Annotated in this window: 48 protein-coding genes; 23 read left to right on the top strand and 25 right to left on the bottom strand. The window is 76.5% G+C overall.

What is annotated here, in order from left to right; all coding sequences use genetic code 11:
* Positions 1-135: 135 nt before the first annotated feature.
* Positions 136-1,158 carry a zinc-dependent alcohol dehydrogenase family protein gene (locus ACI79O_RS18745; protein WP_456886894.1) on the top strand — a complete coding sequence of 341 codons (1,023 nt, stop codon included), beginning with the start codon at positions 136-138 and terminating at the stop codon, positions 1,156-1,158.
* 11 nt (positions 1,159-1,169) lie between these two features.
* Here the strand turns inward: ACI79O_RS18745 and ACI79O_RS18740 are convergent, their stop codons facing one another.
* Both ACI79O_RS18740 and ACI79O_RS18735 read right to left on the bottom strand, forming a co-directional pair.
* A complete protein-coding gene (locus ACI79O_RS18740; protein WP_456914892.1) occupies positions 1,170-1,832 on the bottom strand; it encodes a response regulator in 663 nt (220 codons plus the stop codon).
* A complete protein-coding gene (locus ACI79O_RS18735) occupies positions 1,829-3,010 on the bottom strand; it encodes a sensor histidine kinase (RefSeq protein ID WP_456914891.1) in 1,182 nt (393 codons plus the stop codon). The genes ACI79O_RS18740 and ACI79O_RS18735 overlap by 4 nt, the downstream gene beginning before the upstream one ends.
* Positions 3,011-3,155: 145 nt before the next feature.
* Between ACI79O_RS18735 and ACI79O_RS18730 the strand changes: the two genes are divergently transcribed.
* Entirely contained in the window at positions 3,156-4,739 is a 1,584-nt protein-coding gene (locus ACI79O_RS18730) for an ATP-binding protein (protein WP_456914890.1), read from the top strand.
* Positions 4,740-4,797: 58 nt separating this feature from the next.
* Here ACI79O_RS18730 and ACI79O_RS18725 read toward each other — a convergent pair whose 3' ends face one another.
* Together ACI79O_RS18725 and ACI79O_RS18720 are read right to left on the bottom strand one after the other, a co-directional pair.
* Positions 4,798-7,329, bottom strand: coding sequence for an ABC transporter permease (locus ACI79O_RS18725; protein WP_456914889.1), 2,532 nt, complete (start codon positions 7,327-7,329; stop codon positions 4,798-4,800).
* A gap of 1 nt (position 7,330) precedes the next feature.
* Complete coding sequence (locus ACI79O_RS18720; RefSeq protein ID WP_456886904.1) at positions 7,331-8,128, bottom strand: ABC transporter ATP-binding protein; 798 nt, start codon at positions 8,126-8,128, stop codon at positions 7,331-7,333.
* A gap of 199 nt (positions 8,129-8,327) precedes the next feature.
* Here ACI79O_RS18720 and dtd point away from each other — a divergent pair, with 199 nt between their 5' ends.
* From dtd to ACI79O_RS18700, 4 genes are all read left to right on the top strand, one after another.
* On the top strand, positions 8,328-8,759 hold the full coding sequence (gene dtd / locus ACI79O_RS18715; protein WP_456886906.1) for a D-aminoacyl-tRNA deacylase: 432 nt from the start codon (positions 8,328-8,330) through the stop codon (positions 8,757-8,759).
* Between the two features lie 244 nt (positions 8,760-9,003).
* Positions 9,004-9,987: an RNA polymerase sigma factor SigB gene (gene sigB / locus ACI79O_RS18710; protein WP_456886908.1), complete on the top strand. Its 984-nt coding sequence runs from the start codon at positions 9,004-9,006 to the stop codon at positions 9,985-9,987.
* A 133-nt stretch (positions 9,988-10,120) separates the two neighbouring features.
* Positions 10,121-10,672 carry a TIGR03086 family metal-binding protein gene (locus ACI79O_RS18705; RefSeq protein ID WP_456886910.1) on the top strand — a complete coding sequence of 184 codons (552 nt, stop codon included), beginning with the start codon at positions 10,121-10,123 and terminating at the stop codon, positions 10,670-10,672.
* A gap of 52 nt (positions 10,673-10,724) precedes the next feature.
* A complete protein-coding gene (locus ACI79O_RS18700; RefSeq protein WP_456914888.1) occupies positions 10,725-12,284 on the top strand; it encodes an alpha/beta fold hydrolase in 1,560 nt (519 codons plus the stop codon).
* Between the two features lie 20 nt (positions 12,285-12,304).
* On the opposite strand, the gene ACI79O_RS18695 is transcribed toward ACI79O_RS18700, so the two are convergent.
* On the bottom strand, positions 12,305-15,034 hold the full coding sequence (locus ACI79O_RS18695; RefSeq protein ID WP_456914887.1) for a bifunctional acetate--CoA ligase family protein/GNAT family N-acetyltransferase: 2,730 nt from the start codon (positions 15,032-15,034) through the stop codon (positions 12,305-12,307).
* Positions 15,027-16,208: an acetoin utilization protein AcuC gene (locus tag ACI79O_RS18690; RefSeq protein WP_456914886.1), complete on the bottom strand. Its 1,182-nt coding sequence runs from the start codon at positions 16,206-16,208 to the stop codon at positions 15,027-15,029. Before ACI79O_RS18690 ends, ACI79O_RS18695 begins: the two co-directional genes overlap by 8 nt.
* A 210-nt stretch (positions 16,209-16,418) precedes the next feature.
* Here ACI79O_RS18690 and ACI79O_RS18685 point away from each other — a divergent pair, with 210 nt between their 5' ends.
* Both ACI79O_RS18685 and ACI79O_RS18680 read left to right on the top strand, forming a co-directional pair.
* A complete protein-coding gene (locus ACI79O_RS18685) occupies positions 16,419-17,126 on the top strand; it encodes a metal-dependent transcriptional regulator (protein ID WP_456886917.1) in 708 nt (235 codons plus the stop codon).
* 138 nt (positions 17,127-17,264) lie between these two features.
* Entirely contained in the window at positions 17,265-19,349 is a 2,085-nt protein-coding gene (locus ACI79O_RS18680) for a S9 family peptidase (protein ID WP_456914885.1), read from the top strand.
* Between the two features lie 10 nt (positions 19,350-19,359).
* Here ACI79O_RS18680 and ACI79O_RS18675 read toward each other — a convergent pair whose 3' ends face one another.
* The 4 genes from ACI79O_RS18675 to ACI79O_RS18660 form a co-directional block, all read right to left on the bottom strand.
* Positions 19,360-20,445, bottom strand: coding sequence for a DUF4192 domain-containing protein (locus tag ACI79O_RS18675; RefSeq protein WP_456914884.1), 1,086 nt, complete (start codon positions 20,443-20,445; stop codon positions 19,360-19,362).
* A gap of 117 nt (positions 20,446-20,562) precedes the next feature.
* The gene (locus ACI79O_RS18670) at positions 20,563-21,231 is read right to left on the bottom strand and encodes a DUF6875 domain-containing protein (protein ID WP_456914883.1); all 669 of its coding nucleotides are present in this window, start codon (positions 21,229-21,231) and stop codon (positions 20,563-20,565) included.
* A 131-nt stretch (positions 21,232-21,362) separates the two neighbouring features.
* Entirely contained in the window at positions 21,363-22,097 is a 735-nt protein-coding gene (locus ACI79O_RS18665) for a hypothetical protein (protein WP_456914882.1), read from the bottom strand.
* Positions 22,098-22,151: 54 nt separating this feature from the next.
* Positions 22,152-22,445 (bottom strand): Dabb family protein, encoded by a 294-nt coding sequence (locus tag ACI79O_RS18660; protein ID WP_456914881.1) that lies wholly within the window; start codon positions 22,443-22,445, stop codon positions 22,152-22,154.
* Positions 22,446-22,497: 52 nt separating this feature from the next.
* Between ACI79O_RS18660 and ACI79O_RS18655 the strand changes: the two genes are divergently transcribed.
* From ACI79O_RS18655 to ACI79O_RS18635, 5 genes are read left to right on the top strand one after another with little or no spacing between them, the layout of a single operon-like run.
* Positions 22,498-23,751: a glycosyltransferase family 4 protein gene (locus ACI79O_RS18655; protein WP_456914880.1), complete on the top strand. Its 1,254-nt coding sequence runs from the start codon at positions 22,498-22,500 to the stop codon at positions 23,749-23,751.
* A complete protein-coding gene (locus tag ACI79O_RS18650; protein WP_456914878.1) occupies positions 23,745-24,530 on the top strand; it encodes a class I SAM-dependent methyltransferase in 786 nt (261 codons plus the stop codon). Before ACI79O_RS18655 ends, ACI79O_RS18650 begins: the two co-directional genes overlap by 7 nt.
* Positions 24,531-24,567: 37 nt before the next feature.
* Entirely contained in the window at positions 24,568-25,605 is a 1,038-nt protein-coding gene (locus ACI79O_RS18645; RefSeq protein WP_456914877.1) for a prenyltransferase, read from the top strand.
* The gene (locus tag ACI79O_RS18640; RefSeq protein ID WP_456914876.1) at positions 25,602-26,489 is read left to right on the top strand and encodes a glycosyltransferase; all 888 of its coding nucleotides are present in this window, start codon (positions 25,602-25,604) and stop codon (positions 26,487-26,489) included. Before ACI79O_RS18645 ends, ACI79O_RS18640 begins: the two co-directional genes overlap by 4 nt.
* Positions 26,486-27,421 carry a glycosyltransferase family 2 protein gene (locus tag ACI79O_RS18635; RefSeq protein ID WP_456914875.1) on the top strand — a complete coding sequence of 312 codons (936 nt, stop codon included), beginning with the start codon at positions 26,486-26,488 and terminating at the stop codon, positions 27,419-27,421. Before ACI79O_RS18640 ends, ACI79O_RS18635 begins: the two co-directional genes overlap by 4 nt.
* Positions 27,422-27,480: 59 nt before the next feature.
* Here ACI79O_RS18635 and ACI79O_RS18630 read toward each other — a convergent pair whose 3' ends face one another.
* From ACI79O_RS18630 to gdhA, 5 genes are read right to left on the bottom strand one after another with little or no spacing between them, the layout of a single operon-like run.
* Complete coding sequence (locus ACI79O_RS18630; protein WP_456874636.1) at positions 27,481-27,819, bottom strand: TraR/DksA family transcriptional regulator; 339 nt, start codon at positions 27,817-27,819, stop codon at positions 27,481-27,483.
* Complete coding sequence (locus ACI79O_RS18625) at positions 27,809-28,426, bottom strand: class I SAM-dependent methyltransferase (protein ID WP_456886940.1); 618 nt, start codon at positions 28,424-28,426, stop codon at positions 27,809-27,811. Before ACI79O_RS18625 ends, ACI79O_RS18630 begins: the two co-directional genes overlap by 11 nt.
* Complete coding sequence (locus ACI79O_RS18620; RefSeq protein ID WP_456886942.1) at positions 28,423-29,703, bottom strand: YibE/F family protein; 1,281 nt, start codon at positions 29,701-29,703, stop codon at positions 28,423-28,425. Before ACI79O_RS18620 ends, ACI79O_RS18625 begins: the two co-directional genes overlap by 4 nt.
* Positions 29,704-29,754: 51 nt before the next feature.
* A complete protein-coding gene (locus ACI79O_RS18615) occupies positions 29,755-30,234 on the bottom strand; it encodes an STAS domain-containing protein (RefSeq protein ID WP_456914874.1) in 480 nt (159 codons plus the stop codon).
* A 57-nt stretch (positions 30,235-30,291) separates the two neighbouring features.
* Positions 30,292-31,641, bottom strand: coding sequence for an NADP-specific glutamate dehydrogenase (gene gdhA, locus ACI79O_RS18610; protein WP_456886946.1), 1,350 nt, complete (start codon positions 31,639-31,641; stop codon positions 30,292-30,294).
* Positions 31,642-31,896: 255 nt separating this feature from the next.
* Between gdhA and ACI79O_RS18605 the strand changes: the two genes are divergently transcribed.
* Both ACI79O_RS18605 and ACI79O_RS18600 read left to right on the top strand, forming a co-directional pair.
* Positions 31,897-32,382 (top strand): Hsp20/alpha crystallin family protein, encoded by a 486-nt coding sequence (locus ACI79O_RS18605; RefSeq protein ID WP_456886948.1) that lies wholly within the window; start codon positions 31,897-31,899, stop codon positions 32,380-32,382.
* Between the two features lie 103 nt (positions 32,383-32,485).
* On the top strand, positions 32,486-32,953 hold the full coding sequence (locus ACI79O_RS18600) for a MerR family transcriptional regulator (RefSeq protein WP_456886950.1): 468 nt from the start codon (positions 32,486-32,488) through the stop codon (positions 32,951-32,953).
* Between the two features lie 36 nt (positions 32,954-32,989).
* On the opposite strand, the gene ACI79O_RS18595 is transcribed toward ACI79O_RS18600, so the two are convergent.
* Positions 32,990-33,571 carry a TetR/AcrR family transcriptional regulator gene (locus ACI79O_RS18595; RefSeq protein WP_456874629.1) on the bottom strand — a complete coding sequence of 194 codons (582 nt, stop codon included), beginning with the start codon at positions 33,569-33,571 and terminating at the stop codon, positions 32,990-32,992.
* A 64-nt stretch (positions 33,572-33,635) separates the two neighbouring features.
* On the opposite strand from ACI79O_RS18595, the gene ACI79O_RS18590 reads away from it, so the two are divergent.
* Complete coding sequence (locus tag ACI79O_RS18590; protein WP_456874628.1) at positions 33,636-34,529, top strand: oxidoreductase; 894 nt, start codon at positions 33,636-33,638, stop codon at positions 34,527-34,529.
* 23 nt (positions 34,530-34,552) lie between these two features.
* Here ACI79O_RS18590 and ACI79O_RS18585 read toward each other — a convergent pair whose 3' ends face one another.
* Together ACI79O_RS18585 and ACI79O_RS18580 are read right to left on the bottom strand one after the other, a co-directional pair.
* Entirely contained in the window at positions 34,553-35,482 is a 930-nt protein-coding gene (locus tag ACI79O_RS18585) for a M56 family metallopeptidase (RefSeq protein ID WP_456886952.1), read from the bottom strand.
* Between the two features lies 1 nt (position 35,483).
* A complete protein-coding gene (locus ACI79O_RS18580; RefSeq protein ID WP_456874626.1) occupies positions 35,484-35,849 on the bottom strand; it encodes a BlaI/MecI/CopY family transcriptional regulator in 366 nt (121 codons plus the stop codon).
* A gap of 167 nt (positions 35,850-36,016) precedes the next feature.
* Here ACI79O_RS18580 and ACI79O_RS18575 point away from each other — a divergent pair, with 167 nt between their 5' ends.
* From ACI79O_RS18575 to cydC, 3 genes are read left to right on the top strand one after another with little or no spacing between them, the layout of a single operon-like run.
* On the top strand, positions 36,017-37,561 hold the full coding sequence (locus ACI79O_RS18575) for a cytochrome ubiquinol oxidase subunit I (protein ID WP_456914873.1): 1,545 nt from the start codon (positions 36,017-36,019) through the stop codon (positions 37,559-37,561).
* Positions 37,562-37,573: 12 nt separating this feature from the next.
* Complete coding sequence (gene cydB, locus ACI79O_RS18570; protein WP_456914872.1) at positions 37,574-38,581, top strand: cytochrome d ubiquinol oxidase subunit II; 1,008 nt, start codon at positions 37,574-37,576, stop codon at positions 38,579-38,581.
* Positions 38,578-41,934 carry a thiol reductant ABC exporter subunit CydC gene (gene cydC, locus ACI79O_RS18565; RefSeq protein WP_456914871.1) on the top strand — a complete coding sequence of 1,119 codons (3,357 nt, stop codon included), beginning with the start codon at positions 38,578-38,580 and terminating at the stop codon, positions 41,932-41,934. The genes cydB and cydC overlap by 4 nt, the downstream gene beginning before the upstream one ends.
* Positions 41,935-41,952: 18 nt before the next feature.
* Here cydC and ACI79O_RS18560 read toward each other — a convergent pair whose 3' ends face one another.
* Both ACI79O_RS18560 and ACI79O_RS18555 read right to left on the bottom strand, forming a co-directional pair.
* Positions 41,953-42,291, bottom strand: coding sequence for a hypothetical protein (locus ACI79O_RS18560; RefSeq protein ID WP_456886960.1), 339 nt, complete (start codon positions 42,289-42,291; stop codon positions 41,953-41,955).
* Between the two features lie 96 nt (positions 42,292-42,387).
* On the bottom strand, positions 42,388-43,035 hold the full coding sequence (locus tag ACI79O_RS18555; protein ID WP_456886962.1) for a hypothetical protein: 648 nt from the start codon (positions 43,033-43,035) through the stop codon (positions 42,388-42,390).
* Positions 43,036-43,054: 19 nt separating this feature from the next.
* Between ACI79O_RS18555 and ACI79O_RS18550 the strand changes: the two genes are divergently transcribed.
* The 3 genes from ACI79O_RS18550 to ACI79O_RS18540 all read left to right on the top strand — a co-directional run bounded on the left by ACI79O_RS18550 (position 43,055) and on the right by ACI79O_RS18540 (position 45,182).
* A complete protein-coding gene (locus ACI79O_RS18550; protein ID WP_456914870.1) occupies positions 43,055-43,318 on the top strand; it encodes a hypothetical protein in 264 nt (87 codons plus the stop codon).
* A 29-nt stretch (positions 43,319-43,347) separates the two neighbouring features.
* The gene (locus ACI79O_RS18545; RefSeq protein ID WP_456914869.1) at positions 43,348-44,652 is read left to right on the top strand and encodes a PP2C family protein-serine/threonine phosphatase; all 1,305 of its coding nucleotides are present in this window, start codon (positions 43,348-43,350) and stop codon (positions 44,650-44,652) included.
* A gap of 134 nt (positions 44,653-44,786) precedes the next feature.
* Positions 44,787-45,182, top strand: a complete 396-nt coding sequence (locus ACI79O_RS18540) for a nuclear transport factor 2 family protein (protein ID WP_456886967.1) — start codon at positions 44,787-44,789, stop codon at positions 45,180-45,182.
* Between the two features lie 3 nt (positions 45,183-45,185).
* Here ACI79O_RS18540 and eutC read toward each other — a convergent pair whose 3' ends face one another.
* The 5 genes from eutC to ACI79O_RS18515 all read right to left on the bottom strand — a co-directional run bounded on the left by eutC (position 45,186) and on the right by ACI79O_RS18515 (position 50,305).
* Positions 45,186-45,905 (bottom strand): ethanolamine ammonia-lyase subunit EutC, encoded by a 720-nt coding sequence (gene eutC, locus ACI79O_RS18535; RefSeq protein WP_456914868.1) that lies wholly within the window; start codon positions 45,903-45,905, stop codon positions 45,186-45,188.
* A 62-nt stretch (positions 45,906-45,967) separates the two neighbouring features.
* The gene (locus ACI79O_RS18530) at positions 45,968-47,380 is read right to left on the bottom strand and encodes an ethanolamine ammonia-lyase subunit EutB (protein ID WP_456914866.1); all 1,413 of its coding nucleotides are present in this window, start codon (positions 47,378-47,380) and stop codon (positions 45,968-45,970) included.
* Positions 47,377-48,843 (bottom strand): ethanolamine permease, encoded by a 1,467-nt coding sequence (gene eat, locus ACI79O_RS18525; RefSeq protein ID WP_456914865.1) that lies wholly within the window; start codon positions 48,841-48,843, stop codon positions 47,377-47,379. Before eat ends, ACI79O_RS18530 begins: the two co-directional genes overlap by 4 nt.
* Before the next feature lie 112 nt (positions 48,844-48,955).
* On the bottom strand, positions 48,956-49,837 hold the full coding sequence (locus tag ACI79O_RS18520) for an SDR family NAD(P)-dependent oxidoreductase (protein ID WP_456914863.1): 882 nt from the start codon (positions 49,835-49,837) through the stop codon (positions 48,956-48,958).
* Positions 49,838-49,906: 69 nt separating this feature from the next.
* Positions 49,907-50,305 (bottom strand): hypothetical protein, encoded by a 399-nt coding sequence (locus ACI79O_RS18515; protein WP_456914862.1) that lies wholly within the window; start codon positions 50,303-50,305, stop codon positions 49,907-49,909.
* Between the two features lie 117 nt (positions 50,306-50,422).
* Between ACI79O_RS18515 and ACI79O_RS18510 the strand changes: the two genes are divergently transcribed.
* On the top strand, positions 50,423-51,049 hold the full coding sequence (locus ACI79O_RS18510; RefSeq protein ID WP_456886981.1) for a hypothetical protein: 627 nt from the start codon (positions 50,423-50,425) through the stop codon (positions 51,047-51,049).
* Positions 51,050-51,173: the final 124 nt, after the last annotated feature.

Below are 51,173 nucleotides of genomic sequence, written 5' to 3'. Positions count from 1 at the left end.
GTTCGGGGTGGTGGGGGGGCGGGCGGGGGGGGGGGGCCCGGCCGCGCGGGGGGGGGCGGGGCCCGGGCTGGGGGAGGCGCCGCCCGCCCGCCCCCCCGCCCCCGGCCCGACCCCACCGACCCCGGAGGACCCGTCATGCGAGGAACGGTCCTGCACGCCCCCCGCGACGTCCGCGTCGAGGACCGCCCCGACCCGGTGATCGAGCAGCCCACCGACGCCGTGGTCCGCCTGGCCGCCACCTGCGTGTGCGGCTCGGACCTGTGGCCCTACCGCGGTGTCGAGGAGGTGCGCGGGCCCTCGCCCATGGGCCACGAGTACGCCGGCGTCGTCGAGGAGGTCGGCAGCGAGGTCACCACGGTCCGGCCCGGTCAGTTCGTCGTCGGCTCCTTCTTCGCCTCCGACAACACCTGCGAGATCTGCCGCGCCGGCTACCAGACCTCCTGCGTCAACCGGCAGCCCGGCGCGGCCAGCGGCGCCCAGGCCGAGTACACCCGCGTCCCGCTGGCCGACGGCACCCTCGTCGCCACCCCCGACCTCCCGGACGACGACCTCGTGCCGGGCCTGCTCGCCGCCTCCGACGTGCTGGGCACCGGCTGGTTCGGCGCCGTCGCCGCCCAGGCCGGGCCCGGGAAGACGGTGGCCGTCGTCGGGGACGGCGCGGTCGGCCTGCTGGCCGTGCTGGCCGCGCGGCAGCTCGGGGCCGAGCGGGTCGTCGCGATGAGCCGGCACGGGTCGCGGCAGCAGCTGGCCCGGGAGTTCGGCGCCACCGACGTCGTCGCCGAGCGCGGCGACGAGGGTGTGGCGCGGATCCGGGAGATGACCGACGGGCTGGGCGCGCACTCGGTCGTGGAGGCCGTGGGCACCCAGGAGTCGATGATGCAGGCCGTCCGCGCCACCCGCCCCGGCGGGCACGTCGGCTACGTCGGCGTGGCCCACGACGTCGCGCTGCCGGGCGACGAGCTGTTCTTCACCCACGTGCACCTGCACGGCGGGCCGGCCCCGGTGCGCCGCTTCCTGCCCGAGCTCATCGACCTCATCTGGCGGCGCGAGATCGACCCGGGGCGGGTCTTCGACCTCGAGCTGCCGCTGGAGCAGGCCGCGGAGGGCTACCGCGCGATGGACGAGCGGCGGGCGATCAAGACGCTGCTGCGGCCCTGACCGCCGTTTGCTCACGAGGCGGAGGGCTTGACGATCCCCCGCTCGTAGGCGAGCACCACGGCCTGCACCCGGTCCCGCAGGCCGAGCTTGGTGAGGACGTTGCTGACGTGGGTCTTGACCGTCGTCTCGCTCAGGACGAGCTCGCCGGCGATCTCGGCGTTGGACAGCCCCCGGGCCACCAGCAGCAGCACCTGGTGCTCCCGCTCGGTGAGCTCGGGGAGCGGCGCGGCCGCCTGTTCCGCGGCCGGGAGCAGCCGGGCGAAGCGGTCGAGCAGCCGCCGGGTGACCCGCGGCGCGACGACGGCCTCCCCCCGGTGCACCACGCGCACCGCGTCGACGAGGTCCTCGGCCGGCACGTCCTTGAGCAGGAACCCCGACGCGCCGGCCCGCAGCGAGTCGACGACGTACTCGTCGTGGTCGTAGGTGGTGAGCACCAGCACGCGGGGAGGCGCGTCGAGCGCGGCCAGCCGCCGGGTCGCCTCGACGCCGTCCATGCGGGGCATGCGGATGTCCATGAGCACCACGTCGGGGCGCAGCGCCCGCACCTGGGAGAGCGCGACCTCCCCGTCGCCGGCCTCGCCGACGACCTCGACGTCCGGCTCGGACTGCAGGATCAGCCGGAAGCCGGTGCGCAGCAGCGGCTGGTCGTCGACCAGCAGCACCCGGATGGTCACGCGGCACTCCTCGACGTCGGCAGGGTCGCGGTGACGGCGAACCCGCCCCCGCCGCGCGGACCGGCCCGCAGCCGCCCGCCGTAGGCCGCGACGCGCTCGGCCAGCGAGCGCAGCCCCCGGCCCCCGGGTCCGCCGTCGCGGGCGCCGCGGCCGTCGTCCTCGACCGCGAGCGACAGGCTCCCGGGACGCCAGTGCAGCACGATCGTCGCCGCGGCGCGGCCGGCGTGCTGCTGGCAGTTGCGCAGCGCCTCCTGGACCAGGCGGTAGGCGGTGAGCGCGACGCCGGGCTCCACCTCGGCCGCGGTCCCGATGGACACCAGCTCGACCGGCATGCCGGCGGCCCGCACCGAGGCCACCAGGTCGTCGATGTCGGCCAGCCCGGGCTGGGGTCGCAGCTCGGCGGCGTCGCCGGTCGGGCGGAGCACCCCGAGGACGCGGCGCATGTCGGCGACGGCGTCCTGGCCGATCCGCTCCACGGTGCGCAGCAGGTCCTCCGCGGTGTCGGGGTCGGTGCGCAGCAGGCGCCGGGCCGCGGCGGTCTGCACGGTCAGCGCCGTCAGGCCGTGGGTGACCAGGTCCTGCATCTCCCGGGCGATGGCGGCCCGCTCGTCGACCTCCACGGCCCGGCTGCGCGCCTCCTGCGCCTCGGACAGGGCGCGGTTGCGCTCCTCGAGGCCGGCGGTGTGCTGCCGCCGCAGCCGCACCGACCGGCCCACGCCGAAACCCGCGCCGAGCAGCAGCGCGTTGCCGAACCAGTCCGCCGCGGAGGGCTCGAACGGGCCGGTGAGCAGGACCACGGCGGCCAGCAGGCCCGCGCCGGCCGTGGCGGGGGCGCTGCGCCGCAGCGGGTGGGCGGCCGCGACGGTGTAGGTGACCAGCAGCGGCGCCAGGGTGGCCACGCCCTGCGCGTAGCCCTGCTGCACCGGCAGGAGCGAGGCGACCGATGCCACGGCCAGGGCCGCCAGCGGCCGCCGGGTGCGCAGGGCCACCGCCGCGCCGGACAGGACCGCGAGCCCGACGGCGAGCGCGTCGGGCTCCCGGAAGTCGTAGTCGACGAACTCCGGGGCCGACCAGAGGGACAGGGTCGCGAAGAGCGCGACCAGCGCGCCGAGGACGACGTCCTCCCGGACGCCCCACCGCCACCGGGGGCTGCGGGGGACGACGCCGCTCAGCTGCACGCGGCCACGCTAGGCGCCGCCCGCACGCCGGTCCCTCCTCCGCACGGACCGGTTCCCGGCTCGGTCTCCTCCTCGCGGAGGAGGGGGGCGAGCCGGGCGCCGCGGAATCCGTCCGGCGCCGTTCCGCTGTCTATCCTCTGCGCTCGTGGATCCCCAGGGCTTCGTCGCGTCCGAGCACGAGCAGCCCGCCGCCCCCCGGCTCCCGGTTCCCCGGCCGCCGCAGGCGCTCCCCGCCGATGGCCCGGCCGTGCTCCACGGGCTGGGCGTCGACGCGCTGGTGGAGCTGATCGAGTCCTCGGGCTACGGCGTGTGCATCACCGGGGAGGACCACAGCTGGGTGTACCTCAACCCGGCCGGTGCCGCAGTGGTCGGCCGCCCGTTCGTCGAGCTCGCCGGGACCGACTACCTGCTGACCTTCGCCGAGCACGAGCGGGCGGCGCTGCTGGAGCTGGAGCAGGAGCAGCGCGAGGGGGACACCGCCTTCTACGCCAACACCGTCGTCCGGCCCGACGGCACCGAGGTCGGCATCACCTGGTCGGGGTCGGTGCTGCGGGTCGGCGACCGGGAGCTGGCGCCGGCGGTGTTCCACCCGACCTTCGGGCTGGGTCCCCCGGACACCGACGCCGCGGTCCCCGGCGCGGCGGCGGCGGGCATCGCCGGGGACGCGCCGGTCGAGGAGGTGCTGGCCAGCCTGGCCCGCGAGGCCGTGGACCGGTCGCGCGCCGTCGGCTGCCTGGTGCTCGCCGCGGCCGACGACGGGCGGCTGGTGCTGCGCGCGTCGGCCGGCGTCCCGCCGCGGACCGCCGAGGTGGTGGCGGAGGCGGACCTGCGCGTGTCCGACCTCCCCGGCGGGGACCTGCTCACGGCCGGCCGGCTGCTGCTGCTCTCCGACGGGCGGCAGCGTCTCGAGCGGTCCGCGGCCGGCCTGGCCGCGCACCTGGCCGGGCTCGGCTGGCAGGGCGCGGCCGGGCTGCCGCTGCACCGCGGCGGGCGGGTCGGAGGGTGCCTGCTGCTGCTCATGCCGCCGTCGGTGACCGCGCCGACGAAGCCGGAGCTGACGTCGTGGTCCGCGCTGGGCGCCCACGTGTCGGTCGCGCTGGCCGACGAGCAACTGCGGGCGCAGGCCGCCGAGCTCGAGCGCCGGCGCCTGGGCCGGGACCTGCACGACTCGCTGAGCGCATCGCTGTTCTCGCTGCACGCGCGGGCCCAGGCCGTCCGGCGCGGCCTGGCGGCCGGGGACGGCGGGCTCGTCGAGGCCGCCGCCCGCGACCTGGAGGAGCTGTCCCGGCAGGCGGTCGCCGAGTTGCGGGCCATGGTCAGCGGCATCCGCGGGGAGACCCCCGACCTCGCCGGCGCCCTGGCCGACCTGGCGGCCGCCTGCACCACCCGGAACGGGCTGCCGGTGCGGCTGCGGCTGCCCGACGACCTGCCCGCGGTCGGCGCCGGGCACACCGAGCACCTGGTCCGCATCGCCGCCGAGGCCCTGCACAACTGCGTCAAGCACGCCAGGGCGGACAGCGCCGGCCTCGAGCTGGAGGTGCGGGGGTCGGAGCTGGTGCTGACCGTCACCGACGACGGCCGCGGGTTCGACCCGGCGGACGAGCCCGGCGGAGGGCACGGTCAGCGCACGATGCGCGAGCGGGCCCTGCTGTGCGGCGGGTGGCTGCACGTGCACAGCGCGCCCGGGGAGGGCACGCGGCTCGTCGTCCGCGTGCCCCTCCCGGGCTGACCCCGCCGCCGGGTGGACGGCGACCGGGTGCCCCGCTCCCGGGCACCCGGTCACCGCGTCACGCCGTGGCGATGGCGTCGAGCACCTGCATCCGTGCCGCCCGGCGGGCCGGCCACGCCGCGGCCACCACGCCGATCAGCGCGCCGAGCACCAGGAAGCCCGCCAGCCGGCCGCCGGGGACGACCAGTTCGGTGATGCCCTGGTCGGCCAGCGACCGGGTCAGGCCGATCCCGAGCACCAGGCCGAGGCCCAGGCCGAGCACGGACCCGTAGACGGAGATGAGCACCGCCTCGAGCCGCACCGTGCGGCGCAGCTGCCGCCGGGTCATGCCGACCGCGCGCAGCAGCCCGATCTCCCGCGTCCGCTCCAGGACCGACATCGCCAGGGTGTTGACGATCCCGAGCACGGCGATCACCACGGACAGGACCAGCAGCGCGTTGATGAGCAGCAGCACCTGGTCGACCTGGGCCTTCTGCTCGCCGGCGAACTCGTCGCGGTCCTTGAGGCCGACCACCGGGTAGGCGTCGACGACCGACTCGACCGCCGCCCGTGCCGCGGCCGCGTCGATCCCCTCGGCGAGGACCACGTAGACGTAGCGGTCGAGGGCCTGCCCGCCGAGCGCCGCGTCGGTCTCCAGGGACAGGACCACCGAGCCGACCGCCTGGTTGGCGGCGTAGACGCCGCCCACCGTGAGCTCGGCCCGCTGGCCGCCCGCCGAGACGGCCTCGACCGTGTCGCCGACCTCCCAGCCGCGCGCCGCGGCGGTCGTCTCGTCGACCAGCACGCCGCGCCCGGCCAGCCCGGCGCTGCCGCCGGACAGGTACTCGAGGGTGAGCCCGCGGTCCAGCGTGGCCGCGTCGACGGCCGCGGCGAACGTCGTCTGCCCGTCCAGCTGCACCTGGGTGAACCGCTCCTGCAGGACGGCGTCGACCTCGTCGAGCTGCCGCAGCCGGTCGGCCACCTCCGGGGTGAACGGCTGACCCACGGCGGTGGAGACGACGTAGTCGGCGCGCAGCGCGTCGTCGACGAGGGCGTCGACCGAGGCGTTGGCCGACGCGCCCAGCACGCCGAAGCCGGTCACCAGCGTCAGCCCGACCATCAGCGCGGACGCCGTCGCCGCCGTGCGCCGGGGGTTGCGCTGCGCGTTGTCCCGCGCCAGCCGGCCGGCGGTGCCCGCGAGCCGTGGCAGGGACGCGCCGAGCACCCGGACGAACGGCCGGGCCAGGACCGGGCTGAGCGCGACGGCGGCCAGCACCAGGGCCAGCGCGCCGACCCCGACCAGGGCGGGGGCGTCCCCGCCGTCGGCCGCGACGCTGGCCACCAGCGCGCCGGCCGCCGCGACCGCGAGCGCCGCGCCCACGGCGCTCCGGCGGCGCAGCGACCGCTCCACGGCGACGTGGTCGTCACGCATGGCGGCCACCGGTGGGGTGCGGGCCGCCCGGCGGGCGGGCACCCAGGCCGCGACCAGGGTCACCAGGACACCCACGGCGTAGGACCACACCACCGTGTCCCCCGACAGCACGAGGTCGCCGTCGAGGGTGAGCCCGAACGTGCCGAACAGCGCACGCAGGCCGGAGGCGACGCCGAAACCGCCGGCCAGGCCGAGCGTGGCGCCGACCACGCCGAGCACGGCGGCCTCCACCAGCACCGAGCGGGTGACCTGGCCCCGGCCGGCCCCCAGGGCCCGCAGCAGCGCGAGCTCCCGGGTCCGCTGCGCGACCAGCATCGAGAAGGTGTTGAGGATGATGAAGCTGCCGACGAACAGGGCGATGACCGCGAAGGCGGTGAGCAGCACCGTGATGAACGACAGCCCCTCCTCGAGTGCCGCGGACTGCTCGTCGGCCTGCTGCTGCGCCGTCTGCACGTCGTAGCCGTCGCCGACCGCAGCGGCGATGCGGTCGGCGAGCTCGGCGTGGGTCACGCCGTCGGCAGCCGCCACCTGGATGCCGGTGAAGCCGTCCCCGAGGCCGGTGAGCTCCTGGGCGGTGGCCGCGTCGAAGGCGGTCAGCGAGGCGCCGGCCAGGCCGCCGTCCTCACCGAAGGTGAAGACGCCGACGACGGTGGCCTCGACCCTCGGGCCCGGGGTGAGCAGGGTGACGCGGTCACCGACGGCGTGGCCGGCCTCCGCGGCGCTGCCGCTGTCCAGGGCCACCTCACCGGCCCGCTCGGGGGCGCGGCCCTCGGTCAGCTCGCCGGGCGAGAGCTCCGGCTCGGCGGTCCAGCTGATCCCGATCCCGGGAGCGCCGCCGGTGTCGAGCACCTCGCCGGCGGGGGTCAGGACGTAGACGCCCTCCGCCTGCACGTAGCCCGCGGCGGCGGCCACGCCGTCGATGTCGCGCACCCGCTCCACCAGGTCGCCGGGGACCGGGCGGCTGCCGGCGGGCCCGTCGACGCCGGCGTCGAAGCCGCCCTCCGCGGTCACGCCGACATCGGAGGCGGTGCTCTCGAACAGCGCCGTGAACGTGCGGTCGAGGGTGTCGGTGAAGACCATCGTCCCGGCGACGAAGGCGACGCCGAGGACGATCGCCACAGCCGACAGGGCCAGGCGCAGCTTGTGCGCCAGGAGGCTGCGCAGGGTCGCCTTGCGCATCTCAGCCCACCTCGACGACGCGGCCGGCGGGGTCGAAGGCCTTCATGCGGTCCAGGACCCGCTCGGCGGTGGGGGCGGCCATCTCGTCGACGATGCGGCCGTCGGCGAGGAACAGGACCCGGTCGGCGTAGGAGGCGGCCGCGGGGTCGTGGGTGACCATGACGACGGTCTGGCCCATCTCCCGCACCGAGGTCCGCAGGAACGACAGCACCGAGGCCCCGCTGCGCGAGTCGAGGTTGCCGGTCGGCTCGTCGGCGAAGACGACCTCGGGCCGGCCGGCCAGCGCGCGGGCGCAGGCGACGCGCTGCTGCTGGCCGCCGGACAGCTCGGCCGGCCGGTGGCCGAGCCGGGCCCGCAGGCCGACGGCGTCGACGACCTCGTCCAGCCAGGCCCGGTCGGGGGTGCGGCCGGCGATGTCCATGGGCAGCGTGATGTTCTCCAGCGCCGTCAGGGTCGGCAGGAGGTTGAACGCCTGGAAGACGAACCCGACGCGGTCGCGGCGCAGCCGGGTCAGGCCCTTGTCGTCCAGGGCCGAGAGCTCCGCGTCGCCGATCCAGGCCTGCCCGGAGGTGAGGGAGTCCAGGCCGGCCATGCAGTGCATGAGCGTGGACTTGCCCGAGCCCGACGGGCCCATGATCGCGGTGAACTCGCCCCGGTGGAAGTCGACGTCGACGGCGTCGAGCGCGGTGACCTGGGTGTCGCCGCGGCCGTAGACCCTGGTCAGGGCCCGGCCGCGGGCGGCGGGGGTGCCCGTCGCCGCGGCGGGGGCGGCCGGGGACGTCTGCTGGACCGGTGTCACGGTCTGGCTCCTCGAGGTGGTGGGGTGCCGCACCTGCTGCGGCGGACCGAGCCTGTCGGCGGCGGCGCCCGTGGGGATCGGCCTGCGGGACCGTCGGCGGAGTGGTCCTCGAGGAGGGGCGGGTCCGGCCTCCTCCTGCCGCAGGAGGAGGCCCGCTCCCGTCGGCGACGGCCGGCCGGCGGCAGCGCAGGATGGGCCGGTGCGTGCGGTGGTGAGCAGGGTGGCGTCGGCCTCGGTGACCGTCGACGGCGCCGTCGTCGGGGAGATCGGCCCCGGCCTGCTGGCGCTGGTCGGCGTCGGCCGGGACGACGACGCCGGCCGCGCCCGCGCGCTGGCGCGAAAGGTCCACGAGCTGCGGGTGTTCCCCACCGACGAGGGCGCCCGCTCGGCCGGTGACCTCGGGCGGCCGGTGCTGGTCGTCAGCCAGTTCACGCTCTACGCCGACACGCGCAAGGGACGGCGCCCGTCGTGGGACGCCGCCGCGCCCGGCGAGGTGGCCGAGCCGCTGGTCACCGAGGTCGTCGCCGAGCTGCGCCGGCGCGGCAGCGAGGTGGCCACGGGCGTGTTCGGGGCCCGGATGCTCGTGGCGTCGGTCAACGAGGGACCGATGACCTTGCTGCTGGAGGTCTGATCCAGCGACCGGCCGGGTACTGGTGGTGACCGAAGACACGGTCTGTGCGTTGCCTGTGATTGCGGGTCACGCGGAACACCAGGCCCCGTCGGAACCGTTGGACGGGGCGTAACACAACGGACGACAACAGACGACAGCGGGGTGCCGCCCGGACAGCGGCGCCCCCACCCCAGACGCGGGTGACCCACCGTGCGCGCCAGCCGGCGGGTGCATCCAGAACCACAGGCAAGGACGAAGACATCCCGTGACGCTCCTGCAGTCCTCCCCCAGTGACGCCCTCGAGGTCCGCTCGCCGCGACGCGAGCCGGACACCAGTGGCCTGGTGTCGACCGACCTGGTGCGCGTGTACCTGAACACCATCGGCAAGACCGCCCTGCTGACCGCCGAGCAGGAGGTCGAGCTGGCCAAGCGCATCGAGGCCGGCCTGTACGCCGAGCGGCTGCTCACCGAGCGGCAGCTCACCCCGGCCCTGCAGCGCGACTACAAGGCCCTCGCGATCGACGGCAAGGCCGCCAAGCGGCACCTGCTGGAGGCCAACCTGCGCCTGGTGGTGTCGGTGGCCAAGCGCTACACCGGCCACGGCATGACGTTCCTGGACCTCATCCAGGAGGGCAACGTCGGCCTCATCCGCGCCGTCGAGAAGTTCGACTACACCAAGGGCTTCAAGTTCTCGACCTACGCGACGTGGTGGATCCGCCAGGCGATCACCCGCGCGATGGCCGACTCCGGCCGCACCATCCGGCTGCCCGTGCACCTGGCCGAGCAGGTCAACAAGGTCGTGCGGACCCGCCGCCGGGTGCACCAGGAGCTCGAGCGCGAGCCCACCGCCGAGGAGCTCGGCCTCGAGCTGGACATGACCCCCGAGCGGGTCACCGAGCTGCTCGAGTACAGCCGCGACCTGGTCAGCCTCGACCAGACCGTCGGTGCCGACGAGGAGTCCCGGCTCGGTGACTTCATCGAGGACGCCGACGCCGCGGTGGCCGAGGACGCGGTGGCCTTCCAGATGATGAAGGGCGACGTGCGCAACGTCCTCTCCACGCTGGAGGACCGCGAGCGCGACGTCGTCGTGCTCCGCTTCGGGCTCGACGGCGGCCAGCCGCGCACCCTCGAGCAGATCGGCAAGCAGTTCGGCCTCTCCCGCGAGCGGGTGCGCCAGATCGAGCGCGAGACGATGGCCAAGCTGCGCGACCCACAGCGCGCCGACGCCCTGCGCGACTACCTGGCGTAGCAGCCGTCCCGGCAGCACGCCGCCGAGAGCCGGTTCCCCACGGGGAGCCGGCTCTCGGCGTCTGCGCGGCCGTTGACACCCGCAGCGGTGCACGCCAGGCTCGTCCTCAACCGATCGGTTGAGGAGGCGGGTCGTGGCGACGACGGCGCAGCGGTGGCGGAAGCTCGCGGACGAGTTCGGGCGGCGGGTCGACGGCGTCCCCCCGGACCGCTGGGACGACCCCGCGCCGTGCGAGGGCTGGGTCGCCCGCGACGTCGTCCGGCACCTCGTGGAGTGGATGCCGTCGCTCTACCTGGGCGCCGTCGGCCGGCCGCTGCCGGACATGCCCCCGGTCGACGACGACCCGGCCGGTGCCTGGCGCGCCGCCGACGCGGCGATCTCGGCGCTGCTGGCCGACCCCGCCACGGCCCGGCTCCCCACGGCCACCCGCGCGGGCGGGATGACCCTCGAGGAGCTGGTCGCCATGACCGGGCTCATGGACCTCCTGGTGCACGCCTGGGACCTCGCCCGCGCCACCGGCCAGGACGAGACGCTGGACGCCGCGGAGGTCTCGGGGTTCCTGGCCGGCATCGAGCCGTGGGACGCCGCGATGCGCGGCAGCGGCCACTACGGCGCGCGCGTGCCGGTCCCCGACGACGCCGACGACCAGGCGAAGCTGCTGGCCTTCACCGGCCGCCGGCCCTGACGCGGGCGTCGGTACCTGGTCGCGGGGCGGTCCGCGGGTCGACCATGGGCCGGTGCTCACCGTCCGGCTGCTCGGGCCGTTCACCGTCGAGGTGGACGGCCGCCGGGTGCCGGAGGACGCGTGGACCCGCCGGGACGCCGCCGGGCTGGTGAAGCTCCTGGCGCTGCGCCCCGGCCGGCAGGCGCACCGCGAGCAGGTGATGGACCTGATGTGGCCGGACCTCGACCTCGCCGACGCGGCGCCGCGGCTGCACAAGGCCGCGCACTACGCCCGCCGGGCCCTGGGCTCGCCGGAGGCGGTGGTGCTGCGCGACGGCACGGTCGCCCTGGTGCCCGGGACGCCGGTCGCGGTGGACGTGGAGGAGTTCGAGTCCGCCGCCGCCGAGGCGCTGCGGGAGGGCTCGCCCGAGGCGGCGGCCGACGTGCTGCGGCGGTTCCCCGCCGAGCCCCTCCCGGGTGAGGTCTACACCGGGTGGGCTGCCGGACCGCGCGAACGCCTCGGCGGCCTGCGCCGGCAGCTGCTGCGGCAGGCCCGCCGGTGGGCCGACCTGGTGGCGCTCGACCCGCTCGACGAGGCGGCCGCCGTCGCGCTGGCCCGCGAGCTGGCCGCCGGCGGCGACCTGCCCGGCGCGCTGGCCCGCTACGAGGACCTCGACCGGACGCTGCGGCGCGAGCTGGGCACCGGTCCCGGCCCGGAGGCGACCCGGCTGGGCGCCGAGCTGGCCGCCGCGCTGCGCGCCCGCGGGCGGCTGAGCGCCGCGGACGAGGGCCGGCTGTCCCAGGAGATCCGGTTCTGCCGCAGCCCGGACGGCGTGCGCCTGGCCTACGCGTGCTCCGGGACCGGGCCGCCGCTGGTCAAGGCCGCCCACTGGATGACCCACGTCGACCACGACTGGCACAGCCCGGTGTGGCGGCACTGGCTGCTGGCGCTGTCCCGGCGGCACCGGCTCGTCCGCTACGACGAGCGCGGGTGCGGGCTGTCGGACTGGGAGGTCCCGGAGCCGACCTTCGAGAGCTGGGTGACCGACCTGGAGACCGTGGTGGACGCGGCCGGGCTCGACCGGTTCCCGCTGCTCGGCATCTCCCAGGGCGCCGCGGTCGCGATCACCTACGCCGCCCGGCACCCGGACCGGGTGAGCCGGCTGGTCCTCTACGGCGGCTACCTGCAGGGCCGGCTGATCCGGGCCAGGACCGAGGAGGAGCGCCGCGAGCACCTGCTCGAGGTCGAGCTGGTGCGGTTGGGCTGGGGCCGCGACGACCCGGCGTTCCGGCAGGTGTTCACCTCGCGGTTCATGCCCCGGGCGTCCCGCCGGCTGTGGGACGCCTTCAACGACCTGCAGCGCACCACCACGTCACCGGAGAACGCCGCCCACGTCCTCGAGGTCGCCGCGGGCATCGACGTGGTGGCGACCGCGGCCGAGGTCCGGGCGCCGACGCTGGTGCTGCACGCGCGCCACGACGGCCGGCCGCCGTTCGCGCAGGGCCGGCTGACCGCGTCGGTGATCCCGGGCAGCCGGTTCGTCGCGCTCGACAGCTGGAACCACGTCCTGCTCGCCGACGAGCCGGCCTGGCCGGTGTTCCTCCGGGAGGTGGAGGACTTCCTCGCGGAGTGAGCGGGTCGGTCCCGGGTGGCTCAGGGGACCTCGCGCATCCGGCGCGGACCGGGCTCGACGCGCGCCGTGGGCAGGCCGACCCGCACGGTGCCACCGGCCACCACCAGCGACCGCCCGCCGTGCCACGGCTTCTCCGGGCCGACGATCACCGGGGACAGCGTCAGCCCGAGCACCTCGGGCAGGTCGTCGGCGAGCCGGGCCACCCGCAGCAGCAGGTCCTCCAGCGCCGCGACGTCGACCCGCTCGGCGCCGCGCCAGCCGTCGAGCAGCGGCCACGCCCGCGGCTCGCGCACCAGCTCGGCGGCGTCGAGGTCGGTCAGCGGCAGGGTGCGGTAGGCGCGGTCGCCGAGCAGCTCGGTGGCCACCCCGCCGAGGCCGAAGCTGACCAGGGCGCCGAACGACGGGTCGTCGACGACCTCCACCACCGTCGCCACGCCCGGCGCGGCCATCTCCTGCACGATCACCGGGTCGCCGGCCGGGATGGCCTCGAAGGCGGCGCGGACGGCGTCGGCGTCGGGGAGGTCGAGGCGGACCCCGCCGAGGTCGGTGCGGTGGCGCAGCCAGGGCGCGGTGGACTTGAGCACCACCGGGTAGCCGACGGTGTCGGCCGCGGCGACGGCCTCCTCGGCGGTGGTCGCCGTCCGCGTGCCGAGCAGCGGCACCCCGTAGGCGGCCAGCAGCGCGATCACCTCGTCGTCGGTGAGCGGGCGGCCCTCCGGCGACCCGGCCAGGACGCCGCGGAGCAGCGACCGCGCGCGCCCGGCGTCGACGCCGGGCAGCTCGGGCACGGTGCCCACCGGCCGGCGTCGCCAGCGGGCGTACTCGGCGACGCGGGCCAGCGCGATGACCGCCCGCTCCGGGGTCGAGTACGACGGCACCGAGCCGCGGGCGGGCATGCCGGTCTCGTCGGGCACGGTGAGCTCGCGCGGGATGCCCTCGGCGGAGAGGAACGTGGCCACGACCGGCTTGGCCGAGGACCGCGACACCTCGACCAGCGCCCGGCCGTACTCGTCGGGCGGGGTGTGCACCAGCGGCGGGAGGAACACCGCGACGACCGCGTCGACGCCGTCGTCGTCGACCGCCTGCTGCAGCGCCGCGCGGAAGGCCTCCGGGCTGCCGCCGGTGCCGATGTCGGCCGGCGTCTCGTGCGCCAGCGACAGCCCCTGGTCGAGGACGGAGTCGGCGACGAGCACCCCGAGGGCGGTGGAGTTGCCCACGACGGCGACCCGGTCGCCGGCGGGCAGCGGCTGGTGGGCGAGCAGCATGCCCACCTCGAACAGCTGCGCGACGGTGTCCACCCGGATCACCCCGGCCGAGGCGAACAGCGCCGCCACCGACTGCTCGGGCACCGCCACCGACGTGCCGGCCAGCCCCGGGGTCAGCCCGCCGTGCCGGCCGCTCTTGACCGCCACCACCGGCTTGGTGCGGCCGACGGTGCGGGCCAGCCGGGCGAACTTGCGCGGGTTGCCGAAGCTCTCCAGGTGCAGCAGCACGACCTCGGTGCCGGGGTCGGTGGCCCAGTACTGCAGCAGGTCGTTGCCGCTGACGTCGGCGCGGTTGCCCGCGGAGACGAAGCTGGACAGGCCGATGCCGGCCCGGCGGGCGCGTTCGAGCAGGGCGACGCCCAGGGCGCCGGACTGGGCGAAGAAGCCGACCCGGCCGCGGCCGGGCACCCGGGGGGCGAGGCTGGCGTCGAGCCGGATGGCCGGGTCGGTGTTGACGATGCCCAGGCAGTTGGGGCCGACCACCCGCATGCCCGAGGCCCGCGCCGAGGCGACCAGCCGCCGCTCGGCCTCCCGCCCCTCCGGCCCGGTCTCGCCGAAGCCGCCGGAGATGACCACCAGCCCGCGGACCCGCTTGCGCCGGCAGGCCTCGACCACCCCGGCGACCTCGTCGGACGGGACGGTGACGACGGCGAGGTCGACGTCGCCCGGGATGTCCTCGATGGAGGCGTAGGCGGGGACGCCGCGGACATGCCGGGCGCCGGGGTTGACCGGGTACACCGGCCCCTCGAAGGAGTGGTCGAGCAGGTTGCGCAGGACGAGGTTGCCGATCTTGCCCTCGTCGTTGCTGGCGCCCACGACCGCGACCGACGACGGCGTCAGCAGCCGCGCGATCGACCGGGACTCGCTGCGCTGCTCGCGCTCGTAGAGCACCGCCAGCGAGGTCTCGGTGGGCGCGATGGGGAAGGTCAGGTGGACGACGCCCTCGTCGTAGGTGCGCTTGGCCTGGTAGCCGGCGTCGAGGAAGACGCGGACCATCCGTGCGTTCTGGGTCAGCACCTCGGCGACGAAGCGGGTGATGCCCCGCTCGCGGGCGGCGGCGGCCAGGTGCTCGAGCAGCACCGACCCGAGGCCGCGGCCCTGGTGGGCGTCCTCGACGAGGAAGGCGATCTCGGCGTCGTCGGTGCCCGGGAGGCGGTCGTAGCGGCCGACCGCGATGAGCTGGTCGCCGAGCAGGACGACGAACGCCACCCGGTCGCGGTGGTCGACGTGGGTGAAGTGGTGCAGGTCCCGGTCGCTGAGCCGCTTCATCGGCCCGAAGAACCGGTAGTAGCGGGTCTGGTCGGAGCTGCGGTCCATCAGCCCGACCAGCCCGTCGGCGTCCTCGGGGCAGATCGGGCGCAGGTGCACCGTGCCGCCGTCGGCGGCGATGATGTCGGCCTCCCAGTGCGCCGGCGGCCGGGGCGCCTCCTCCGCGGACGGCTGCTCCGCGGGTGACTGTTCCGGCGCGGTGCGCTGGTCAGTCACGGGGGTCGTCCGGGTCGAGGCCGAACAGCGGGTAGACCGCCCGCCGGGTCCGCGCGACGGCGCGGTCGACGCGGGACTCGGTGAACGGGTCCCACGCGGCGAAGCCGGTGTAGCCGCCCTCGGTCATGTGCGTCGGCGGCCGGGCGCGCAGCCCGCGGGCGACGACGTCGTCGCGCCAGGACTGCGGGATCTCCGTCGCGGGGTCCAGCTGCGCCCCCGCCGCCTCGGCCAGCAGGTGGGTCCAGGCCCGCGGCACGCAGCGGACCAGCCCGTAGCCGCCCCCGCCGAGGGCGATCCAGCGGCCGTCGCAGAGCTCGTGCGCCAGCTCGTGCACCGCGCGGTAGCTGGCCCGCTGGCCGTCGATGGTGAGCGCGAGGTCGGCGAGCGGGTCCTCGTGGTGGGCGTCGCAGCCGCACTGGGTGACCAGCACCTGCGGCGCGAAGGCCCGCAGCACGCCCGGGACGACGGCGTGGAAGGCGCGCAGCCAGCCGGGGTCGTCGGTGCCGTTGGGCAGCGCGATGTTCACGGCGCTGCCGTGCGCCTTCTCCGGGTCGCCGCACTCCTCGGGGTACCCGGTGCCGGGGAAGAGGGTCAGCGGCGTCTGGTGGATGCTCACCGTGAGCACCCGTGGGTCGTCGTAGAAGGCGGCCTGCACGCCGTCGCCGTGGTGGACGTCGAGGTCGACGTAGGCGATCCGCTCGACGCCCTGGCCCAGCAGCCAGGCGATGGCGATCGCGGCGTCGTTGAAGACGCAGAAGCCCGACGCCCGGTCGCGCATGGCGTGGTGCAGCCCGCCGGAGATGTTCACCGCGTGCTGGGCGCGGCCGGAGTGCACGAGCTCCGCGGCCTGCACGCTGCCGCCGGTGATGAGCGCCGCGGCCTCGTACATGCCCTCGAAGACCGGGTTGTCGGAGGTGCCCAGGCCGTAGCGCTCGTCGGGGTCGGTGGGGGCGCGCCGCACCGCCTCCAGGTAGGTCTCGTCGTGCACGAGGGTGAGCAGGTCCGTGCCGGCCGGGGTGGGCCGGACGACCTGCACCCGGTCCGGGGCCAGCACGCCGAGGCCGTCGGCCAGGCGCATGGTGAGGTCCAGCCGCACCGGGTGCAGCGGGTGGTCACCACCCAGCGTGTAGCCGAGCAGCGCGTCGTCCCAGACGACGGCCACCGAGTCGCTCACGGTGCCCTCCTCCGCCGTCGGGCCCCTCCGGCCGGGGCGTCGTCGTCCCGGGGTCGGCCCTCGCCCGGACGCTACCGCCGGTGCGCGGCCGCCGCCCTCCCCGCGGCCGGCCGCCGCGGGGCGCACGCCGGGGCGGCTCGCGCGTCCGGCGGAGCGCCGGGGCCGGTGGCTCGCGGGCCGTAGGATCGGGAACGACACGGAGGAGTGCCAGTGAACGACCTCATCGACACCACGGAGATGTACCTCCGCACGATCTTCGAGCTGGAGGAGGAGGGCATCGTCCCGCTCCGGGCCCGCATCGCCGAGCGGCTGCACCAGAGCGGCCCCACGGTCAGCCAGACCGTCGCCCGCATGGAGCGCGACGGGCTGCTGACCGTCGAGGGCGACCGGCACCTGCAGCTGTCGGAGTCCGGGCGGGCGCTGGCCACCGCGGTCATGCGCAAGCACCGGCTCGCCGAGTGCCTGCTCGTCGACGTCATCGGCCTGGACTACGCCGACGTCCACGAGGAGGCCTGCCGCTGGGAGCACGTGATGAGCGAGGCGGTGGAGCGCAAGCTGCTGACCCTGCTCGGCAACCCGACGGTCTCTCCCTTCGGCAACCCGATCCCCGGCCTCGACGCGCTCGGCGGGGAGACCTCGGCGGTGCTCGACTCGTTGACCCTGCTGTCCACCACGGCCACCGCCGAGGGCCGCCGGGTGACCATCCGGCGGATCAGCGAGCAGCTGCAGGAGAACGGCGAGCTGCTGCGCGAGCTCTCCGAGCACGGCGTGCGGCCCGGCGCGACGGTCGTCGCCCGGTCGACCAACGGCACCGTCACCGTCGACGACCACCCGCTGCCCGCCGGTGTGGCCCAGCACCTGTTCGTCGCCGCGCTCGACGACGACCTGACCCCGGCGGAGGCCGCCGCCCACCTGTGAGGAGGGGCCCTGCGGCAGGGCCGTTCCAGCACGTCCCGGTGCCCGGCACCCGCTCCCCGCGGGTGCCGGGCGCCGCTCGTTACGGTGGCGGCGTCCGCGCCACGACCCAGCGTCCGCGACCACCCGCGAGGAGCCCCGGTGAGCCAGCCCGACCACCCGACCGACAGCCCCGCGGACCCCGCCCCGGCCTCCCCCTTCGAGCGGCTGGCCGACTTCGTCGCGATCCCGCGGGTGAGCGGCCTGGCGCTGTCGGCCGACGGCACCCGGCTGGTGGTCGCGGTGCAGACGCTCGACGCCGAGGGCAAGAAGTGGCAGTCGGCGCTGTGGGAGGTCGACCCCGAGGGGCAGCGCCCGCCGCGGCGGCTGACCCGCAGCGCCCCGGGCGAGTCCGCGCCCTCCTTCGCCCCCGACGGCACCCTGCTGTTCGTCTCGGCCCGTCCCGACCCGGGAGCCGGCAAGGACGCCGGGGAGCCGAAGCCCGCGCTGTGGGCGCTGCCGCCCGGCGGCGGTGAGGCCCGCGCGGTGGTCACCCGGCCCGGCGGGGTGGCCGGGTTCGCGGTCGCCGCCGACAGCGGCGACGTCGCGGTGGTGGCCGCCACGATCCCCGGCGCCGCCGCCGCGGACGACGACGAGGCCCGCCGCAAGGCCCGCAGTGACGCCGGCGTGTCGGCGATCCTGCACGAGGCCTACCCGGTGCGGTACTGGGACGCCGACCTCGGCCCGGCCGTGCCGCACCTCTTCTTCGCCGGCGCGCTGCCGGCGGAGGGGCCGGCCGGTGAGGCGCCCGAGCCGCCCGAGCTCCGCGACCTGACCCCCGAAGCCGGTCCGCCCACGGGCGCCGGTGAGTCGGTGGCCCTCTCCCCCGACGGTCGTCTCGCGCTGCGGGTGGACCAGGTGCCCGACGGCCCGGCCGGCCGCCGTGACCGGCTGGTGCTGGTGGAGATCGCGACCGGGGAGAGCCGGGTGCTGGTCGACGACCCGCTGGCCGACGTCCACTCCGGCGCCTTCTCCCCCGACGGCGGCTCGGTGGTCTGCGTCCGCGAGACGATGACGACCTACGCCGAGCCGCCGGACTTCACGCTGCTGCTGGTCGACGTCGCCTCGGCCGAGGCCCGCGAGCTGACCCCGGACTTCGACCGCTGGCCGAGCGCCCCGCAGTTCGCCGCCGACGGCGCCGCCGTCTACTTCCTCGCCGACGACGACGGCCGGCACGCGCTGTTCCGGGTCGAGGTGGCCGGCGGCGAGCCGGTGCGGCTGACCGCCGACGGCGCCTACAGCGACCTGCAGGTGGCCCGCGACGGCAGCGCCCTCTACGCGCTGCGGTCGGCCTACGACCAGCCCCCGGCGCCGGTCCGGCTGGACCCGCGGGCGACCGGCCAGCACCCCGACCCGCTGCCCGCGCCGGGCGCCGTCGGGCCGCTGCCGGGCACGCTCACCGAGGTCCGCGCCACCGCCGCCGACGGCGCCGAGGTGCAGGCCTGGCTGGTGCTGCCCGAGGGCGCCTCGCCGGAGGACCCGGCGCCGCTGCTGCTGTGGATCCACGGAGGACCGCTGATGAGCTGGAACTCCTGGTCGTGGCGCTGGTGCCCGTGGGTGCTGGCCGCCCGCGGCTACGCCGTGCTGCTGCCCAACCCGGCGCTGTCGCAGGGCTTCGGCCAGGACTTCGTGCGGCGCGGCTGGGGCGAGTGGGGCGGGGCCCCCTACACCGACCTGATGGCCGCCGTCGACGCCGCGCTGGAGCGGCCCGACCTCGACGCGGAGCGCACCGCAGCGATGGGCGGCTCGTTCGGCGGCTACATGGCCAACTGGGTCGCCACGCAGACCGACCGGTTCCGGGCGATCGTCACCCACGCCAGCCTGTGGGACCTCGACAGCTTCGTCGGCACCACGGACGCGGCCTACTACTGGGAGAAGGAGTGGGGCGACCCGCTGCTGACCCCCAAGCGCTACGAGCAGAACTCGCCGCACCGCTTCGCCGACGCCATCCGCACGCCGGTGCTGGTCATCCACGGCGACAAGGACTACCGCGTGCCGATCGGCGAGGGCCTGCGGCTCTGGTACGACCTGCAGAAGCGGGGGGTGCCCTCGCGGTTCCTGTACTTCCCCGACGAGAACCACTGGGTGCTCACCCCCGGCAACGCGACGGTCTGGTACGAGACGGTGATCGCCTTCCTGGCCGAGCACGTCCTCGGCCAGGAGTGGCAGCGGCCCGCCCTGGTCTAGCGCGTCCTCGTCACCTGCCGGGCACGAGCGTCCTGCCGATCAGGGCGCGCAGCTCCGCCGGCGGCAGGCAGGCGGCCAGCCCGTCGGCCAGCAGCCGGGGCAGCACCGCGGCGGGGTCGGCGGCCAGCGCCCGGTCGAGCGCGACGTTGGCCATGGCGCCGTCCCCGCGCAGCCAGGCGCTGACCGCCAGCAGCGTCGCGGGCGCGCCGTCCAGGGGCACCGGCGCGCGGCGGGTGCACTCGGTCCACAGCACCTCGGCGGCCGGGGCGTCGTCGCCCAGCGCCAGGCCCAGCGCCCCGTCGCGTACGTCGGGCAGCGTCAGCGCCCACAGCACCTCGGCGACCCGGACGTCGGGCAGCCGGGCGCCCGCGGTGGCCGGGCCCGGCCGGCAGGCGGCCGCGGCGTCGGCGACCAGGGCGGCGCCCTCGGCGGCGAGCGCCGCGGCGCCCACCGCGCGCAGGCGGACGGCGTGCCGTCGTCCCACCTGCAGGCACGCCTCGGCCATCGCCGCGGCGGCCGGGCCGTCGGGCGGGGCGATGCGGGCGGCCAGCGCACCGCGGTCGGGCGCGAGGACCGCGCCACCGGCCACCGCGGCGGCCGCCAGCGGGCTGGCGCCGCCGGGGACGGGCGTGCCGGCGCCCGGTTCGCAGCAGGCATGGGGGCAGTCGTAGTCCCACCAGCGTCCGCCGCGGACCAGCAGCGCCTCGCGGACCGGCACGTCCTGCGCGTCGAGGGCCAGCACCAGCTCGTGCACCGTGTCGCGGTGCGGCAGCTCCGGCCAGACCTCGGGGACGCCGACGTCGGGCGGCAGCACGGGCAGGGCCGCGACGTCGGGCGCCTCGGAGACCACTGCGAGCAGCACGGCGTCGGGACCGTCGGTGACGACCTTGGCGGCGAGGGTGCGGGCCAGCGCGGCGGCCGCACCCGGCGGCGGGAGGTCGGCGCGCACGGTCAGGCCGACCCGGCTGCCGCCGGGCCCGCGCAGGCTGACCAGCACCAGCGACTCGGCCGGCCGGAAGCCGAGCAGGTGCGGCAGGGCCGCGGCGACCTCGCCGCTGTCGGAGAGCCGGATGACGGGGATCGGGGGTTCGTCCACGCCGCCGACCCTGGGTCGACGACGGGGCCGGCGGGCCGGGCCACCCCCGGCTGTGGAGCGGCCCGGCCCCTGTGGACGGCCGGGACCCGGAGTGTCAGCCGGCCGTGCCGGCGCAGGTCACCGGTCGCGGCGGGCGTTCCACGGCAGGCGGCGGAGCTCTGCGGCGAGCTCGTGCACCGCCGCCTCGCCGAAGCGACGCGCCCAGTGGCCCAGCCAGTCCTCCTGGTCCAGGAAGAACTTCCAGTCGCTGACCACCCCGTGCCGCACGAAGAGGAACGGCACCGGGGACTGGAACGGCCGGAACCCCCCGTTGTAGATCGCGGTCGACCGGTTGCCGTCGTAGAACGGCCCGAACACGATGCCGTCCTCGACGTAGGACGGCACGGCGATCTGCTGCAGGACGTCGTCGAAGACGCCCTGCGCACGCTCGGCCGGCAGGTCCGGGAAGACGACGACGGTCACGTCGTAGGTGGTGTCGCCGCCGTCCGCGGCCCCGGCCTCGAGCAGCCGGCGCCTGTGGCCCTCCATCAGCTCGACGACGCGGGGCACGCCACCGTCGCCGACCTGCTCGGGAGCCAGCCAGAGCCGCTGCCGTTCGAGGGACGTGGGTACGAAGGGGCAGACGGGGCCCGGGCGGCCGAGCCCGTCGTGCGGCCGGACGACGAAGCTCCGGATCCAGTCGGCGACGGCGCGCAGCGCGTCCCGGTCACGGTCGGCCAGACCACTCGTCCTCCCCTCGCTCTCGAGGTCCTCGAGGAGGAACAGGTCAGCGGTCGGTGTCGACATCGGGGCCTCCCGGGGGCGGAGAGCCGGCGCCGGTCGCCGGTCCTCCCGAGCCTGCCCGTCCCCGGCCGCCCGTCGCCCCCGTCAACGGCCCTGGTTAGCACCCGGGCGTCACCGCCCCGCGCGCACCGGCCTCAGTCGAGCGCGGCGGCCTGGGTGTCGTAGGCCTGCTCGAGCAGGCCGGTGAACGCCGTCGGGTCCGGCCGGCTGCCCGAGGTGTCGGTGGTGAGCAGGACCAGCACCCGCTCGCCGTCCTGCACGACGCCGACCAGCGCCGGCACGGTCACCTGCTGCCCGTCGGGCCCGGTCGCGGTGGTGGTGAAGACGACGCCGGCCGAGCCGTCGCCCAGGTCGGGCACGGTGAGCTCGTCGAAGGCGATGGTGACCGTGCCGACCTGCGGGGAGGTGACCTGCACCGACCGGCAGCCCTCCAGCTGCTCGCCGAAGCCCGCGAGCGCGTCCTCGGCCGGGCCGCCGGAGGCCAGGGCCTGCACCGTGGTGACCGTCCCGAGGACGGCGACCTGCGCGGCGACGTCGTCGTACTCGTCGAACGACGGCTGGGTGCCCTGCACCGCCGGTGCGCACTCCGGCGGGGTCACCTGCACGTCCCCGGCCGCGCCGCCGGCGGCCGCCGCGCCCTGCGCGAGCTGCGCCTCGGTCAGCGGGGTCACCTGCGCGCCCGGCCCGAAGGCGTCCGCGGGCAGCAGGCCCGGCGCGAGGTCGGTGCCCGACGCCGGGGACCCGGACGCCGGGGCCGAGGACGCCGTCGACGACGCGGGCGAGGCCGTGCCCCCGACCTCCCCGCCCGCGCACCCGGTGAGCACGGCGGCGGCCGCCAGGCCGGCGGAGGCGCGCAGACGGAGGCTCACGATCGCGACGCTAACCGCGGGGGGACGCCGCTGCAGGCCGGTTCCCCGGGCGGGTCACAGCTCGTACTGGACGGCGCTGCGGGCGGCCAGGTACGGGCGGACGTGCTCGGCGATCACGGCCAGGTGCACCGGGTCGGTCGCGTAGCGGCGGAACGCCTCGACGTCGGGGAAGTCGGCGACCAGCACCGTGTGCGCGTTGCCCTCGACCAGCCCGGCGTCGGCGGCCACGGTGAACGCCACCGGGCCCGGGACCTGCTCGGGCAGCCGGCGCAGCGCGGCGACGGTCTCGGCGCGGCGGTCCTCGTCGGCGGCGTCGGACCAGGTGAAGTGCACGACGTGTCGGATCACCCGGTCACCCTGTCAGCCGGGCGGACCGGAGGGGGTCGGTAGTGTCCGGCGCATGGGACGACGGCTGCGGATCGCACTGCTGTCGTACCGCAGCAAGCCCCACGGCGGTGGGCAGGGCGTCTACGTCCGGGCGCTCTCGCGGGAGCTGACCGCTCTGGGCCACTCCGTCGAGGTGCTCAGCGGCCAGCCCTATCCCGAGCTCGACGACGGCGTCCCGCTGACCCGGGTGCCCAGCCTCGACCTCTACCGCGAGCCCGATCCGTTCCGCACCCCGCGGCCCTCGGAGTTCCGCGACTGGATCGACGTCGCCGAGTGGGCCGCGATGTGCACCGCCGGCTTCCCCGAGCCGCTGACGTTCACCCTCCGCGCGGCCCGCCTGCTGCTCCCCCGCGCCGCGGAGTTCGACGTCGTCCACGACAACCAGAGCCTGGGCTACGGGCTGCTGCGGCTGGTCCGCGCCGGGGTCCCGACCGTGGCCACCGTGCACCACCCGGTGGCCATCGACCGGCAGCTCGAGCTCGCCGCCGCGCCCACGCTGCGCCGCCGGCTGACGCTGACCCGCTGGTACGGGTTCACCGCGATGCAGGCGCGGGTCGCGCCGCGGCTGGACGCGGTCACCACGGTGTCGGAGAGCTCCCGCCGCGACATCGAGACCCACCTGCACGTGCCCGCGGCCGGCGTCGAGGTCATCCCCGTGGGCATCGACCCCGGCGTCTTCACCCCGCCGCCGGCCGGCCGCCCGCGCGAGGTCGACTCGATCGTGGTCACCACCAGCGCCGACGTCCCGCTCAAGGGCCTGGTGCACCTGCTCGAGGCACTGGCCAAGCTGCGCACCGAGCGTGCGGTGCGGCTGACCGTCGTCGGCACCGCCCGGCCCGGCGGCCCCGCCGAGTCGGCGCTGGACCGCCTGGGCCTGCGCGGCGCCGTCCGGTTCACCGGCCCGCTGCCCGAGGCCGACCTGGTCCGGCTGCTGCAGTCGGCGACGGTGGCCGCGATCCCCTCGCTGTACGAGGGCTTCTCACTGCCGGCCGTGGAGGCCATGGCGTGCGGCACCCCGCTGGTGACCACCGACGCCGGCGCGCTGCCCGAGGTCGTGGGCACCCAGGCCGGGCTGCGGGTGCGGGCCGGCGACGTCGACGAGCTCACCGCGGCGCTGCGGATGGTGCTGGAGAACCCCGCGCTGCAGGAGCAGCTGGGCCGCGCCGGACGCCGCCGGGTGCTGGCCGCCTACACCTGGCGGGCGACCGCCGAGCGGACCGCCGACTGGTACGCCCGCGTGCTGGAGGAGAAGGGCCGCCCGTGCTGACCGTCGACTACGACCTGCTCGACCTGCGGCCCGGAGCCACCGTCCTCGACCTCGGCTGCGGCGAGGGCCGGCACGCCTTCGAGGCCTACCGCCGCGGCGCCCACGTGGTCGCCGTCGACCGGGGCGGGTCCGAGGTGGAGACGACGAAGCGCTGGCTGGAGGCGATCGCGGAGGCCGGCGAGGCACCGGAGGGCGCCCGCTACGAGGTGGTGCGCGGCGACCTGCTGCACCTGCCCTTCCCCGACGCGAGCGTCGACCGGGTCATCGCCTCGGAGGTGCTCGAGCACGTCCCCGACGACGCCAGGGCGATGGCCGAGATCGTCCGGGTGCTCAAGCCGGGTGGGCGGGCGGTGGTGACCGTGCCGCGGTACGGCCCCGAGCGGGTGTGCTGGGCGCTGTCGGACGCCTACCACGCCAACGAGGGCGGTCACGTGCGCATCTACCGCGGCGACGCGCTGCGCGCGCGGCTGCGGGTCGCCGGGCTGGTGCCGGGCCGGCGCCACCACGCCCACGCGCTGCACGCGCCGTACTGGTGGCTCAAGTGCGCCGTCGGCGTGGAGCGCGACACCGCCGTCGTGCGCGCCTACCACCGGCTGCTGGTCTGGGACCTGACGAAGCGGCCGTGGCTGACCCGCACCGCCGAGCGGCTGCTCGACCCGCTGATCGGCAAGAGCCTGGTGGTCTACGCGGACAAGCCCGGCGCCGGTGGCGCGGGCCGGGCCGGTCGCCGCATGGTCACCGCCGCCGGGGAGCGGGAGCGGACCGCTGCGACGCACTGACCTCCCCGAGCTCCCCGGTGTCCTCGACGCCGCCGCCGTGCGCCGCACGGTGGCGGCGATCGCGGCGGAGCAGGGGGCCGACGGCGCGCTGCCGTGGTTCCGCGGGGGGCAGCTGGACCCGTGGGACTCCGTCGAGGCGGCGATGGCGCTGGAGGTGGGCGGCGAGCACGGCCGCGCCGCGGCCGCCTACCGCTGGCTGGCCGGCCGGCAGCGCCCCGACGGCTCCTGGGCCGCGGAGTACCGCGGCGGCGCGGAGACCTCCCCCGCCGTGGAGAGCAACCACGCCGGCTACCTGGCCGTGGGCGCCTGGCACTCCTGGCTGGCCAGCGGCGACCAGGCGCTGGCCGGTGAGCTGTGGCCGGTCGTGCGCCGCGGCCTGGACCTCGTGGTGCGCATGCAGCTCGACAGCGGCGCGGTGGGCTGGGCGCTGCGGCCCGACGGCAGCCCCGACGACACCGCGCTGCTGACCGGCAACGCCAGCCTGTTCCAGTCGCTGCGCTGCGGCATCGCGCTGGCCGGGCTGGTCGGGGACCCCCAGCCGGACTGGGAGCTGGCCGTCACCGGCCTCGGGACGGCGCTGCGCACCGACCCCGGCGCGTTCGCCGACCGGTCGCGGTACTCGATGGACTGGTACTACCCGGTGCTGGCCGGCGCGGTCACCGGCGACGCCGCGCGCGCCCGGCTGGCCGCCGACTGGGACCGCTTCGTCGTCCCGGGCCTCGGTGCCCGCTGCGTCGCCGACCGCCCCTGGGTGACCGGCGCGGAGACCTGCGAGCTGGCGCTGGCGCTGGTCGTCGCCGGCCAGCCCGAGGCCGCGCACGAGCAGGTGGCGGCCATGCAGCACCTGCGCCACGACGACGGCTCGTACTGGACGGGGCTGGTCTACGCCGACGACGCCCGCTGGCCGGTCGAGCGCACCACCTGGACGGCGGCGGCAGTGGTGCTCGCCGCCGACGCGCTGACCGGGGCGACCCCGGCGTCGGGGCTGTTCGCGGACCCGTCGGCGCTGCCGGCGCCGGGCACCGAGGACGCGCCCGGTTCGGCGGCGCCGCTGCCGGGCAGTCGACAACCGTGACCAGCACGACCGAGCACCCCCACACGCCCCCGTCCCCCACCGCCGAGGGCGTCACCGTCGTCGTGATGAGCCGCGACCGCCGTGACGACCTGCTGGCGACCCTCCCCCGGCACGAGGCCCCGGTGGTGCTGGTCGACAACGGCTCCACCGACGGGACGGTGGACGCCGTGCGGGCGGCCCTGCCCGAGGTGACCGTGCTGCCGCTGGCCGAGAACGTCGGTGCCCGGGCGCGCACCATCGGCGCCGGGCACGCCGGCACGGAGTTCGTGGCCTTCGCCGACGACGACTCCTGGTGGGCGCCGGGCGACCTCGCCCGTGCCGCGACGGTCATGCGCGCCCACCCGCGGCTGGCGGTGCTGAACGCGCGCGTCCTGGTCGGCCCGGAGGAGCGGCTGGACCCGCTGTGCCCCGAGCTCGCGGCCAGCCCGCTGGGCACGCCCCCGCACCTGCCCGGCCCGCGGCTGCTCGGCTTCATGGGGTGCGCGGCGATGGTGCGCACCGAGGCCTTCCTCGCCGCCGGCGGCTTCGACCCGGTGGTGCGCTTCCCCGGCGAGGAGGAGCGGCTCGCGCTCGACCTCGCCGCGGCCGGCTGGGACATCGCCTACGTCGAGGCGGTGACGGTGCACCACCACCCCTCGACCCGCCGGCACGACCCCGCGCAGCGGCGGGCGGCGATCTGGCGGTCGAAGGCGCTCACGGCGGTGATGCGGCTGCCGTGGCGCGACGTGGCGCGCACCGTGGGAGCCGCGCTGCGGGCCGGCGCCCCGGAGCGGCGCGGTCTTCGGCGGGCGGTGCCGGACCTGCCGGCCGCGCTGCGCCGCCGTCGCCGGGTGCCGGCGCACGTGCTGGCCGACCTGCGGCTGCTCGCCGGGGACGCCGCGTGACGGCCACGCAGGCCCGCGCGGAGACCACCGGCACCGGAGCCGACCCGCGGGTCGCCGTCGTCGTGATCACCCACCAGCGGCGCGACGAGGTGCTGAGCGCGCTCGCGCGGCTGGTGGCGCTGCCCGAGCGGCCGCACGTGGTGGTGGTCGACAACGGCTCGGCCGACGGCACCGCCGACGCCGTCCGCGAGCGGTTCCCGGCCGTCGATCTGGTGGCCAGCCCGGACAACCTGGGCGCGGTCGGCCGCAACGTGGGCGTCGCCCGGCTCGCCACGCCCTACGTCGCCTTCTGCGACGACGACACGTGGTGGGACCCCGGGTCGCTGCGGACCGCCGCCGACGTGCTCGACGCCCATTCACGGCTGGCCGTGGTGACCGGGCGGATCCTCGTCGAGCCCGGCGGCCGCGAGGACCCGATCGTGCCGGAGCTGCGCGACTCCCCCGTCCCAGGCGCCGACTGGCTGCCCGGGCCGGCGCTGGGCTCGTTCCTCGCCGGCGCCAGCGTGGTGCGCCGGGAGGCGTTCCTGGAGGTCGGCGGCTTCTGCGAGCGGCTGTGGCTGGGCGGGGAGGAGGAGCTCATGGCCGGCGACCTCGCCGCCGCCGGCTGGGAGCTGTGCTACCTGCCCGCGCTGACCGTGCACCACCAGGCCTCGCGGGCCCGCGACTCCCACCGCCGCCGCCGCGACGGCATCCGCAACACGCTGTGGACGACGTGGCTGCGGCGCCCGCTGCGGCCGGCGCTGCGCCGCACGCTGCACCTGCTGGCCACGCTGCCCCGCGACCGGGTGACCGTGCAGGGGCTGCTGGCCGCGGTGCGCGGCGTCCCGTGGGTGGTGCGCGAGCGCCGGGTGCTGCCCCCGCACGCCGAGGCGCGCTTCGCCGCGCTCGACGCCCTCCAGCGGCGCAGCACGGCGCGGAAGTACGTCAGCTGACCGGCGAGGCATAGGAAGCTCTCCGCACGTCTACGGGCTCCAGACGTGCGGAGAGCTTCCTATGCCCGGCGAGTCGCGCAGTCGATGCAGGTGCGGGCGGTGGGACGGGCTTCCAGGCGCTCGGGGGCGATCGGCCGGCCGCAGGACTCGCAGCGGCCGTAGGTGCCGGCCTCCACGGCGGTGACCGCGGCGTCGACGTCGGCCAGGCGGCGGCGCGCCTGCTCGAGCAGCGCCGCCACCTGCTGCCGCTCGAACGCGATCGTGGCGCCCTCCGGGTCGTGCTCGTCGTCGGCGTTGGACGCCTGCGAGGCGGCGACGATCTCGTCGAACTGGCGGGTCAGCGCCTCGATCTGCGCCTGGGCGGCCGCCCGCTCCGCCCCCAGCGGGTCAGCGCTCACGGCGCAGCAGCCGCAGCGAGCCGGTGCCGGGCAGCTCGGTGAAGTCGCCGGTGGCCAGCACCCGGGTGTAGACGCCGAACGGGGCCTGCCCGCCATCAGCCGGGTCGGGGAAGACGTCGTGGATGGCCAGCGTCCCGCCGACGGCGAGCTTGGCCACCCAGGCGTCCTGGTCGCGGCGGGCGGACTCCTCGGTGTGGCTGCCGTCGAGGAACAGCAGCGCCGGCGGGGTCGACCACAGCGGCGCCAGCACCTCCGACCGCGCGACGACGGCGACGACGACGTCCTCGGCACCGGCGTCGGCGATCGTGCGGCGGAACCGCGGCAGCGTGTCCACCAGCCCGACGGCGGGGTCGACCAGCGACGGGTCGTGGTACTCCCAGCCGGGCTGGTGCTCCTCGGAGCCGCGGTGGTGGTCGACGGTGACCACCTGCCGGCCGGTCTCCCGCGCGGCGGCGGCGAGGTAGAGCGCGGACTTCCCCATCCAGGAGCCGATCTCGAGCAACGGCCCGGGGACGGCGACGGCGCGGGCGGCCTCGTACAGGGCGCGCCCCTCGTCGGCGGGCATGAAACCGGGGGCCGCCTCCGCGGCGGCCAGGAGATCGCTCATCGGGCGAACCTCGCACGCAGGGCCGACATCCGCTGCTCCGGGGCCGCGCCCGCCGCCGTCCCGGCCGCGGTGGCGAAGAACGCGCCGGCCGCCGTCGTCACCGGGACCGCCAGCACCAGCGCGATGGCGCCCACCAGCGTCCGGATGACCTCCTCGGCCAGCGCCGAGCTGGTCAGCACGACCCCGGCCGGCTGGGCGTAGATCTCGAACAGCAGCAGCAGCGGCAGCGCGGCCCCGGCGTAGGCGAACACGATCGTGTACACCGTCGAGGCGATGTGGTCGCGGCCCACCGCCATGCCGCGGCGGTAGAGCGCCCGCCAGCCCATCGCGGGGTCCACCTCGTGCAGCTGCCACAGCGCCGAGGCCTGGGTGATCGTGACGTCGTTGAGCACGCCGAGCCCCGCGACGACGACGCCGGCGATGACCAGCCCGGAGAAGTCGAGCGTCGGGTCGTACGTCAGCAGCTGGGTGGTCTCCTCGCTGGTCAGGCCGGTCAGCCGCGCCGCGGCGACCGACGCCGCGCCGAGCCCGGTGACCAGCGCCAGGCCGAACAGCGTGCCCACGAGCGCCGTCGTCGTCCGGGCGGAGAAGCCGTGGGCGAGGTAGAGGACGACGAACATGATCGCGGCCGAGCCGACGAGGCTGACCAGCGTCGGCGAGGAGCCCGCCAGCAGCGCGGGCAGCACGAACTGCAGCAGGACGAAGAACGCGAACGCGAGTCCCACCAGCGCGGCCAGCCCGCGCAGCCGGGCGACCGCGACGGTGACCAGCGCGAACGCGATCGCCAGCGCGAGCATCGGCGTGCTCCGCTCGACGTCGGAGAACTGGTAGCTGGTGCCGCCCTCGGCGCCGGGGTCGCGGGTGAGCACGATGGTGTCGCCCTCCCCGACCCCGTTGGCGACGACGTCGGCCTGCAGGTCGACCTGCTGGAACTCCCCGGCGCCGGACCCCTCGAGCACCTCGACGACGGCGGTCGCGCAGGTGGCCTGCGAGGTGCCGGCCTCGCCGCAGGGGAACGTCTGCAGCGACACGACCCGCCCGTCGGGATAGGTGGTGCCCGGGGGCAGGAAGGTCTCGGCGACCTGCTGGGCACGGGTCGGCTCGTCGTCGGGCCAGAGCACGACCAGGCCGACGACGGTGGCCAGCCCGGCGGGGACGAGCAGCAGCAGCATCAGCCACACCGCCCGGCGCCGGCGGGTCAGCGTCTCGGCGCTCGGCGGCGGCGCGTCGGGGTCCGCACCGTGGGAGTGGCCGTGGGAGGAGGAAGAGGGCGGCACCCGGTCAGGCTAGGAGCCGCGCCCCTCCGGGCCCCGCCCGACACCGGGGGCTCAGGCGCTGCGCCCGTCCGGCCCGTCGGGCCGCCGGGTCTGGGCGCCGGAGGGCGGCGAGCCGCCGCCGTCGGCCGGCCCCGCCTCGGGGTCGACCACCTCGAAGCGCCGCCAGAGGCCGGTCAGCTGCAGCGGCCGGACGACCGCGATCGGCGGCGAGACCAGCGCGACGGTGACCGCCCGCGGCTGCGTCATGCGCTGCAGCTGCACCAGCACCGCCATCCCGGCCGAGTTCATGAACGTCACCCCGGCCAGCTGCAGCTCCAGCCGCGAGAGCGTGGGCACCGAGAGGAGCTGGTCGGTGACCGCGCGGACCAGGGGACGGCGGGCGGCCTCGGTCAGGTCGCCGGTGACGGTCACCCGGCTGACGTCACCGTCGAGCTCGACGGTGACGTCGGGGGCCTCGCCGTCGTGCCGGCCCTCTGCCTCGGGGCCGTGGTCGGCCGCGGCGCCCTCGTCCGGCGGTACGGAGTCGTCCATGTACGCGCACTTCCCGCTGCCCGCGGATCCCATGCCCGGGCGGCCGCCAGGAGCGCCTCAGACCAGCCCGTGCGCGTGGACGGCCTCGGCGACCTGCAGGAAGCCGGCGACGTTCGCGCCGAGGACGAGGTCGCCCGGGGAGCCGTACTCCTCGGCGGTGGCGGCGCACCGCTCGTGGATGCCGCGCATGATCTCCTCCAGCCGGGCCTCGGTGTGCTCGAAGGTCCAGCGGTCGCGCGAGGCGTTCTGCTGCATCTCCAGCGCGGAGGTGGCCACGCCCCCGGCGTTGGCGGCCTTGCCCGGCGCGAAGCCGATCCCGGCCTCGCGGAACACCCGCACCGCGTCGGGGGTGGCCGGCATGTTGGCGCCCTCGACGACGTAGCGGCAGCCGCCCCGGGCCAGGACCGCCGCGGCGTCCCCGTCCAGCTCGTTCTGCGTCGCGCTGGGGATGGCGACGTCGCAGGGCACGTCCCAGATGCTGCCGCCGGCCACGAACGACGCCGACGGGACGCGCTCGGCGTAGGCGCCGATCCGGGCCCGCTCGACCTCCTTGACCTGCTTGAGGACCTCGAGGTCGATGCCCTTCTCGTCGACGACGTAGCCGCTGGAGTCCGAACAGGCGACCACCGTGCCGCCGAGCTGGTGCACCTTCTCGATGCCGTAGACGGCGACGTTGCCCGACCCGCTGACGGTGACCCGCCGGCCGTCGAAGGACTCCCCGGCGGCCTCCATCATCGCCTCGGCGAAGAAGGCCGCCCCGTAGCCGGTGGCCTCCGTGCGCACCAGCGCTCCGCCCCAGCCCAGGCCCTTGCCGGTGATGACCCCGGACTCGTAGCGGTTGGTGATCCGCTTGTACTGGCCGAACAGGTATCCGATCTCGCGGGTGCCCACCCCGATGTCACCGGCGGGCACGTCGGTGTACTCGCCGAGGTGCCGGTACAGCTCGGTCATGAAGGACTGGCAGAAGCGCATGACCTCGGCGTCGGAGCGGCCCTTGGGGTCGAAGTCCGAGCCGCCCTTGCCGCCCCCGATGGGCATGCCGGTGAGCGCGTTCTTGAACACCTGCTCGAAGCCGAGGAACTTGACGATCCCGAGGTTGACCGACGGGTGGAAGCGCAGCCCGCCCTTGTAGGGCCCGAGCGCGGAGTTGAACTCGACGCGGAAGCCGCGGTTGATCTGCACCTCCCCGGCGTCGTCCTGCCAGGGCACCCGGAAGATGACCTGCCGCTCGGGTTCGCAGATCCGCTCGACGGTCTTCATCTCGGTGTACTCGCTGTGCCGGCCGAGCACCACGGCCAGCGACTCGAGGACCTCGCGGACCGCCTGGTGGAACTCCGGCTCCGCGGGGTTGCGGCGCAGCACCTCCTCGTGGATGCGCTCGACCACCGGCGGGAGGCTGTCGGCCACGGCTGTCCTCCACTCCTCGACCGGATCCGTTCCGGATCCGCGACCCCATGATGCCGTCCGGGTACCGGCGTCCCCCTCGGGGGGAGGAGGGCGCCCGAGACGTGCGGAGCCGCCGGCCTGGTCGAGGGGGGCCGGGAACAACATCCGCAGATGGACGTTTACACGAGTGCACGACCGAGGTAATCTCCAGTAGCCACTAGAGGTCCTGCCTCGGGCAGCGAACACCACACGGACACACCAGGAGGTGCACCAGCCATGATGCTGACCGCCTACGACCCGTTCGCCGCCACGTCCGCCGCCTTCCGCGCGCTCGACCAGCTCGCCGGCCGCGGCGGCACCGCCCGCGCGCTGTCGGGCATGCCGATGGACGCCTACCGGGTCGGCGACAAGTTCGTCGCCCACTTCGACCTGCCCGGCGTCGACCCCGGCTCGATCGACCTGTCCATCGAGGGCACCACGCTCACCGTCAGCGCCGAGCGCTCGGTCCCGCAGCTGGAGAACGCCGAGTGGGCCGTGGCCGAGCGTCCCTACGGCGCCTACACACGGCAGCTGGTCCTGGGTCGCAGCCTCGACACCGACCGGCTGGAGGCCAGCTACCACGACGGCGTCCTGACCGTGAGCATCCCGGTGGCCGAGAAGGCGCGGTCCCGCAAGATCACCGTCACCCGTGCCGACGCGCCGACCCCCGTCGAAGGGCGCACCATCGAGCACGACAACGAGCAGCGCGCCGTCGAGAGCTGACCGGCGCACCGATCGGTGACCCGAACGCGGGGCCGGGCCGCGACGGCCCGGCCCCGCGCCGTTCCCGGGCGGTCCCCGGGTCCCCGTCCGACGAGGAGTCCCCGTGAGCAGCGAGGCCAGGCACGCCGCCGGCGACGGCGGCCCGGCCGGGGACGCCGCACCCGACCGCGCCGCACCCGACGACACCATCCGCGACAGCGCCCCGCCCGACGGCGCCGCTGCCGACGCCGTCCGGCGGCTCGACGATCCCGACTACCCCGCGCTGACCATGAGCCAGGCCGCGGCGCTGCTCGGCGTGCAGGCGGCCTTCCTGCGCAGCCTCGACGGCTCCGGCGTGCTGCACCCGCACCGCTCGCCCGGCGGCCACCGGCGCTACTCGCGCCACCAGCTCCTGCTCGCCGCCCGGCTGCGGGGCCTGCTCGACGAGGGCCACCCGCTGGCCTCGGCCGAGGTCATCGTCGGCCTGCAGGACGAACTGGCCGACGCACAGGCCGACAACGACCGGCTCCGCGACGCCGTCGACCGGCTGCGCTCACCCCGCGCCGGAGCCGGGGAGCCGGACGGCACCTGACACACCGGCCCGGCGCCCGCCGGTGCGTGCGACCGGTCAGCGCGGCCGCAGGCCGTCGAGGAGCGCGTCGACGGTCTGCACGAGCAGCGCGTCGACGTCGGCGCCGCGGAGCACGCCGCTGACCGAGAGCGCGGCGACCCCGTGCAGCGCGGCCCACAGCGCCGTCGCGAGGGCTCCGGGGTCGCCGGCGCACACCTCGCCACGGGCCTGCGCGTCGGCGATCAGCGCGTCCGGCCCGGACAGCCCTGGGCCGTCGTGCGACTCGCCGGCGGCCTTGCCGGCGAACATGAGCTCGAGGAGGGCCGGCTCCCCGGTGGCGAAGTGCACGTAGGCGCGGCCGAGGGCGAGCAGCCGGGGCCGCAGCCCGGCCTCGGCGCCGGGGTCGGCGGCGGCCAGGGCGGCATCGAGCCGCTGCCAGCCCGAGCGGGCCAGCGCGGTCAGGAAGGCCTGACGGTCGGGGAAGTGCCGGTTGGGGGCGGCGTGGCTGACGCCGAGGTCGCGGGCCAGCGCCCGCAGGGACAGGTCGGCGACCGTACCGGTGCGCAGCTGGTGCGCCGCCCGCTCCAGCAGGGCGGCCCGCAGGTCGCCGTGGTGGTAGGGCTGCTCGGGTGCGCGCACGTCGGAGGAGCGTAGTCCGAGTAGACGTTGACTACATTGTTGACGGCGACTACATTCACTCGGCATGACGAAGTCCTCGTTCACCGTCCCGTCCCAGGCCGGCCGCACCGCCGTCGTCACCGGCGCCACCAGCGGGCTGGGCCTGGCCACCGCCCGGGCCCTGGCCGCCGCCGGCGCCCGCGTCGTGCTCGCCGTCCGCGACACCGCCCGTGGCGAGGCCGCCGCCGCGGGCCTGCCCGGCGACGTCGAGGTGCGCCGGCTGGACCTGGCCGACCTCGCGTCGGTGCGCGACTTCGCCGCCGCGTGGCGCGGTCCGCTCGACGTCCTCGTCAACAACGCCGGGATCATGATGGTCCCCGAGGCGCGGACCGCCGACGGCTTCGAGCTGCAGTTCGGCACCAACCACCTGGGGCACTTCGCGCTGACCAACCTGCTGCTGCCGCACGTCACCGACCGGGTGGTCACGGTCTCCTCGGGGGCGCACCGCATGGGCTCGATCGACCTCGCCGACCTGAACTGGGAGCGGCGGCGCTACTCCCCCGAGCGCGCCTACGGCCAGTCCAAGCTGGCCAACCTGCTGTTCACGCTCGAGCTGCAGCGCCGGCTGACCGCGACCGGCTCGCCGGTGCGCTCCGTGGCGGCGCACCCGGGGTGGTCGGCGACCGCGCTGCAGGGCCGGACGGAGAACCGGGTCAAGCACGCGGCGATGGCGCTGGGCAACCGGCTGGTCGCCCAGTCCGCCGAGCAGGGCGCCCTGCCCACGCTGTTCGTGGCCACCGCCGACCTGCCGGGCGGCAGCTACGCCGGCCCCGACGGCGCCTTCGAGATGCGCGGCGAGCCGACCCTGGTCGGGCGCACCCGCGCGGCCAGTGACCTCGACCTCGCGGCCCGGCTGTGGGCGGCCTCCGCGGAGCTGACCGGCGTCGACTTCCCGGCCACCCTCCCCGCCGGCGTCTGAGCACGTCCGCGGAAGTGCACGAACTAGAGGGCGGGGAGGAGCAGCAGGGCGGTCGGGACGAGCAGCAGCAGTCCGGCGCCCAGCAGCGCCGCGGCTCGGCCCGCGGGAGGCAGGGGCTCGGGCGGCGCCAGCAGCCGCACCACCCGAGCGGCCACCGCGCTGCCGGCCACCGACAGCGCGCCACTGGGGACCCCGCCACCCGCTCCCCCGGCCGCGACGACGATCGCCTGCGCCAGCGTCCGCCGCGGGTCCGTCCCGCGCAGCGAGGCCAGCGCGCGGTCGTCGGCGCGCATCTCCACCAGCTCCCGGACGGCGGCGTGCGCCCGCGCCGCCGCGGGGAGCACCGGCAGCGCCGCCTCCCACGCCACGAACGGCAGCAGGTAGAGGTGGTGGCGCTCGGCGAGGTGCGCGCGCTCGTGGGCGACGACGGCGGCGAGCTGGTCGTCGTCGAGCTCGGCGACCATGCCCGAGGAGAGCACCAGCAGCGGGCGGGCGCCCGGGATGCAGAAGGCCACCGGCGCGGGGTGCTCGAGCAGCCGGGCGTCGGGCGCGGCGGCCGCGGGCCGGACGACGAGCTCGAGCAGCTCCCGGTGGCGGCGGCGGGTGCGGGTGGTGCGGACCCAGGACAGCGCGAGCACGCCCAGCAGCTCCAGCGCGAGGACGGCGGCCAGCGTCAGGGTGACCCAGTGGTCGCCGCGGACGGGGTCACGCGCGGGGTCGCCGGTGAGCACCGCCGCACCGGCCTCGGGCAGCGAGTGACCCCAGGGCGCCAGGCCGTGCACCAGCAGCGCGCCGATGATCGACAGACCGCCGGCCAGCCCGATCGCCTGCCAGCACACCAGGGCCACGAGCGGGTCGCGGCGGGGCCAGCGGGCGCGGCCGAGCAGTGCCGGGACCGGCCAGGCGAGCGCCGCGGCGAGGACCGCGAGCGCCGCGGCGGTCGCGGGCAGCACGTCAGCGGGTGCCGGCGTCCGGCGCGCTCCCGTCCAGCAGCCGGCGGAGCAGCCGCGCCTCCTCCGGGTCGACGCCGCCGACGAACCGGGCCAGCACCGCCTGCCGGTCACCGGACCGGCCGAGCACCTCGTGCATCAGCTCGGCGGCGTGCTGCTCGCGGGTGGCGGTCGGCCGGAAGCGGCGCGGCCGGGCGTCGTCGTGCTCGACGAAGCCCTTGCCCTCCAGGCGGGACAGGACGGTGTGCACGGTGGTCAGCGCCAGCTCGCGGTCGGCCAGCGCGTCGCGCAGCTCGGCCGCGGCGACCGGTCCCTCGGCCGCCCACAGCACGTCCATGACGGTCCGCTCCAGGTCCCCCAGCGACGCCACGGCTCCTCCTGTCGATCGGTTCTACCCAGCGTAGAACGCTCGCGCCACCCCCCGCACGGAGGCTGTCGCGCACCTCACGCCGACATCTTCTACGCGCCGTAGAGAAGCCGTTCTACGAGGCGTAGAAAGGAGGTGCCGGGAGTTCCGGCAGGTGAGGAGCAGGTGCCGTGGACGTCCTGGACATCGCCCGCTGGCAGTTCGGCATCACGACCGTCTACCACTTCCTCATGGTCCCGCTGACCATCGGCCTGGGGATCCTGGTCGCGGTCATGCACACCCTCTGGGTGCGCACCGGCAAGCCCGAGTGGCTGCGGATGACCCGCTTCTGGGGCCGCGTCTACCTGGTCAACTTCGTGCTCGGCGTGGCCACCGGCCTGGTGCAGGAGTTCCAGTTCGGCCTGGCGTGGAGCGAGTACTCGCGCTTCGTCGGCGACGTCTTCGGCTCGCTGCTGGCGATGGAGGCGCTGCTGGCCTTCTTCCTCGAGTCGACCTTCCTCGGCCTGTGGATCTTCGGCTGGGGCCGCATCCCGGAGAAGCTGCACCTGGCCGCGCTGTGGGCCGCCGTCGTCGGCTCGATCGTCAGCGCGTACTTCATCATCGCGGCCAACTCGTGGATGCAGCACCCGGTCGGGGTCACCGTCGGCCCGGACGGCCGCCCGCAGCAGGTCGACTTCCTCGCGGTGCTGACCAACAACACCGCCCTGGCCGCGTTCACCCACGCGATCGTCGCGGCGCTCATGGTCGCCGGCGCCCTGCTCGTCGGCATCGGCCTCTACCAGCTGCGGAAGCGGAGGCTGGCGCAGGCGCCCACCACCGACGTCGACCACGCCGTCTGGCGGCGCTCGGTCCGGCTCGGCGGCTGGGTCTCGCTGGCCGCCTTCGTGCTGGTCGCCGTCACCGGTGACTGGCAGGGCAAGCTCATGTACCACCAGCAGCCGCTGAAGATGAGCTCGGCCGAGGCGCTGTGCGAGACCGAGGCGCCCGCGCCGTTCTCGGTGTTCGCCTGGGCCAAGCTCGGCTCCAACGAGTGCGACGACGTGCACAGCATCACCGTCCCGGGGCTGCTGTCCTTCCTCGCGCACAGCGACTTCTCCACCGCCGTCCCCGGCATCGAGGACCTGCAGGAGCAGTACGCCGAGGTCTACGGCGCCACGTACCCCGACGACCCGAGCTTCGGCGACCGCGCCGGCCAGCCCATCGACTACACCCCGGTGCTCGCGGCCACCTACTGGAGCTTCCGGCTGATGATCGGCATGGGCGCCGTGTCGGCCGGGGTGGCGGCCTACGCGCTGTGGGGCACCCGCCGCGGGCGCGTGCCGACGTCACGGGTCGGCGTCTACGGCTCGCTGCTGGCCGTCGGGGCGCCGTTCGTGGCCAACTCGGCCGGCTGGGTCTTCACCGAGATGGGCCGCCAGCCCTTCGTCGTCCACCCGAACCCCGACGTCCCGGTGGGCGAGCAGGTGTACTTCTTCACCGCCCAGGCCGTCTCCCCCGGCATCACCGCCGCCGAGGTGTGGACCTCGCTGGTCAGCCTGGGCCTGCTCTACGGCGCCCTGGCCGTGGTGGAGCTGTTCCTGCTCGTCCGGCTGGTCCGCCGCGGGGTCACCACCGGCGACACCACCCCGACGCCGCCGGCGGTGGGCAACTCCCGGCGGGACGGCGACCGGGACGACGACAACAGCGACGACGACGTCCTCTCCTTCGCGTACTAGGAGCACCCGACCATGGACCTGCAGACCCTCTGGTTCGCCGCCGTGGCGGTGCTGTGGACCGGCTTCCTGCTGCTCGAGGGCTTCGACTTCGGCGTCGCGGCGCTGCTGCCGGTGCTCGGGCGGCGGACCGCCGACCGGCACCTCATGCTGCGCACCATCGGCCCGGTGTGGGACGGCAACGAGGTCTGGCTGATCACCGCCGCCGGCGCGGTGTTCGCCGCCTTCCCCGGCTGGTACGCCACCTGGCTGCCGGCGCTGTACCTGCCCTTCGTCGTGGTGCTGCTCGGCCTGATCGTGCGGGCGGTGGCCTTCGAGTGGCGGCACTCCTCGCACGACCCGCGCTGGGACGCCGCCTGGACCCGCGTCATCACCGGCGGCTCGCTGGTGGCCGCGGCCGGCGTCGGTGCGGCGCTGGGCGCCACCACGCTGGGCCTGCCGATCGACGCCGACGGCACCCGGGTCGGCGGCGCGTTCGCGGGCCTGGGCTGGTCGTCGCTGCTCGGCGCGGCGGCGGTGCTCGGCTTCTCGCTGGTGCACGGCGCGCTGTTCCTCGCGCTCAAGACCGACGGCCCGGTGCGGCTGCGGGCGCGGGCGTTCGCGCTGCGCTGGTCGCCGGTGGCCGCGCTGCCGCTGCTGGCCTGGGCCGGCCTGGTGCAGCTGCGCTCGGGCACGGCGGTCACCGCGGTGCTGTGGCTGGTGGCGGCGCTCGCCGTCGTCGTCACCTGGACCCGGGTGCGGCTCGACCGCGAGGGCCAGGCCTTCGCGGGCTGGGCCACCGTGCTGCTGGCCTCGGCGGCCACGCTGTTCGGCGCGGCCTACCCGGTGGTGCTGCCCTCGACGGTCGACCCGGCGTTCGACGTGACCATCGCGGCGGCCTCGGTCAGCGACTACACGCTCACCGTGATGACCTGGGTGGCCGCGGTCGGGCTGCCGGTGGTGCTGGCCTACCAGGCCTGGACCTACTGGGTGTTCCGGAAGCGGCTCACCGCCGAGCCGGAGCACGAGGCGGTGGCCGCGTGACCTCGCGGGGGCCGCTCGCGCCGCTGGCCGGCGTGCCGGGGCTGCCCGGCGCGCTGGCCCGGGCGGCGGCCGCCGCGCTGGTGTCGACGGCGGGGCTGGTGCTGCTCGCCGCCGGCCTGGCGCACGCCGTCGCCCGCGCCGCGGGATACGCCGACGGCGGGGTGACCGGCCCGCTGGCGCTGGCCGCGGCCGGCGCGGTGGTGCGCGCGGTCGCCGGGGCCCTCGGCGAGCGGGCCGCCGCCCGCGACGCCCGCCGCGCCGAGGACGCGCTGCGCCGCGCACTGCTCGACCGGCTGGCCGCCTCGCCGGCCGCGGTCGCCGCCGCGGGCGGTCCGGCACCCGCCGCGGTGCTGGCCACCACGCGGCTGGCCGACCTCGCGCCCGGCCTGGCCGGCTACCTGCCCGCCCTCGCGCAGGCGGCGCTCGTGCCGCCGGTGCTGCTGGTCGTGCTCGCCGCCACCGACCTGCTCTCCGCGGGCCTGGTCGCGGTCACCTTGCCGCTGGTGCCGCTGTTCCTCGCGCTGGTCGGGCTGGCCACCCGCGACGGCACCACCAGCGCCGCGCGAGCGCTGGACCGGCTGGCCGCGCACGTCGCCGAGCTGGTCCGCGGGCTGCCGGTGCTGGTGGGCCTCGGGCGGGCCGCCGAGCAGGTGGCCGCGCTCGCCGAGCTGGGCGAGGCCGCGCGCCGGCGGACCCTGGCCACGCTGCGCCTGGCCTTCCTCTCCGCGCTGGTCCTCGAGCTGATCGCCACGCTGTCGGTCGCGCTGGTCGCGGTCACCGTGGGCCTGCGGCTGGTGCACGGCGACCTCGACCTCGCCGTCGGCCTGACCGCGCTGCTGCTCGCCCCGGAGGCCTTCGCGCCGCTGCGCGCCCTGGGCACCGCCCACCACGCCGGCGAGGCCGCCACGCTGGCCGCCGCCGAGGCCCGCGCGGTGCTCGCGGCGCCGGTCCCGCCGGCCGCTCCCGAGCCGGACGGCGGCGACCCCCGCGGCGCCGACGTCGCCGTCACCGGGCTGACCGTGCGCCACCCCGGCCGGGCGGTGCCCGCGCTGCCGCCCACCGACCTCGTGCTGCGCCCCGGCGAGCTGGTCGTGCTGCGCGGCCCCAGCGGCTCGGGCAAGTCGACGCTGCTCGCCGCGCTCACCGGTGCCCTCGACCCGGCCGCCGACGTCGCCGGCACCGTCACCGGGGTGCCGGCCGGCGGCGTCGCGCTGGTCGCCCAGCACCCGCGGACGACGGCGCCGACGGTCGCCGACGAGCTGCGCCGGCACGCCGCGCCCTCGCCCGGCCCGGACGCCGTCGTCGCCGAGGCGTTCGTCGTCGAGGCGCTGGAGCGGGTGGGCGCGGGCGACCTCGCCGGCCGCGACTGCGCCACCCTCTCCCCCGGCGAGCTGCAGCGCGTGGCGCTGGCCCGGGCGCTGGTGCGGGTCCGCCGCGGCGCCCGGCTGCTGCTGGCCGACGAGCCCACCGCGCACCTCGACGAGGCCTCGGCCGCCCGCGTCGCCGCCGTCCTGGCCGGCCTGCGCGGCACGGTCACCGTCCTGCTGGTCACGCACGACCCCGCGCTGGCCGCGCTCGCCGACCGCACGGTGTCGCTGCCCGGTGCCGCCGTCCCCGCTGTGGCATCGCCCCTTCCCGCGAGATCGGCGGTCTCGTGGCGGTCGGCGCCCGATGGCCACGAGAGCGCCGATCTCGCGAAGGAAGGGAGCAGCAGCACGACGACGGCGCTCGGCTGGCCGCGCCGGGCGCTGCTGCGGGCGATCGCGGCGGGCACGGCCTCGGCCGGCGCCGGCGTCGCACTGACCGCCGTCTCGGGCTGGCTCATCGTCCGCGCGGCGGAGATGCCCCCGATCCTCACGCTGCTGGTCGCCATCGTCGGCGTCCGCGCGTTCGGCCTCGGCCGCGCGGTGCTGCGCTGGGTCGAGCGGCTGACCGCGCACGACGCCGCCCTGCGCATGGCCGCCGACCTGCGGGTGCGGGTGTGGCGTGCGCTGGCCGCGCAGGGCGTGGCCGCCGACCGGACGCCGGGCAGCGCGCTGGCCCGGGTCGTCGGCGACGTCGGGCTGGTGCAGGACCTCTCGGTCCGGGTGGTCCCGCCGGCGCTGGTCGCCACCACCGTCCCGGCGCTCACCCTCGCTGCGCTGGCGCTGGTCTCCCCGGCCGCCGCGGGCGCCGCCGCGCTGGTGCTGGCCGCCACCGCCGCGCTCGTGGTGCTGGCGCACCGCCGCGTCGACGCCGGTGCCGCCCGCGCGGAGGGCACGCTGCGGGTCGCCGCGCTGCGCGAGGTCACCACGGCGCTGGAGGGCGCGGCCGACCTGCGCGCGCACGGTCTCGCCGCCGCGACCGCCGCCGACCTCGCCGCCGTCGCCGCCCGCCGCTCGGCCGCCGCGGCCACCGGCGCCCGGGCCGGCGCACTCGGCAGCGGGCTGGTCGTGCTCGGCACGGGCCTCGCCGCGGTGCTCGCCACCGCCGTCGGCGCGGGCGCCGGGCTGCCCGGCCCGGCGGTGGCGGTGCTGGGCCTCGCGCCGCTGGCGCTGGCCGAGCCGCTCACCGGCCTGGTTCCCGCGCTGCAGCGGCGCGGCGCGCTGGCCGACGCCCGCGCCCGCCTCGACGCCGTCCTCACCGCCCCGGTGCCCGCCGACCCCGCCGCCCCGCGGCCGGCTCCGGCCCCGGTGCGCGACCTCGTCGTCACCGGCCTGACCGCCGGCTGGCCCGGGGGGCCCGACGTGCTGCGCGGGCTGACCGCGCGGGCCGGCGCCGACGACGGCTGGCTGGTGGTCCGCGGCCCCTCGGGCGCCGGCAAGTCGACCCTCGTCGCGGTGCTCCTCGCGGCGCTGCGCCCGCGCGGCGGCAGCTACACGCTGGGCGGCGCCGACACCGCGACGCTCACCGGCGACGCGGTCCGGGCGCGGACGGCGTGGCTGCCGCAGGAGGCGCACGTGTTCGCCTCGACCATCCGGGCGAACCTCGCGCTGGCCGCCCCGCGCGGGGAGCTGGCCGGCGCCGACGGCGCGGCGCGGATGACCGCCGCGCTCACCGCGGCCGGCCTCGGGCCGCTGCTGGCCGGGCTGCCCGAGGGCCTCGACACCCAGGTCGGCGCCGGCGGCACGGCAGTGTCGGGCGGCGAGCGGCGCCGGCTGGCCGCGGCCCGCGCCCTCCTGGCCGACCGCGACGTCGTCCTGCTCGACGAGCCGACCGCCCACCTCGACCCGCCGACCGCCGCCGTGCTGGTGGCCGACCTCCGGCAGGCGCTGGCCGGGCGGGTGGTGGTCTGCGTGACCCACGACGACGCCGTCGAGCGGCCCGGTGACACGGTCCTCGACCTCGGCGCGCGGGAGGCCGTGCCCGCCTGAGGGACGGGGCGGGATCGGTCAGGCCGCCATCGCGCGCGGGCGGAGCGGGCCGCCCGGCGGGACCCGGCGCACCTCGAAGCCGGGGCTGCGGGGCAGCAGCGGGTCGGCGACCACGGGCAGCCCGGCGGGTTCCCCGAGCAGGCCGGCGGCGAGCCCGGCCGGGCGCAGCTGGCCGTGCAGGCGGTCGAGCAGCTCGGGCCGTACGCGGATCTCGCGCGGCGGGGCGGCGCCGGGCTCCCAGGCGACGGCGAGCAGGTCACCGGCCAGGCGGGAGCGCTCCGGCGCGACGATCGGGGCGACCGGGGACACCGGCGTCACCGGGGCGGCGGTGTGGACGGCGAGGGTGGCGGTGGCCATGGCGAGCCTCCTGGGCGGTTCCCCGTGCTCGGTCCAGCTGTCTCCTGTGAGGTCCTGCCTACCCCTGAGGTGTGACAGTTCCGGGCTGATACCGGGTCAGCGCGGGACCTCGACCGGGACCTCGACCGGGATCTCCGGGCCGAGCGTGGCGCCCTGCAGCAGCCGCAGGTCGTCGCCGGACCAGAAGCTGCCCGGGTCGTACCAGTTGCGCGGCCGGTCGGCCGGCAGCAGGCCCATCGCGGTGTAGGTGGCGGCCACCAGCTCGGCGCAGAACACCGTCTCGGCGGCGGTGCCCCGGCGCAGCCGCCCGTTGAGCCAGCCGCCGACCAGCCCGCGGGTGGTCGGGAACGGCCGGCCGTCGAACCGCGCGACGGTCCGCAGGACGGCGTCCTCCATCTCCCGGGTCACCCCGCCGTCGTCGGCCGGGCCGACCAGCTGCCGCAGCCAGGCGCGCTGGCCGTAGCGCTGCCGCCAGGTGCGGACGGCGTCGCGCAGGTCGTGCAGCTGGACGCCGCGCTGGTGCTGCCCGGTCCAGGCGTCGGGCAGCGAGCGGCCGAGCTCGGCGTGCCACAGCAGCGGCGGGAGGTCCTCGAGGACGACGGCCATGCCCACGTGGTTGACCGGCGCGTTGGTCAGCGCCCGGATCGCCCGGTCGGCCACCGAGGCGCCGCGGAACACCCAGACGTCGCCGGTCCGGGTGAGCTCGACCGCCTCGTCGAGGGAGAGCGCGCGGGGCCGGGACACGCGGCTACGTTAGGCGACCGTGCGGGTACCCAGGCGGACGTGGAAGCTGCTCGGCCTCGCCGGGCTGGCCGGGGTCGCGGCCACCGGCGCGGTGCTGGCCCGGGACGAGCGCCAGCGCCGGGCGCACACCCCCGAGGACGTCCGTGCCCGGCTGCACGAGCGGCACGCCGCTGCCGCGGCGGCCGTGGGGGACGGCGGGCCCGGCGACGAGCCGCCCGGCCCGGTCGAGGCACCGCCGCGCCGCCGGCTCCCCCGGATCCGGTTCCGGTCCCACCGCGTTTGACCCGTCGGAGGCCCGGTCATGCCCAGCGGGTGGCCAAGGACGGGGCGAGCGACGGAGGCGGGGCGTACCGGGCCCTGCGCGACGTCGAGGGCCGGCACCCGGCGGTCGAGAGCGTCGGCGAGCGGCTGCTCGGCGCGCTGCTCGACCGCGCCCACCTGATCCCGCCGCGGCTGGTCGGCCCGCTGGTCGCGCAGGAGCTGCACCGCGCCGGCGCCGAGGAGGTCGCGATCCTGCTGCAGGACATCGACCAGGTCGACCTGCACCCCCTGACCGGGCCCGGCCTGTCGGGCAAACCCGTCCCCATCGCCGGCGGCCCGGCCGGCGCCGCGTTCGCCGGCGACCGGATGGTCGACGAGCCGCTCGCGGACGGCCGGGTCCGGCTGCACCTGCCGATGCTCGACGGCTCCGACCGGGTCGGCGTGCTGTCCCTGGTGCTCCGGGCGCCGACCGAGGCCGACCGGCGGCTGGCGCAGCGCGCCGCCGGACTGGTCGCGGACCTGCTGGTCACCAAGGACGCCTACACCGACACCTTCGCCCGCGTCCGCACCCGGCAGCCGATGACGCTGGCCGCGCAGCTGCAGTGGCAGAGCCTCCCGCCGCTGTCGATGACCACCCCCGACGTCGACCTGTCGGGCATCCTCGAGCCGGCCTACGAGGTCGGCGGCGACAGCTTCGACTACGCGCTCGACGAGCACGTGCTGCACCTCGCCGTCTTCGACGCCATGGGCCACGGCCTCACCGCGGCGGCGATGGCCTCCGTCGTCCTCGCCGGCTACCGGCACGGCCGCCGCCGCGACCTGTCCCTGACCGAGACCTACGCCGAGATGGACCGGGTCGTCGGCCAGCTCTTCCCCGGCCGGTTCGCCACCGGGCAGATCGGCCGGCTGGACACCGAGACCGGCGAGCTGAGCTGGGTCAACGCCGGGCACCACCCGGCGCTGTGGGTGCGCGGCGGCCGGGTCGTCGGCGAGCTCACCGGCCGGGCCAGCCGGCCGATCGGCTTCGGCAGCGCGGACCCCGAGGTGCACACCGTCGGGCTCGAACCCGGCGACCGGGTGCTGTTCTTCACCGACGGCGTCGTCGAGGAGCGCCTCGACGGCGGTGAGCAGTTCGGCGAGGCCCGGCTGCGGGAGTTGATCGAGGCGACCACGTCCGAGGGCCTGGCCGCCCCCGAGACCGTGCGCCGCCTCTCCCACGCGCTGATGGCCGCCCGGGCCGGCCGCACCAGTGACGACGCCACCCTGCTGCTCGTGGAGTGGAAGGCACCGCCGCGCGACGACGAACTGGCGCCCGACATCCCGGAGGCCAGCCCCACGGGCTCCGACAGCCGCTGACGACTCCCCGGACGCCCCGGCGGACGCAGCGCCACCGCCACACCGGGCCGCGCGCCGGCCCCTCCTCCCGCTCCCCCGCCGGGCCGACACTGCTCGCGCCGTCACGGGGGACCGTCCTCGGGAGGGAGCGCACCGTGTCCGACCACCCCAACCTGATCCGCATGCGCGAGGGCTACGAGGCCTTCGGCAAGGGTGACCTCGACCGCCTCCGGGAGCTGTGGCGACCGGACATCCGCTGGCACGAGCCCGGGGACAACGCACTGTCGGGCCGCTACACCGGCGTCGACGAGGTCTTCGCCCTCTTCGGCCGGCTGTTCGAGATCACCGAGGGCAGCTTCCGGGCCGAGGTGCGGGCGACCTTCGCCGACGACACCGACGGCGTCGCGGTCGTGCGGCTCACCGCCCACCGCGGGGACCGGGACATCGACGTGGTCGCCGCCCACCTGTTCCGCTACGACGAGGACGGTCGCGTCGCCGAGTTCCAGGAGGCGCACACCGACCAGGCCGCGGTGAACGCGTTCTACGCCTGATCCTCAGCCGGAGGGGAGCGCCGGGCCCTCGTCCTTGAGCGCGACGCCCGACGCCCCCAGTTCCCGCGCGGCCGACAGCAGGGCGGCGACGGTGTCGGCGGCCTGCGCGTAGGACAGCCCGTGCGGCGGGCGGACGTTCGAGACGCAGTTGCGCTCGGCGTCCACCCGTCCCGGCCGCGGGTCCCAGGTGAGGTAGACGCCGAGCGAGTCCGCCGAGGACAGCCCCGGCCGCTCGCCGATCAGCACCACGACCGCGCGGGCGCCCAGGGCCTCCCCCACCGCGTCGCCGAGGGCCACCCGCGCCTGGGTGGCCACGACCGGCGGCGCGAGCGTCCAGCCGAGCAGCCGGTCGCGCAGCGCGGCGACCAGGCCGGGCCCGTGCGCCTGCACCGCGCGGGGCGAGAGCCCGTCGGCCAGCACGACCGCCAGGTCGGCGTCGGCCCGCGGCAGCGCCGTCCCCTCGGCGAGCCGCCGGCCGAGGTCGGGACGCTGCAGGTAGGTGGCCCGGTCCGGCGCGGCCGAGGCGACGACGAGCACCTCGCCGCCGAGGTCGGTCCGCAGCGCGTCCACGTCGAGCGGCGAGTGGACGGCGTCGCGGGCGGCGGCGTGCGCGGCGCGGAACTCCAGCTCGCGGGCGGTGGGCAGCGCGTCACCGGCGCGGCCGAGCGCCACCCGCGCGCGGGTCGCCGACCGCAGCACCGACCACGGGTCGTCCCCGACCACGGTGCCATTGTCGCGATCAAGGCTCTCCTGGGTGCCTTTGTCGCGGTAAAGGCTGTTCTCGGTCACGGGGTCGCCGCCGCGAGCAGGGCGCGGGCGGCGGGCGCGTCGGGGGCCAGCTCGCGCACCCTGCCGCCGTCGTCGAGCAGGTCCATCCGGGCCAGCCACGCCTCGAACTCCGGCGCCGGCCGCAGCCCCAGCACCTGGCGCGCGGTGAGGACGTCGGAGAACGACAGCGACTGGTAGTGCAGCATCACGTCGTCGGCGCCCGGGACGGCGATGACGAACGAGCAGCCGGCCGCCCCGAGCAGCAGCGTCAGCGTGTCGGTGTCGTCGCCGTCGACCTCGGCGTGGTTGGTGTAGCAGACGTCCACGCCCATCGGCAGGCCGAGCAGCTTGCCGCAGAAGTGGTCCTCCAGGCCGGCGCGCAGCACCTGCTTGCCGTCGTAGAGGTACTCCGGGCCGATGAACCCGACGACGGTGTTGACCAGCAGCGGCTCGAAGTGCCGGGCGACGCCGTAGGCGCGGGCCTCCAGCGTCTGCTGGTCCACCGGCCGCCCGCCGATCCCGAGGTGGGCGCCCGCCGACAGCGCCGACCCCTGCCCGGTCTCGAAGTAGGTGACGTTGTCGCCCACCGTGCCGCGGCCCAGCGCGAGCGCCCCGGCGCGGGCCTCGGCGAGCAGGTCGAGGGTGACCCCGAAGCCGCGGTTGGCCTCCTGCGTGCCGGCCACCGACTGGAACACCAGGTCCACCGGCGCGCCCTGCTCCAGCGCGCGCAGCGTGGTGGTCACGTGGGCCAGCACGCACGACTGGGTGGGGATGTCGTAGCGGCTGATGACCGCGTCGACCAGCTCGAGCAGCGCCACGGTGCGGGCCGGTGAGTCGGTGGCCGGGTTGATCCCGATCACGGCGTCGCCGGAGCCGTGCAGCAGCCCGTCGAGGATCGAGGCGGTGACCCCCACCGGGTCGTCGGTCGGGTGGTTGGGCTGCAGCCGCGACGCCAGCCGCCCGGGCAGGCCGATGGTGCTGCGCAGGGCGGTGACCACCCGCGTCCGCCGGGCGACGGCGACCAGGTCGGCCGTGCGCATCAGCTTCGACGTCGCGGCGACCATCTCCGGCGTCAGGCCGGGCGCGAGCGCGCTGATCGCCGCCTCGTCACCGGCCGCCGTCCAGGCGAGCAGCCGGTCGCGGAACTCCCCCACCGTCAGCGACGCGACCGGGGCGAAGGCGGCGGCGTCGTGGGTGTCGAGCACCAGCCGGGTGACGTCGTCCTCGTCGTAGCCGACCACCTGCTCGTCGAGAAAGGTGGCCAGCGGCAGGTCGGCCAGCACCGTCTGCGCGGCCACCCGCTCCTCCGCCGACTCCGCGGCGCACCCGGCGAGCACGTCCCCGGAGCGCGGCGGCGTCGCCTTCGCCATCAGCTCCACCAGCGACGGGAACTCGTAGGTGTGCCCGCCGAGGGTGGCCCGCCGTCTCACCGGACGTCGTCCTCGGCCTCGGCGAGCAGCTCGAACTCCTCCTCCGGCGCGGAGGCCACCAGGTGGTGCCGGCTGTAGAGGGCGAACCAGGCGAGGAAGACGACGTAGGCCGCGAGCGTCCACAGTGCGGCGGTTACGTCGACGAGGAAGGTGGCCACCACCGCGGCGGCCGCCAGCACCAGCGCGACGCCGGTGGTCGCCGTGCCGCCAGGGGTCCGGTACGGCCGCGGGAGGCCGGGCTCGCGACGGCGCAGCACGATGTGGCTGACCATCATCAGCACGTAGGAGACCGTCGCCCCGAAGACGGCCATGTTGAGCAGCATCGCGCCCTGGCCGGTGAGCGAGAGCACGAAGCCGATCGCGCCGGGGACGAGCAGCGCCAGCACCGGCGCCTTCCGGGAGTTGGTCACCGACAGCGCGCGCGGCAGGTACCCGGCGCGGGAGAGCGCGAAGGTCTGCCGCGAGTACGCGTAGATGATCGAGAAGAAGCTGGCCACCAACCCGAACAGGCCGGCGTAGTTGACCACCCGGGTGAGCCCCTCGGAGGCGCCGGCGCCCGCGAGCGCGTCGACCGGCGGGTTGCCCGAGCCGGCGATCGCCTCGGACCCCGCCGCGCCGGGGGTGAACACCAGCATGAGGACGGCGAGCACGACCAGCACGCCCATGGCCGCGACGATCCCGCGCGGCATCGACCGGGCCGGGTCGCGGGCCTCCTCGGCGGCCAGCGGCACGCTCTCGACGGCGAGGAAGAACCAGATCGCGAACGGGAACGCCGCCCAGATGCCCATCAGCCCGTACGGCAGGAAGGACGAGGCGCCGGCCGCGTCGGTGGGCGCGATGTCGAGCAGGTTGCCCGCGTCGAACTGCGGGATGGCGCCGACCAGGAAGACCACCAGCCCGGCGAGGGCGACGACGGTGACGGCGAACATCGCCTTGAGCGCCTCGCCGACGCCCATCAGGTGGATGCCGATGAACAGCGCGTAGACCACGAGGTAGACCCACCAGCCGTCGGTGATCCCGAACAGCCCGAGGGACTCGACGTAGGCGCCGATGAACGTGGCGATCGCCGCGGGGGCGATGGCGTACTCGATGAGCACCGCGACGCCGGTGGCGTAACCGCCCCAGGGGCCCAGCGCGCGCCGGGCGAAGGTGTAGCCGCCACCGGCGGTCGGCAGCGCCGAGCCCAGCTCGGCCAGCCCGAACACCATGGCGGTGTACATGACCGCCATGAGCACGGTGGCGATCAGCAGGCCACCGAAGCCGCCCTCCCCGAGGCCGAAGTTCCAGCCGGCGTAGTCACCGGAGATGACCGCCGAGACGCCGAGGCCGGCCAGCAGCAGCCAGCCCGCGGTCCCGGTGCGCAGCCGGCGCCGCTCGTGGTAGCCGGCGTCGACCCGCTCGGCCTCGACTCCTCCGTGGGCCGGCCGGGCCGGAGTGGGACGGGCGGTGGGATCGGCGGTCATGGGCGCTCCCGACGTCGGCCCGCCGTCGGCGGGGAGCGCCAGCCTGGTCCCGCGCCGGGTGCCGGGTCAACGGGGTGCGACGGAACGGAACGTGCCGTTCACGCAGCCGGCCTCAGGGGATCCCGTGCCACCGCCCGCTGGTCGCGTTGCCCTCCGGCCTGGACTCGAAGACGTTGCCCGCCGTCGGCGGGGTCCGGTCGTCGTCGGCGAGGGCGAAGACCCGCAGCAGCGGGCCGACGAGCGCGTCGTAGAGCGCGGGGAACAGCCGGAAGCCGAGGATGACGACCGGGTTGGCGAAGCCGGACTGGACCAGCCGCCGCGGCCGGTCCAGCCGGGCCACGACCGAGCGGGCCACCCGCTCCGGGGAGTAGATCGGGATCGGCGGGCGGCCCTTGAGCCCGATGTAGCTGCCGGCCTGCGAGTAGATCGGCGTGTTGACCCCACCCGGTGCCACGGCGGAGACCGAGATGCCCGGGACGTCCCGGGTCTCCTGCTGCAGCGTCCGGACCATGGCCAGCTGACCCCACTTGGCGGTGGTGTAGCTGCCCATGAGCGGGGTGGTCACCGACGCCAGCAGCGAGCTCACGACCACCAGGTGGCCGGCGCCCTGACGGCGGAACACCGGCAGCACCACCCGGGCGAGGTTGCCGGTGCCGTGCAGCGTGGTGTCGACGACCCGCTCGAACACCTCCTTGGGCAGCTCCTCGAGCCGCCCGTAGGCCACCACCGCGGCGGAGTGCACGACCACGTCGAGGCTGCCGAAGCGGGCGACCGTGCCGTCGACTGCGGTGCGCAGCGCGTCCTCGTCGAGCACGTCGGCCGGGCAGACGACGACGTCGGCCGCGCCCTGCGCCTTCACCTCGGTCGCGGTCTCCTCCAGCGCCTCCCGCCCGCGCGCCAGCAGGACCAGGTGCGCGCCGCGCTGGGCGAACAGGCGGGCGGTGGCGCGGCCGATGCCGCTCGAGGCCCCGGTGATCAGCACGGTCTGCGGCATGCGGCGACGTCTCCTCGGCTCGGGTTGCCGGGGAGGTGGACGGGCCCGGCGCGGACGGACCGGGAGCGCCTACCCCGATCCGTTGTCCGCCATGCGATCGAGCACGTCGAGCAGTCGGCCCGGGCCGGTGACCGCCGTCCCCTCCGGCAGCCGGGCGCGCAGGCCGCGGTCGGCGGTCACCGCGAGCACCGCCCGGCCCTCGTCGGCCAGGTCGGCGGCGGTGCGCGCCAGCGCGTCGTCACCGCTGCCGGCCGCGCGGACCATGCGGACGCCGTCGGGCGCCGGGACGTCGCGGGCGGCGCCCTCGACGACGACCACCACCTCCTCGACCAGCGCCCCGTCGACCCGCCGGCCGGGCACCCCGGCGAGCCGCCGCAGCAGCCGGGCGGTGGCACCGGCCCGGTCCCGCCACCAGCCGTCGGGGCGCGCGCCGACGACGTTGGCCGCGTCGACGAGCAGGACCGTCACGGCGCGGCCTCCTGTCGGGTGAACGCGGCGGGGCTCCGGTTCGCGGTGATCACCGCCGGGTACCCGCAGGTCAGCGAGGCGGTCCCGACGGGCCGCCCACGAGACGAGGAGGACCGGGTGGCGACCAACGACCGTACCCAGTACGACCACGACGCGACGATGACCGGCGAGGGGGCGCACGCCACCCGCGGCCCGGCCCGCGACGCCGTCGCCGCGCAGCGCGACCGCTTCGGCGGGATCAAGTGGGGCGCGGCGTTCTTCGGCTGGCTGTCGGCCAACGGGCTGGCCGTGATCCTGATCGCCCTGGTGTCGGCGGCCGGGGTGGGGCTGGGCCTCGCGCAGGGCGTCGACAGCGTCGGCGAGGCCACCGACCAGGCCGCCGGCATCGGCCTCGGCGGCGCGATCGCCGCCCTGGTGGTGCTCTTCCTCGCCTACCTCGCCGGTGGCTACGTCGCCGGGCGGATGGCGCGCTTCAGCGGGGTGCGCCAGGGGCTGGCGGTGTGGCTGATCGGCCTGCTGGTCGTCGTGCTGCTCGCCGTCCTCGGGATCGCCTTCGGCGCCGAGTACAACGTGCTGCAGCAGCTGAACCTGCCGCGCATCCCGGTCGACGAGGGCACCGCGACCACCGCCGGCATCGTCACGCTGGCCGCGATCCTGGTCGCGACACTGGTCGGGGCGCTGCTCGGCGGCAAGCTCGGCACCCGCTACCACCGCCGGGTCGACCGCGCGGGCTACGGGATCTGAGCGCCGACCGCGGGGCCGGACGCGAGCCGGCCCCGGGGGGGGCCGCCGCCCCCCGCGCCCCGCCGCCACCAGCCCCGCGGGGGGGGGGGGGGTCTTGTTTTATAAAAAACCCCCAACAGCACCC

The organism is Geodermatophilus sp. SYSU D00696 (genome assembly GCF_054050235.1).
Note: the sequence above shows the minus strand (reverse complement) of the source record. Positions and strands in the feature narration are given on the sequence as shown.

Excerpts from the sequence above, each read along its gene's own strand:
- ACI79O_RS18745 (WP_456886894.1), top strand. The coding sequence starts at position 136 with ATGCGAGGAACGGTCCTGCACGCCCCCCGCGACGTCCGCGTCGAGGAC.
- ACI79O_RS18725 (WP_456914889.1), bottom strand. The coding sequence starts at position 7,329 with ATGCGCAAGGCGACCCTGCGCAGCCTCCTGGCGCACAAGCTGCGCCTG.
- ACI79O_RS18670 (WP_456914883.1), bottom strand. The coding sequence starts at position 21,231 with ATGTCGACACCGACCGCTGACCTGTTCCTCCTCGAGGACCTCGAGAGC.
- ACI79O_RS18655 (WP_456914880.1), top strand. The coding sequence starts at position 22,498 with ATGGGACGACGGCTGCGGATCGCACTGCTGTCGTACCGCAGCAAGCCC.
- ACI79O_RS18625 (WP_456886940.1), bottom strand. The coding sequence starts at position 28,426 with ATGAGCGATCTCCTGGCCGCCGCGGAGGCGGCCCCCGGTTTCATGCCC.
- ACI79O_RS18615 (WP_456914874.1), bottom strand. The coding sequence starts at position 30,234 with ATGGACGACTCCGTACCGCCGGACGAGGGCGCCGCGGCCGACCACGGC.
- ACI79O_RS18605 (WP_456886948.1), top strand. The coding sequence starts at position 31,897 with ATGATGCTGACCGCCTACGACCCGTTCGCCGCCACGTCCGCCGCCTTC.
- ACI79O_RS18590 (WP_456874628.1), top strand. The coding sequence starts at position 33,636 with ATGACGAAGTCCTCGTTCACCGTCCCGTCCCAGGCCGGCCGCACCGCC.
- cydB (WP_456914872.1), top strand. The coding sequence starts at position 37,574 with ATGGACCTGCAGACCCTCTGGTTCGCCGCCGTGGCGGTGCTGTGGACC.
- ACI79O_RS18560 (WP_456886960.1), bottom strand. The coding sequence starts at position 42,291 with ATGGCCACCGCCACCCTCGCCGTCCACACCGCCGCCCCGGTGACGCCG.
- eat (WP_456914865.1), bottom strand. The coding sequence starts at position 48,843 with ATGACCGCCGATCCCACCGCCCGTCCCACTCCGGCCCGGCCGGCCCAC.
- ACI79O_RS18520 (WP_456914863.1), bottom strand. The coding sequence starts at position 49,837 with ATGCCGCAGACCGTGCTGATCACCGGGGCCTCGAGCGGCATCGGCCGC.